Annotated in this window: 55 protein-coding genes and 3 tRNA genes (2 of these 58 running past the window's edge); 13 read left to right on the top strand and 45 right to left on the bottom strand. The window is 43.4% G+C overall.

Translation table 11 applies throughout. From position 1 onward, the window contains the following. The 8 genes from ACYVD3_RS02095 to ACYVD3_RS02060 all read right to left on the bottom strand — a co-directional run. A protein-coding gene (locus ACYVD3_RS02095; RefSeq protein ID WP_460640849.1) for an Ig-like domain-containing protein crosses the window boundary here: on the bottom strand, positions 1–1,048 show its 5' portion. Its footprint begins 62 nt before the window's first position; the window shows 1,048 of its 1,110 coding nt (coding positions 1–1,048); it begins with the start codon at positions 1,046–1,048; its stop codon lies off the left edge, out of view. A 610-nt stretch (positions 1,049–1,658) separates the two neighbouring features. Continuing rightward, complete coding sequence (locus ACYVD3_RS02090; RefSeq protein ID WP_460640848.1) at positions 1,659–2,597, bottom strand: tyrosine-type recombinase/integrase; 939 nt, start codon at positions 2,595–2,597, stop codon at positions 1,659–1,661. A 108-nt stretch (positions 2,598–2,705) separates the two neighbouring features. Further along, positions 2,706–2,778 (bottom strand) — tRNA-Phe (locus tag ACYVD3_RS02085). 161 nt (positions 2,779–2,939) lie between these two features. Beyond that, positions 2,940–3,452 carry a cysteine hydrolase family protein gene (locus ACYVD3_RS02080; protein WP_460640847.1) on the bottom strand — a complete coding sequence of 171 codons (513 nt, stop codon included), beginning with the start codon at positions 3,450–3,452 and terminating at the stop codon, positions 2,940–2,942. A 113-nt stretch (positions 3,453–3,565) separates the two neighbouring features. After that, complete coding sequence (locus ACYVD3_RS02075; RefSeq protein WP_460640846.1) at positions 3,566–4,447, bottom strand: MBL fold metallo-hydrolase; 882 nt, start codon at positions 4,445–4,447, stop codon at positions 3,566–3,568. Between the two features lie 275 nt (positions 4,448–4,722). Then, a complete protein-coding gene (locus tag ACYVD3_RS02070) occupies positions 4,723–5,658 on the bottom strand; it encodes a DUF1848 domain-containing protein (protein WP_460640845.1) in 936 nt (311 codons plus the stop codon). Between the two features lie 204 nt (positions 5,659–5,862). After that, positions 5,863–7,239, bottom strand: coding sequence for a response regulator transcription factor (locus ACYVD3_RS02065; protein WP_460640844.1), 1,377 nt, complete (start codon positions 7,237–7,239; stop codon positions 5,863–5,865). Between the two features lie 21 nt (positions 7,240–7,260). Continuing rightward, positions 7,261–9,003 carry a cache domain-containing sensor histidine kinase gene (locus ACYVD3_RS02060; RefSeq protein WP_460640843.1) on the bottom strand — a complete coding sequence of 581 codons (1,743 nt, stop codon included), beginning with the start codon at positions 9,001–9,003 and terminating at the stop codon, positions 7,261–7,263. Between the two features lie 206 nt (positions 9,004–9,209). On the opposite strand from ACYVD3_RS02060, the gene ACYVD3_RS02055 reads away from it, so the two are divergent. The 6 genes from ACYVD3_RS02055 (at position 9,210) to ACYVD3_RS02030 (ending at position 14,196) form a co-directional block, all read left to right on the top strand. Then, a complete protein-coding gene (locus tag ACYVD3_RS02055; protein WP_460640842.1) occupies positions 9,210–10,541 on the top strand; it encodes an ABC transporter substrate-binding protein in 1,332 nt (443 codons plus the stop codon). 18 nt (positions 10,542–10,559) lie between these two features. Beyond that, positions 10,560–11,429: a carbohydrate ABC transporter permease gene (locus ACYVD3_RS02050; RefSeq protein ID WP_460640841.1), complete on the top strand. Its 870-nt coding sequence runs from the start codon at positions 10,560–10,562 to the stop codon at positions 11,427–11,429. Then, positions 11,429–12,247 (top strand): carbohydrate ABC transporter permease, encoded by an 819-nt coding sequence (locus ACYVD3_RS02045; protein ID WP_460640840.1) that lies wholly within the window; start codon positions 11,429–11,431, stop codon positions 12,245–12,247. Before ACYVD3_RS02050 ends, ACYVD3_RS02045 begins: the two co-directional genes overlap by 1 nt. A 19-nt stretch (positions 12,248–12,266) precedes the next feature. After that, positions 12,267–13,124 (top strand): glycerophosphodiester phosphodiesterase family protein, encoded by an 858-nt coding sequence (locus ACYVD3_RS02040; RefSeq protein ID WP_460640839.1) that lies wholly within the window; start codon positions 12,267–12,269, stop codon positions 13,122–13,124. After that, on the top strand, positions 13,117–13,596 hold the full coding sequence (locus ACYVD3_RS02035) for an MgtC/SapB family protein (RefSeq protein ID WP_460640838.1): 480 nt from the start codon (positions 13,117–13,119) through the stop codon (positions 13,594–13,596). Before ACYVD3_RS02040 ends, ACYVD3_RS02035 begins: the two co-directional genes overlap by 8 nt. 207 nt (positions 13,597–13,803) lie before the next feature. After that, positions 13,804–14,196 (top strand): desulfoferrodoxin family protein, encoded by a 393-nt coding sequence (locus ACYVD3_RS02030; protein WP_460640837.1) that lies wholly within the window; start codon positions 13,804–13,806, stop codon positions 14,194–14,196. A 302-nt stretch (positions 14,197–14,498) separates the two neighbouring features. On the opposite strand, the gene ACYVD3_RS02025 is transcribed toward ACYVD3_RS02030, so the two are convergent. The 3 genes from ACYVD3_RS02025 to ACYVD3_RS02015 form a co-directional block, all read right to left on the bottom strand. Continuing rightward, entirely contained in the window at positions 14,499–15,392 is an 894-nt protein-coding gene (locus tag ACYVD3_RS02025) for an SDR family NAD(P)-dependent oxidoreductase (RefSeq protein WP_460640836.1), read from the bottom strand. Next, positions 15,389–15,541 (bottom strand): hypothetical protein, encoded by a 153-nt coding sequence (locus ACYVD3_RS02020; RefSeq protein WP_460640835.1) that lies wholly within the window; start codon positions 15,539–15,541, stop codon positions 15,389–15,391. Before ACYVD3_RS02020 ends, ACYVD3_RS02025 begins: the two co-directional genes overlap by 4 nt. Before the next feature lie 140 nt (positions 15,542–15,681). Continuing rightward, entirely contained in the window at positions 15,682–16,347 is a 666-nt protein-coding gene (locus ACYVD3_RS02015) for a TetR/AcrR family transcriptional regulator (RefSeq protein ID WP_460640834.1), read from the bottom strand. Between the two features lie 278 nt (positions 16,348–16,625). On the opposite strand from ACYVD3_RS02015, the gene ACYVD3_RS02010 reads away from it, so the two are divergent. After that, positions 16,626–17,657 (top strand): amidohydrolase family protein, encoded by a 1,032-nt coding sequence (locus tag ACYVD3_RS02010; protein ID WP_460640833.1) that lies wholly within the window; start codon positions 16,626–16,628, stop codon positions 17,655–17,657. Between the two features lie 72 nt (positions 17,658–17,729). Here ACYVD3_RS02010 and ACYVD3_RS02005 read toward each other — a convergent pair whose 3' ends face one another. From ACYVD3_RS02005 to ACYVD3_RS01985, 5 genes are all read right to left on the bottom strand, one after another. Next, positions 17,730–18,743: an SIS domain-containing protein gene (locus ACYVD3_RS02005; RefSeq protein ID WP_460640832.1), complete on the bottom strand. Its 1,014-nt coding sequence runs from the start codon at positions 18,741–18,743 to the stop codon at positions 17,730–17,732. Between the two features lie 24 nt (positions 18,744–18,767). Then, the gene (locus ACYVD3_RS02000; protein WP_460640831.1) at positions 18,768–19,496 is read right to left on the bottom strand and encodes a GntR family transcriptional regulator; all 729 of its coding nucleotides are present in this window, start codon (positions 19,494–19,496) and stop codon (positions 18,768–18,770) included. A gap of 16 nt (positions 19,497–19,512) precedes the next feature. Further along, the gene (frlD, locus tag ACYVD3_RS01995) at positions 19,513–20,298 is read right to left on the bottom strand and encodes a fructoselysine 6-kinase (RefSeq protein WP_460640830.1); all 786 of its coding nucleotides are present in this window, start codon (positions 20,296–20,298) and stop codon (positions 19,513–19,515) included. A 25-nt stretch (positions 20,299–20,323) separates the two neighbouring features. Beyond that, positions 20,324–21,046 (bottom strand): GntR family transcriptional regulator, encoded by a 723-nt coding sequence (locus ACYVD3_RS01990; protein WP_460640829.1) that lies wholly within the window; start codon positions 21,044–21,046, stop codon positions 20,324–20,326. Between the two features lie 102 nt (positions 21,047–21,148). Next, on the bottom strand, positions 21,149–22,498 hold the full coding sequence (locus ACYVD3_RS01985; RefSeq protein WP_460640828.1) for an amino acid permease: 1,350 nt from the start codon (positions 22,496–22,498) through the stop codon (positions 21,149–21,151). A 749-nt stretch (positions 22,499–23,247) separates the two neighbouring features. Here ACYVD3_RS01985 and ACYVD3_RS01980 point away from each other — a divergent pair. Then, entirely contained in the window at positions 23,248–24,786 is a 1,539-nt protein-coding gene (locus tag ACYVD3_RS01980; RefSeq protein WP_460640827.1) for an amidohydrolase, read from the top strand. 104 nt (positions 24,787–24,890) lie between these two features. Here the strand turns inward: ACYVD3_RS01980 and ACYVD3_RS01975 are convergent, their stop codons facing one another. The 11 genes from ACYVD3_RS01975 to ACYVD3_RS01925 form a co-directional block, all read right to left on the bottom strand. After that, positions 24,891–25,817, bottom strand: a complete 927-nt coding sequence (locus ACYVD3_RS01975) for a catechol 2,3-dioxygenase (RefSeq protein WP_460640826.1) — start codon at positions 25,815–25,817, stop codon at positions 24,891–24,893. Between the two features lie 34 nt (positions 25,818–25,851). Beyond that, positions 25,852–26,139 (bottom strand): 2Fe-2S iron-sulfur cluster-binding protein, encoded by a 288-nt coding sequence (locus ACYVD3_RS01970; RefSeq protein ID WP_460640825.1) that lies wholly within the window; start codon positions 26,137–26,139, stop codon positions 25,852–25,854. A gap of 13 nt (positions 26,140–26,152) precedes the next feature. Further along, positions 26,153–27,166 (bottom strand): 4-hydroxy-2-oxovalerate aldolase, encoded by a 1,014-nt coding sequence (dmpG, locus tag ACYVD3_RS01965; protein ID WP_460640824.1) that lies wholly within the window; start codon positions 27,164–27,166, stop codon positions 26,153–26,155. Between the two features lies 1 nt (position 27,167). Beyond that, positions 27,168–28,043, bottom strand: coding sequence for an acetaldehyde dehydrogenase (acetylating) (locus tag ACYVD3_RS01960; RefSeq protein ID WP_460640823.1), 876 nt, complete (start codon positions 28,041–28,043; stop codon positions 27,168–27,170). A 12-nt stretch (positions 28,044–28,055) separates the two neighbouring features. Then, positions 28,056–28,835 (bottom strand): 2-keto-4-pentenoate hydratase, encoded by a 780-nt coding sequence (locus ACYVD3_RS01955; RefSeq protein WP_460640822.1) that lies wholly within the window; start codon positions 28,833–28,835, stop codon positions 28,056–28,058. A gap of 11 nt (positions 28,836–28,846) precedes the next feature. Beyond that, positions 28,847–29,668 (bottom strand): alpha/beta fold hydrolase, encoded by an 822-nt coding sequence (locus ACYVD3_RS01950; protein ID WP_460640821.1) that lies wholly within the window; start codon positions 29,666–29,668, stop codon positions 28,847–28,849. A gap of 16 nt (positions 29,669–29,684) precedes the next feature. Further along, on the bottom strand, positions 29,685–30,491 hold the full coding sequence (locus ACYVD3_RS01945) for an IclR family transcriptional regulator (RefSeq protein WP_460640820.1): 807 nt from the start codon (positions 30,489–30,491) through the stop codon (positions 29,685–29,687). Between the two features lie 326 nt (positions 30,492–30,817). Next, positions 30,818–32,812 carry an alpha-amylase family protein gene (locus ACYVD3_RS01940; protein ID WP_460640819.1) on the bottom strand — a complete coding sequence of 665 codons (1,995 nt, stop codon included), beginning with the start codon at positions 32,810–32,812 and terminating at the stop codon, positions 30,818–30,820. A gap of 27 nt (positions 32,813–32,839) precedes the next feature. Next, positions 32,840–33,679 (bottom strand): carbohydrate ABC transporter permease, encoded by an 840-nt coding sequence (locus ACYVD3_RS01935; RefSeq protein ID WP_460640818.1) that lies wholly within the window; start codon positions 33,677–33,679, stop codon positions 32,840–32,842. Positions 33,680–33,690: 11 nt separating this feature from the next. Beyond that, positions 33,691–34,575: a carbohydrate ABC transporter permease gene (locus ACYVD3_RS01930; RefSeq protein WP_460640817.1), complete on the bottom strand. Its 885-nt coding sequence runs from the start codon at positions 34,573–34,575 to the stop codon at positions 33,691–33,693. A gap of 79 nt (positions 34,576–34,654) precedes the next feature. Beyond that, on the bottom strand, positions 34,655–35,980 hold the full coding sequence (locus ACYVD3_RS01925; protein WP_460640816.1) for an ABC transporter substrate-binding protein: 1,326 nt from the start codon (positions 35,978–35,980) through the stop codon (positions 34,655–34,657). A gap of 254 nt (positions 35,981–36,234) precedes the next feature. On the opposite strand from ACYVD3_RS01925, the gene ACYVD3_RS01920 reads away from it, so the two are divergent. The 4 genes from ACYVD3_RS01920 (at position 36,235) to ACYVD3_RS01905 (ending at position 41,434) form a co-directional block, all read left to right on the top strand. After that, on the top strand, positions 36,235–37,956 hold the full coding sequence (locus tag ACYVD3_RS01920) for a sensor histidine kinase (protein WP_460640815.1): 1,722 nt from the start codon (positions 36,235–36,237) through the stop codon (positions 37,954–37,956). Then, complete coding sequence (locus ACYVD3_RS01915) at positions 37,946–39,448, top strand: response regulator transcription factor (protein WP_460640814.1); 1,503 nt, start codon at positions 37,946–37,948, stop codon at positions 39,446–39,448. Before ACYVD3_RS01920 ends, ACYVD3_RS01915 begins: the two co-directional genes overlap by 11 nt. A gap of 527 nt (positions 39,449–39,975) precedes the next feature. Then, positions 39,976–40,617, top strand: coding sequence for a TetR/AcrR family transcriptional regulator (locus tag ACYVD3_RS01910; protein WP_460640813.1), 642 nt, complete (start codon positions 39,976–39,978; stop codon positions 40,615–40,617). A gap of 124 nt (positions 40,618–40,741) precedes the next feature. Continuing rightward, positions 40,742–41,434, top strand: a complete 693-nt coding sequence (locus tag ACYVD3_RS01905; RefSeq protein WP_460640812.1) for a M23 family metallopeptidase — start codon at positions 40,742–40,744, stop codon at positions 41,432–41,434. Between the two features lie 99 nt (positions 41,435–41,533). Here the strand turns inward: ACYVD3_RS01905 and ACYVD3_RS01900 are convergent, their stop codons facing one another. The 14 genes from ACYVD3_RS01900 to ACYVD3_RS01835 form a co-directional block, all read right to left on the bottom strand. After that, entirely contained in the window at positions 41,534–43,564 is a 2,031-nt protein-coding gene (locus tag ACYVD3_RS01900) for a methyl-accepting chemotaxis protein (protein ID WP_460640811.1), read from the bottom strand. 257 nt (positions 43,565–43,821) lie between these two features. Continuing rightward, positions 43,822–43,907 (bottom strand) — tRNA-Leu (locus ACYVD3_RS01895). Positions 43,908–43,946: 39 nt separating this feature from the next. Beyond that, positions 43,947–44,028, bottom strand: a tRNA-Tyr gene (locus tag ACYVD3_RS01890). 82 nt (positions 44,029–44,110) lie between these two features. Beyond that, on the bottom strand, positions 44,111–46,174 hold the full coding sequence (locus ACYVD3_RS01885; protein WP_460640810.1) for a glycoside hydrolase family 13 protein: 2,064 nt from the start codon (positions 46,172–46,174) through the stop codon (positions 44,111–44,113). A gap of 371 nt (positions 46,175–46,545) precedes the next feature. Next, entirely contained in the window at positions 46,546–48,363 is a 1,818-nt protein-coding gene (ftsH, locus tag ACYVD3_RS01880) for an ATP-dependent zinc metalloprotease FtsH (RefSeq protein WP_460641031.1), read from the bottom strand. A 12-nt stretch (positions 48,364–48,375) separates the two neighbouring features. Further along, positions 48,376–48,903 (bottom strand): hypoxanthine phosphoribosyltransferase, encoded by a 528-nt coding sequence (hpt, locus tag ACYVD3_RS01875; protein ID WP_460640809.1) that lies wholly within the window; start codon positions 48,901–48,903, stop codon positions 48,376–48,378. Next, complete coding sequence (gene tilS / locus ACYVD3_RS01870; protein ID WP_460640808.1) at positions 48,896–50,272, bottom strand: tRNA lysidine(34) synthetase TilS; 1,377 nt, start codon at positions 50,270–50,272, stop codon at positions 48,896–48,898. Before tilS ends, hpt begins: the two co-directional genes overlap by 8 nt. Positions 50,273–50,346: 74 nt before the next feature. After that, the gene (locus tag ACYVD3_RS01865; protein WP_460640807.1) at positions 50,347–51,762 is read right to left on the bottom strand and encodes a SpoIIE family protein phosphatase; all 1,416 of its coding nucleotides are present in this window, start codon (positions 51,760–51,762) and stop codon (positions 50,347–50,349) included. Positions 51,763–52,010: 248 nt separating this feature from the next. Beyond that, complete coding sequence (locus ACYVD3_RS01860) at positions 52,011–52,334, bottom strand: FtsB family cell division protein (RefSeq protein ID WP_460640806.1); 324 nt, start codon at positions 52,332–52,334, stop codon at positions 52,011–52,013. Positions 52,335–52,338: 4 nt separating this feature from the next. Continuing rightward, positions 52,339–52,701, bottom strand: coding sequence for a spore cortex biosynthesis protein YabQ (gene yabQ, locus ACYVD3_RS01855; protein WP_460640805.1), 363 nt, complete (start codon positions 52,699–52,701; stop codon positions 52,339–52,341). Between the two features lie 106 nt (positions 52,702–52,807). Continuing rightward, complete coding sequence (yabP, locus tag ACYVD3_RS01850; protein ID WP_460640804.1) at positions 52,808–53,092, bottom strand: sporulation protein YabP; 285 nt, start codon at positions 53,090–53,092, stop codon at positions 52,808–52,810. A gap of 89 nt (positions 53,093–53,181) precedes the next feature. Continuing rightward, positions 53,182–53,421: an RNA-binding S4 domain-containing protein gene (locus tag ACYVD3_RS01845; protein ID WP_460640803.1), complete on the bottom strand. Its 240-nt coding sequence runs from the start codon at positions 53,419–53,421 to the stop codon at positions 53,182–53,184. Positions 53,422–53,424: 3 nt separating this feature from the next. Continuing rightward, positions 53,425–53,727 (bottom strand): HU family DNA-binding protein, encoded by a 303-nt coding sequence (locus ACYVD3_RS01840; RefSeq protein WP_268875600.1) that lies wholly within the window; start codon positions 53,725–53,727, stop codon positions 53,425–53,427. Positions 53,728–53,790: 63 nt separating this feature from the next. Then, positions 53,791–54,183, bottom strand: a complete 393-nt coding sequence (locus ACYVD3_RS01835; protein ID WP_460640802.1) for a MazG nucleotide pyrophosphohydrolase domain-containing protein — start codon at positions 54,181–54,183, stop codon at positions 53,791–53,793. A 145-nt stretch (positions 54,184–54,328) separates the two neighbouring features. Between ACYVD3_RS01835 and ACYVD3_RS01830 the strand changes: the two genes are divergently transcribed. After that, positions 54,329–55,327, top strand: a complete 999-nt coding sequence (locus tag ACYVD3_RS01830) for a ComEC/Rec2 family competence protein (RefSeq protein ID WP_460640801.1) — start codon at positions 54,329–54,331, stop codon at positions 55,325–55,327. Between the two features lie 199 nt (positions 55,328–55,526). Here the strand turns inward: ACYVD3_RS01830 and ACYVD3_RS01825 are convergent, their stop codons facing one another. From ACYVD3_RS01825 to mfd, 4 genes are all read right to left on the bottom strand, one after another. Beyond that, positions 55,527–55,670 (bottom strand): hypothetical protein, encoded by a 144-nt coding sequence (locus ACYVD3_RS01825; protein WP_024292993.1) that lies wholly within the window; start codon positions 55,668–55,670, stop codon positions 55,527–55,529. A 42-nt stretch (positions 55,671–55,712) separates the two neighbouring features. Continuing rightward, entirely contained in the window at positions 55,713–56,261 is a 549-nt protein-coding gene (spoVT, locus tag ACYVD3_RS01820) for a stage V sporulation protein T (protein ID WP_460640800.1), read from the bottom strand. A gap of 195 nt (positions 56,262–56,456) precedes the next feature. Beyond that, entirely contained in the window at positions 56,457–56,642 is a 186-nt protein-coding gene (locus tag ACYVD3_RS01815) for a hypothetical protein (protein WP_460640799.1), read from the bottom strand. Between the two features lie 133 nt (positions 56,643–56,775). After that, positions 56,776–57,671: the 3' end of a transcription-repair coupling factor gene (gene mfd, locus ACYVD3_RS01810; RefSeq protein ID WP_460640798.1), read on the bottom strand. It continues 2,653 nt past the right edge of the window; 896 of the gene's 3,549 nt are visible here — the last part of the coding sequence; the start codon falls outside the window, past its right edge; its stop codon occupies positions 56,776–56,778.

The raw sequence follows: 57,671 nt of genomic DNA, 5'->3' as shown, positions 1-57,671 counted from the left end.
CAAGGTTCAATGTAAATTTCTCTCCAATCAAGTTATCATCATCTATTTGCAATTTAATCTGATTTGTCTTTGGATAAGTGATGGTTATTTTGCTTAATGCGAATTCATTATTGGAGATGCTCCATACTGGCGTAACTCCCTCAACTGTATTACCATCTTTATCATTAAAGTATGCCGTATAACTTCTCGAATATCCGACCTTTAAATCGGTTCTACCGCTGATTAAAGATGTTCCTTCTACAACCGGAGTTATCTCACCGCTGATAGTAATATTTATATCATCAGATACATTCCCCTCTGCCCATGTTGCCGTAATCGTAACATTACCATTAGCAAGCATAGTCAGTAGACCAGACGCATTAACCGTTGCTATGGCTTCATCACTGGACACATATGTGAGTGTTGGATTAGATACTACCTCTCCATTTTTAACGGCTGTAAAGGATAATTGATATGTGCCATCATTAATATCCAATGTGGTAATTCCATCATAAGATAATGAATATTCATCTGGACTATCGGCTTCTCTACTCATATAGATATAAGCCAGATTATCATTATAAAAGTGGTTCTTTACCTCGTAAGTGCCGCCAAAGTTCCTATACTTCCCTTTCATGCTATCCACAATGTCATTTAAGCCAGTATAGACAATTACTGATCCATTGATGATACTAATGGTATTATTCTCTGTAACACTGTATCTATCGCTTGACACCACAAAGGGAATCACATGATATTTACCATTATAATTAATTGTTAAGGTGGTACTGCACTTCATAGCCATGGATGTATAATAGATATTACTCTCCTGTGAATCCTGGCTTACAACGAGGTAGTTCTCCCCTTTGAGTACGAATATCGTACCAATGGATATACCGCTGTCTTGTGCATAGAATAACCTTAATTTACCTTGTGGAGTTGTACCTCTATTCTCTCTACGAAAGAATACCTGATATGATTTTGATGTATCATAATAATCAGTTACAGTGATTCCTTCCTTTTGCATCGTGTTATCAAACTGACGCTGATTTATATTTTCAATATTCAATTGTTACTCCTTCCTTACCATATAGGAAAATCTCAATCTGTAAATGTGTTTCTAAAATGCCGAATAATTCGGTAGTTTTTAAGCTTTTTTTTAATATTAGCAAATCGAACATTTATAATTAGACCATCTTGCTCTAAAAACAATGTGGTAAATTTACCACAAGGTCAGTACGTTTTACCTCTCCATAGTACCTTTAATTTAGCTTTCATATGAGCTATAAAATCAGACCTTGATTTCCGAATTGTCAATAAAATCTGCGTAATAATACCAATGACAACACCACCAGAACGGTAATGCTGCCATTGGCTTGAAAGGAAAAGAATGAAAATAAATTATTCGCTTCTCATATCTATACTATAGTAAGGAAAACGGGCACACCCCTCTAAAAGCTAGTGTTTACAAGGGGTTTCGGGGGTTTTTAGAATCAAGATTTTCGATCTATAAGCGTCCAAAGTTTCTGATAGTATCTCTCTATCCTTTTGTGGAATATCTTGCTCTAATTGCCATTCTAGGGCTTCTATCGCCCGGTTTATCCGATATGGCGGAACCGCCACAAGGGTACTCATTCCTTCACAACTCTTAAGATTATACTCATGCATAATGGTTGCCCCTACCTCATCTGCACAACAGATTTATTCTGTTTCATATTGTCCAATGGGTTAAACTTCTCAAAGTCCATCTGAAGGTCTTGCCCAAACATATTCACATATTCCTTTGTGACAGTCAAATCACTATGACCTAATATTTTTTGTAGACGGAACATATCACCGTTGGCAAGTATCCATGATTTAGCAAATGTATGACGGAATAAATGGCAACTGGTCTTGTTCACGTTACGCTTAATATTATAGCGTCTGACTAACTGCTGATAAGTCCTCTCGCTTGCTTTCTCACCGTATTCATTGCAGAATAAATACTCGTCTGGTTCACCACCACGCACCAAAATATAATCCTGTAGTATTTGTGCGAGTGTATGTGAAAGCGGTATAATCTGCTGTCTACGGTTCTTTGTTCTACGTAGGGTAATTGTTCCACTCTGAAAGTTTAAATCGTCTATACGGACATCTAACGCTGTTGAGATACGGTTCCCAGTACCAAGCAGGTAGTTTTCAAATACCCACGTCTTATAAGTTGAAAATGAGCATGAATCTACATCTGGCTTTTGAAGTAAACGCTGTAGTTCTTCATCTGTATAGGTTTCCTTTATCTTCTTCTCCGCTTTAGTTAAACTGATCTTAAACGCAGGAATATAGTCACACTCCATACAGTAGTATAAAAATGCCCGTAGTGACCGCAAATAGGAATTAATGGTAATATCATTGGCTTGTGAATTTTCACGCAACCAAAGGATATACTCGTCCACTGTATCACTTGTAATAGTTGCAATAGGGGATTGATTGTCAATAAATTTGCAGAAAGGAACCATCTTCTTCTCATAGGAGATTATGGACAGTTCTGATAGATTTTTGATTTTACACTTCCTGATAAACAGGTCAAATGCTTCTTGAATTGTCGGAATTGTTTTTTTAGACATAGTAATCTTTTTCATAGGAATACCTTCTCTTTCTGTGATAGAACCACTTGTTAAAAGATGTAATAATCCTACGAACAAAAAAAAAAGATAACCCCTAAGAGTTATCCAAATTTCCTTTATTAATGCCCAAAGCCGGAATCGAACCAGCGACACGAGGATTTTCAGTCCTCTGCTCTACCAACTGAGCTATCTGGGCATAACCATCTGCAACACGGATAATTTTACAAGATTTCTTCCCTCTTGTCAAGATGAGTTTTCTAAATTATGTCAAAAAAACAAAATTCTCAATTAAATCATTCTTTTCTTCTCCATTCCCGAAACTCTGGCATCAAATGTTTGTCTGACACCCTATACAAATCAAAACATATCACATGCCTGCTCAAAGCTTACACACTTTGAATATCTCACATTCCACATTTTTTCATTATAATACTTGTATGATTGTTCCCCTGTCATATATTCATTATCAACCGTTGTATTGCAATACGCCGGAACTATGATTTCAAATCCAAGTTCAAAGCCACACTTTATTGTTGCATCAATACAATAATCGGTTTGCAAGCCTGCAATCATGATGGTATTTTCGTTTTTAGAGCGTAAGTATTCAGATAGTCCTGTATCCCTAAATGCACTGTTAAAATGTTTATCAAATATTTTTTCATCATTCATTGGCGAAAATTGCCCGAATATTTCAAATCCATTTACTCCCTTGGTCAATTCAAACCCATCATCGTGACGCACATAAATAATCTCAATGCCCTTATTTCTTGCTAAACCCAGTAATTGTTTTATGTTATTTACAAATGTTTCATATTGAAACAATTCATCTTTAACAATCATATCCTGTGTATCTACTACCAATAGTACCATTTTGATACCTCCTGCTTTTATACATGGAATGTAAAATAAACTTCCTCTAGGTCTGTATTCATTTGCCTGCAGAAGCGAAAGCTTATGATCATCAATAAACCGGATATGGCAGCTTACTCTATTGCAGTCCAGAGCAGTTGTCCGTTTTCAAAAGCCACTGCCATCCTCCCCGTATCCTTTAGCCAGGAAAGATAGGAACGAACGGTACTGCCGACAAGCGCATATTGCTCAAAGTTCATTTCCAGACCATAGTTAATGAAAAGCTGCTGTAAGACCTTTTCAAAGATCATTGGCTTTTTACAAATTTCAAGTATCCTATCTGCTATTTCATGAACCTTGTCAATGTTAAGCTGAGCCAGCGGAACGATGTTGTCTGTTGCTTCTGCGTGGGCAGGTACAAAAACCTTTGCATTTAGGGTCTTCACCATTTCCAAAGTGTCAAGGTAAGCGGATACATCATAGATAAACCCGATTTGGTACTTTTCCAATGTTTCTTTGCTTGATAAACAGTCTGCCAGATAAACCACGTGATCCATGTCTCTAAAGCCTACCATATCAAAGAAATGGCCGGGAAGGGGAATGAGGCTCATACCTTTTGGGAGAACATCTTCCGTAAGATATTCTGCGCTGCTTTCCTGGGCCATGAGGAATTTACGCCGCAAGTCCTTTGGCGGGAATCCGCCATACAAAAAAGACGGTTCAAGGAGCGTATGATTTGTAAAGTCGCATTCAATACCCGGAGCATAAATTCTGCATCCGGTTTGGCTTTGCAGATACTTATTGCCGCCAATATGATCGGCATTGGAATGAGTATTATATATCGCTGTTAACTGCCAGCTATTGGCATCCAGTATCTGCCTGACTTTTCGCCCGGCATCCTTATCACTTCCGCTGTCAATCAGGCATACCTCCCTATCGTTAAGCTTAACAATGCCGATCTTTGCCGGGCTTTGAACATAATAACTATTTGCGCTGACCTGATTTAACTCATACATTTGGGAAACCTCCAATCAGTAGAAATCCTTTTTTAGTGGATTATATAAATTCGCTTCGTTTCAATTTCCATTGATATCCAAAGATTATACCAGATTTTTCACTATATGTTCCACACAATTTTATAAACTTCGAAATAGATGCCCACTTCCCGTTTGGTTACCGTCTGCTTTTTATTCCTTTGAAAACGGCTTAGGCTTACCGGCCGTGGCGGTATAACCGACCCTTTCGTCTCCGGCAATAAAAGCAATATAAATATAATAAGAAATAATCCCGGTCACAGGAAGGGGAGCGCCGGGTACTCCCGGACAATCCTTCCCTTGCGCAGTGTGATCCTGTCTCCTTCTTCCACTTTTCCGCAAAGCAGAGGACTATGCACATCATATAATGCGGACTTCCTCTTCACTGCCTCCACGCTGTCATTGGCATAGCAATACTTACACCCGGCCAGACAGGTGTCATAGGTTCCCACTTCAACGCTTTCCAGACATCCGCATTCCATTCTCTGATTTTTATCCTTTCTCCGGCATACCGGACCGCCAATTAAATGTTCCGCCATAACAGGATCAATGCAGCTTCCCCGGGAAACTCCCACAGAGCTTAAGTCTGTTTTTTCCGCACAGGCTTCAATCCTGAGCCCGTAAGTGCCTGCAATCCCGGCCAGCCTTCCGCCCAGCTTCTTCATCCCTTCTTCATCCAATTCTTCTACCGGGATTCCCTTCATATTACGCTCTGTTTTTCCATACTTGTCCAGAAAACTGATCACTACCTTTTCCGCCAAACCGCAAACACTCCCGGCGATTTCCTCAAAGGCCCGCAAATGGTATTCCTCACTGTACCGGCTGTTAAGGAAGATAGGATCATACCGCCAGACCATACGGTCCTTTCCTACCTGTTCCGCCGTCTTTTTGAAAACATGGATCATACTCCTTTTATCCGGCAGCCCAGGCTCCACATCTTTCCCATATCCGGTCAGTGTAAATTGGATATAAAAAGGAATGTCTCCCAGCTCCCGGATCCGTTTCATCATTGGCTCCGGGTTTTTTGTCCAGAATACCATTAGCTCCACCTGATCCGGGGAAAGGCCGATCCGGCTGATCTGCCGGCTGTTCATAGGATTTCTTACATAAAGGTATCCTTCCTTCAGCCTGTCAAAAAACCAATCCGGGTAAAACTGCGGAATATCCGTCCGCCTGCTGACACTGAGTATCATACCATCCCGCTCCTGTCTCTTTTTCGTAAAATCATTATACGCCGCCAAAGAGCGTGCTTCAACCGTCTCTGACCATATTCTTTGATTTTGTTCATTAAAGCATATTTTGTTCAAAGTCATCTGATTTCTAACTGCAGCAATACAAAAGGTAACCAATCAGGGCAGACCGGACCGGGTGTAATCAGTCATTTTGCGGAATTCCCTTTAGCTTCGTCTTTTGGCTCTGTATTCTGCCGGTGTGATTCCCTCTAGAGCAGCGAAACGTTTGATAAAGTAACTGCAGGAATAATATCCAACCTGACAGCCGACTTCCCGGATTGTAAGATCACTTTCCAATAACAGCCGTTTGCTTTCGCTGATTCTCAAAAAGATCAGGTACTGGACAAAGTTCTGTCCGGTTTTTTTGCGGAACAGAGTGGAGAAATAGTTAGGGGTTAAGTTGTATAAAGAAGCTACCTTTTCCAGTCCCATGTCTTCACGGTAATGTTCGTGAATGTAATTCAGGACATTATCCAACACCAGGTCTTTGGGGATATGGGATTGCAGCAGGGTTTTTGCAGTGCAATCCAGTTCCTTTTCCAGTTCCGGGATCGTATTGGCTTCCAGGTTGTAAGCAGCAGTGATAAAGCGAAGGATGTTTTTTGTATAAGGACTTTGCTGTATGAAAAGCCGGTCCAGTGCTTTGACTATACCATTGTTTGTCAGGCAATACCGGGTGTAATCTTTGGCTGCATAGGCGCGGATATTATGCTGGCATAATCCGCATAATTTTTTTACCTCTTCATGGAGAACCGGCACCTGAAAGGTGCGCGGGTAGAAACGGGAAATGCCAACGGCAGGGAGCAGGAAACTGAAGCTGTTCCGGCGTTTTTGTTCGCCGGGCCAATCCCGGCTGTTTGCCAGTGGATTTGCTTCCAGAACCGTATGGCCGGTTAACTGTTTTAATACGTATGCTGTAATACTGTTGATACAGGCAGCGGGCTTCTCTTGGGAAAAAATAAAAATCCAGGTGCCCTGTTCCGTTCTGTGAATCAGATGGAGCGAATCGGATAGGCCTGAGGGCAATTGCCAACTGCTTACGGCTGTGTTGGGGGTATCGTCAGTTATAAACAGCGGATAACAGAGGGATGGAAAGATAAAGTCTGTTTGCTTCCCGGACATCATTTCGGCCACTTGAGCGGTAAGCAGATGAAGTTCCTTCTGATGTCTGGACGCAATTGCCTGCCTGGTGTTGTTTACAATCTCTTGCAACTCACTTTTTTTAACTGGTTTTAAAAGATAATCCTTAATTTCTAACCTAATTCCCTCCTGGGCGTATTTGAAGTCGCTGAAGCCGGACAGAACGTAGTAGTCAGTATGCGGTGCAATGTCCTTGGCCTGCCGGATAGCATTTAAGCCATCTAACAACGGCATCCGGATGTCCACAAGTGCAGCATCAATCGGAAATTCTTTCATGAGTTTCAGAAATTGCTCACCGTTGGAAGCCTCCAGGATATCTTCTTTTGCAACCCCTAAATCATATAAAAATGATATTAAAGAATAGCGAATCAGCGGTTCATCATCAGCGATCAAGAGTTTCATGATATCATTTCCTTTCTGACATTAATGGAGGAGGTCTTCCTTTGGCAAAGGGATGCAAAGGATTACAGCAGTTCCGGTATCAGGCTCACTTTGAATGATAAACGTACTGTCGGCAGAAAATGTAAGCAGCCGCTCTTTCACATTATTAAGCCCGATACTTTCATTCAACTGAAGGTCTTCCAAAGAAAAGCCCTGGCCGTCATCGGTAATGGATATTTCAACAGCCTGCCCCCGGTATTGGCAGCTAACTTGAATGGTGCAGACACGGCAGCAGGGTTCCAGGCCGTGGAGAATAGAATTTTCAACAATAGGCTGCAGAAGCAGTTTGGGAATATAGATATTGGCAGCATCTACGTCGGTGATAATCTGATAATTCAGCCGGTCGTTGAAGCGCAGCTTTTGCAAAGAGCAATATCCCCGGATAAAATGAAGTTCTGTCTCCAAAGAGATGATGGAAGGCGCCCGCAGGATATAGCGCAGCATTTCGGAAAGAGTAAACAGGGAATCTTCCAGTGACTGCCGTTCCCCCGCCTGGTTCAGGGCAATAAAACTGTTTAAAGTGTTAAATAAAAAATGCGGTTGTATCTGTGCCTGAAGAGCATTAAACTCCATCTCTTTTTGACGGATGGTCATGATATATTCCCGCTTGATTCTTTCGTCTAACTGCACAATCATAGTGTTTAATGAAGTGCCCAGATGATCCAGCTCCGTATCAGAATTGAAAGAATACCGCATACTTAAGTCCCCCTCCTGAACGCTTTTAAAAATCTCTTTCATCTTATCAACCGAAATAACCAGCCGTTTTGAAAGATGGATGTAGAATAAAAACGCAGTAATCAAGCCTATCAGATAGAGAATGACCGCCAGCAGGCAGATAATCCGGATGTTGGTATTGAGCTGGTCGGTAGACAAAAGAACCTTTACCTGCCAGGGATACTGACCGATGGGATAGGAATAGATATTCCAGGTTCCGTCATGAAGATGGATGGATTCTCCTTTCTTATAATTCAGGGCTAACACCTGGGGGTCTTTTGCCTTCAGTTTTTTATTGGAATAAATAATACTTTGCTGCTCATCCGTAATAATGATTTTAGAATCCACATGAAAATAAAAATCCTTAAAGCTTTTTTCAAAGATGGCGGCATTTACATCAATTTTAATAACATATAAAGGCGCCCGGGTTTCCAACACCACAATAGAACGAACTACAGAAATCACCTGATTGTCATATGAAGGAATGATATAATCCGGGTTGTGCGGACCGATGGTCAAAGCTCGTCCATCAGCGGACAAAGCCTGCTGATACCAGCTTTGATCTGCATAGCTGTAATCTTCTGCCAGCCGGGTGCGGTCCGAATGGTTAACGGTATAATAAATACACTGGTCGGGCGTTGTAATGAAGATTCCGTTGATGTCTTCTCTGGTATACCGGACAAAGCTTATATTGGAGTTTAAGTTTTGCTGTAAAGGGATTTTTTCCAGTATATCAATATCAGTATCATGAGTCATACTTTTCATTTTCAGATAGTAGTACAGATTATCATTATAATATGGCAGCAGGGTTACCTGCTCCAGTTCTGTCAAATAGGCAGATATATTGTGGGCAATGGCATTGACAGCAGAATCTAAAAGCCTGGATGTATCCTGCCGGTATTTCTGGGTATAGGTGATAGCGATAACGGCAGTTACCAGAACAAAAGGGATAAAGGTGCTGATTAAAAAATTACGCAGCAGTTTGATGGAAAAAGATTTACCCAGATGCATATTCCTTTTCTCCTTCCCGGTAGAAATTCATAGTTTCTTGTGCTTTGCAGACAGGAAAATTATACAATAAACATTGTAACAAAGGCAAGGACGGCAAGGGAAAAAGTAAAAATGAACAATCATTCCGGAAGAATGTGTTATGCAGGGAGACAGGAAACCGAATTATAATAAAACTACCAAAACCAATCTTAAAAGGAGGATATGAAATGAGAAAATGTAACAAGTGGTTATGGGCAGCACTGGCTGCCACAATGCTGTCAGCTATGGCAGGCGGCTGTGCCCCGTCACCAAAGGAAGAAACCAAGGCGGCAGAGGAGAACGGCTCCGAACCGGCCGCAACAGAAGGAAGCAGCCCGGAAGCATCGGGAAAAACCGGCTTGCAGGGAGAAATTGAGATTGTGACCAATGCCAATGAAGCGACTTATCAGGCCATCAATGGAATATTTCAAAAGTTCATGGAAGAAAATCCGGGAGTGACAATCAATTATACCACCCAGGAATCTGATTACGAACAGTTGATGAAAGCCCGGATGGCTTCGGCTGACTTGCCGGACATGTTTGCTACCCATGGCTGGTCGGTAGCTCGTTACAGTGAATACTTACGACCGTTAAATGACCAGCCCTGGTATGATACGGTTCAGGATTCATTTTTCAGTATCATCGAAAATGATAACAAGGAGATCTTTGTATTGCCGTTGAACATTGATCAGGGTGGTATCTTCTACAATAAAGGTTTGCTGAAAGAACTGGGTGCAGAGGTTCCGGCCACCTGGGATGAGTTTATGGCAATCTGCGAAATGGGCAGGGAAAAAGGTTATACCGGTGTCTTTGTAGCCGGGAAGGACAGCAGGCAGCCGGCCAATGTCCTGGATATTGCCGCCACCACCTTGCTTGCTTCTTGTGAGGACAAGGGCTATACCGGTCAGCTTGCTGGGGGAGGCTTTGACTGGAACAACTGGGCGCCGGTTTCTCAGCTTCTGGTGGATATGAAGGATAAAGGGTACTTAAATGTGGACAGCGTAACCTGTGACCCGGTGGATATCCCGGAGCGCCTGGCAGAAAATACGACTCTTTTCCTCATCAGTTCCACTCAGGATCTGATCCGGCTGGTAAAGGAGATCAATCCGGAGGCGGAGTATGGAATGGCCCCGATTCCGGCGCTGAACGGGAATTATGAGCCGGTATTTTGTGGCGGTGAACGAGAAGCCTATGGAATCTGGAAGAATACGGAGCATGAAGATATCTGCCTGGCGGTACTGGAGTACCTGGCAAAGCCGGAGCATGTAAAGCTGGTTTGCGAAGCCAGCGGTAAACTGCCGGCAATTAAGAATGTAACACCGGACTTGGGAACGGTTTCCGATGATTACAAGAAGTATGAAACAGTAGCAATGTATCCTTTCTTTGACCGGGTCTATCTGCCTAACGGCATGTGGAGTACATTAAAGACAATCGGTTCTGCACTAATAGCCGGTGAGATGACGGTGGAAGAAAGTGTTAAGGCGATGGAGACAGATTACAATACACTGAGAACACAATAAGGGATTGGAGATGAAATCATGGGAAAAAGGAGTTATATCAACCTGTTTTATCTGCCGGCGGTCTTACTGCTGATTATTTTTGTAGTATACCCACTGATAACCGGTATCCAGATATCCTTTACCAACTGGAACGGGTATTCGGCATCTTTTAAATATGTGGGCCTGGCAAATTATGAAAAGCTGTTTACTGACAAGATGTTCTGGACGGCATTTAAAAATACGCTGATATATGGTATTGGAAGCACTGCCATACAGACTTTGCTGGGGATTTTATATGCACTGCTTTTGCAGAAAAAATTTTTCGGACGAACTTTTTCCCGTGTGATCATCTACATGCCGGCGATGATTGCTTCCCTGATCATGGGATATATCTGCTACTTCCTGGTACAGTTTAAAAATGGTGCAATCAATGACATTGTCATGTTTCTTGGGGGTACACCGGTAGATTGGATGGCTAAGGGCAGCCGGGCGGTTTGGATCATCACATTGATCAATGCCTTACAGTTTGTGGGAAAAACAATGATTGTTATGATTGCCGGCTTACAGGGGATACCGGAATCCTATGAAGAGGCGGCGTCAATCGACGGAGCTTCCTATTTACAACGGCTGCATCATATCACATTGCCCCTGCTTTTACCGGCCATTACCACCAGTGTGGTTATCAATCTGATTGGCGGCCTGAAGCTTTTTGGCATTATTCTGGCAACTACATCCGGCGGTCCGGGATACTCCAGTCATTCGTTGTCAACCTTGATTAATTATCTCTATTTCCAGAACCAGAATGCCGGATATTCGGCAGCCGTAGGATTGTTCATGTTCGTTTTCATCATGTTCATCAGTACTTTTGTAAGAAGTTATCTGGAAAAAAAGGTGGAGGGACTCAGTTGATGAAAAAAAGACAGTTAAGATGGTTAAAGACCCTGGTGGCTTTACTGATTGTGGCGGTACATATGATGCCGTTGTATATTCTGGTCAATATGTCCCTTAAAAGTAAGATGGACGTAGGCTCCCGGTGGCAGCTTCCCCGGGAGCTGTATATTCAGAATTACTTCCATGCCATGGAGATTGGAAATTTGTTAAAAGCGCTTACTAATACCATGATTATTGTGGTTTTTGCTGTTATACTGATTGTTTTGGCCAGTGCCACAGCGGCATACCCGCTGGCCCGCAACGGGACAAAGGGGAACCGATGGATTCTGGCGTTCATTGTAGGCGTGATGATGGTGCCCCAGCTAAGTATTCTGGTACCGTTGTATAAGGAGATGGTCGCACTGAAAGGAATCAATACATACTGGGGTGTCATTGTGGTATCTGCCACCTTCAACCTGCCCATGGCAATTTATATGTATACCAATTTTATCTCCACGATTCCCCGGGAACTAGATGAGGCGGCGATGATTGACGGTTGTAATAAACTACAGGTGTTCAGACATATTATCCTGCCTTCTTTAAAATCAGTGACAGCCAGTGTGGTAATCTGGACCGCCGTAGGAGTGTGGAACGATTACCAGTTTCAGCTCTACTTCCTCCAGAAGCCGGCGTTAAAGACGATTACCCTGTCGATCTCATCCTTTTTCACTGACAGCAAGACCGATATGGGAGCCGCTGCAGCCGCTGCGGTCATCGTAGTATTGCCCCCGATCATCATGTACATTGCCTTACAGAAATATTTTGTCCGCGGCGTAATGGACAGTGCAGTAAAATAGAAAGGATGAAGATCAGAATATGACAGACATAAAAAATAGCTTAGAATATCTGTGCTCTTCCCGGTTTGGTAAAGTGATGGTGGCTTCCCACCGGGGAAAGTTCGGTGCCGGCGTGATAGAAAATACGGTTCTGGCATTTGAAACGGCAATCGGCCAGGGAGCTGATATGGTAGAAATGGATCTGATGATCACCAGAGATGGAACATTGGTGGGCCATCATGATAATACGTTACAGCGGCTGTTTGGGATAGCCGGGCGGCCGGAGGATCTGACCTATGAAGAACTGCAGCAGTTAAGTTTCAACAATTATTTTGCTGAGCCTTGTGCAGAAAAGCCGGAGACCTTTGATATGATCCTGGAAGCCTTAAAGGGCCGGACAATTCTGGTGTTGGATAAATGTTGGGATCACTGGGATCAGGTATACAGAAGCTTAAAGAAGATGGACATGACCGGGCAGACCGTGTTTAAGTTTTATATTGAGGACACAAAATCCCTGGCATGGGCCGGCAGTCATCCGGAGCTGATCTATATTCCCATGGTAGCTGATCCGGCCTGCATGACACAGGTGGAGTGGCTGCGGGAACGGGCGGCATTACCGGCAATCGAGATTCTGCCGCAAAAAGATACAGACCTGTTATTTCAAAAATCTTTTATCAGCGGGCTTCATGAAAAGGGAATAAAAGTCTGGTGCAATTCATTGAGTTTCAGCAAAGATCTGATTTTCGGGGCCGGTTATGATGATGTCAGGTCCATGCGCTATGGGGGCGACTGCGGCTGGGGGGTACAGATAGAGCGGGGCGTAGATATCCTCCAAACTGACTGGCCCTATGAATTAAAAAAATATTTAGGACCGGACGGCTTGCAGGGCGGTGATTGAGCTGCTCCGATATTTAAATCTGCTGACGATTTTATTAAGGATTCTGTTAGCCCTGGTAGTCGGAGGAATTATCGGATTGGAACGGGGCAGCAAGAACCAGCCGGCCGGCTTCAGAACTTATATGCTGGTATGCCTGGGGCTTGCTATTGGTATCGGTTTTTATGAGGGGGCAATATTGGCCGGGGGAGCTATCATGGCAGTGATGACCCTGCTTGCCAAGGTGGAGTACCGGGTCAAGGAAACGTCCAGATATTTTCGCCTCTATACGAATTTTTCCACCAGTGATGCCATGAACCAGTTTATTGATTATTGTAAGAGCTTAGGTATGACGGTAGTGGATATCCAAATATCCAAAGCCCAAAAGGGTGTGATGGCATTTATTACGTTGAAAAGTAATGGCAGATGTGTTCACTCGGAAATGGTTCAAAAAATGAGTGAGACAGCCGGGCTTAAGTACATTGGAGAGATATAATCAAGAGAAACTAATTCCAAATGCAACATTTTATAAGGCTGGCTGATGAAACAGAAGTTATACATTGGAAAAACTTGGCATAATGTTTCAGCTCCCATCTGGGAATTCTGATAAATGAAATGAAGCAGCTTTACATCCGCCTGCAATGATGCCTCATCTTTTATTAAAAGAAGATTGAAAAGAAGAATTTATGATTGGAGGATCCCCATGAAGAACGAACCTGTATTTTTAACCGACAAAAACCATAACGTCATTCTGGAAGCCATCACCGGAACTCCCAACGCCGCACTTCCGGACAGCTTAAAACCCTTTGAAGTATTAGAACCCAATACTTCTGACGGAGCCACAGAAAAGCATGTCCCTGTCATTGAAACAGACGGAAACCATGTGACCGTAAAGGTGGGAAGCGTGTTCCACCCCATGACAGAGGAGCACAGCATCGACTGGGTCTGTCTGAACACAACGGCAGGAAGCATCATGAGGGTAAGCTTAAGCCCGGACTGCGAACCGGTGGCCTGCTTTACACTGGAAAAAGGCGATTCCCCAAAAACCGCTTTCGCTTACTGCAATCTTCACGGATTCTGGAAAACAGAAGCATAATGAAAAAAGCCTTCTCAAAAGGCAGTCCTTGGTAAAACAATATCTGATTAAGAATGGCGCAGCGTAAAAACTACGCCATTCTTTCGTCTATTGATGTGTTCAGATGTACGAAACTCTGGCCAACCTCATAAGCCACTCAAAACGATGCAGGATAGCCGGAAGACCCAAATAATACACAGGGAAAAAAACCACATATTCATTTGGGTCAGCATAAAGAGAGTTTCCGGTACCTGTAAAAAAATCATATTGCTTACTCTTTTATACGCGCTTTTATTTGTTTATACTCTCCAGCGCTTACCAATCTATATCAGCCCGGACAAGGTTTCACTTTGCGCCAGTTTCGTGTATTGGATGCTTTTATTCCATAATTCAGAAGTGTTTTCAGTGTTATAGGATAATGGTGAGGACTTTCGTTCAACGCCCCTGTCAAAATACTTTCCTGTCACCTGTTGGTATTGAGATTCTGTCATCATTTCCGACATAGCCATTGCGGATCGTTCCAGAGACCCAATCCTGTCGGATACGCTGTTTAGAAAATCTTCCGTAAAGCGTGCTTTGGGCGCGAAATTTGTATCCGTCATTAAACCGGGATTAAATGCGTTTACTGTGATACCGGAACTTGCCTCCTTTAATTTTTTGTCCAGTTCATAAGTGAAATATAAATTACACAGCTTTGAAAAAGAATACCGGTTAAAAGCGGTCTTGTCCTCCGGGTAAGCGAGAGCGTCGGTTCCCTGCCAGACAAGTTCACCTCCCGGCGGGTTGTGCATATCACTGCTTACGATCACTATACGGCCATCTTGGGACATATAAGGAAGCATCAAATGAGTGAGCAGGAAATGACCCAAATGGTTTGTCTGAAACACAATGTCAAATCCGTCACAAGTTATTCCGGTATGCATACCGTTTATGCCGGCATTACAGATAATGCCATAAAGCGGCGAAAAATTTCGGTTTTTAAACTGCTGGGCAAATTCCCTCACCGACTCCATCGATGCAACATCTAAAACCATCGAATAAATGTTGGGATTACCCGTATTTTCAATCAATTGATTCTTTGCTTTCTCCGCCTTTTCTCCATTACGGCAGGCAAGCACAATTGCATAATCATGAGATTTTTGAGCAATATTCTCAGCGCACAAATACCCTAATCCTGAATTCGCGCCTGTAATAACAATGGTCCTTTTATGATTCATATACAATCCTCCCGATCCATATTGTAATAGTAATAACAGTTGTCATCACCTTTATAGTTCATTTCATGGAAACCTTCCTCTGTCAAAGACATCCAGCGCGGATAGGACCGTTTCGGTTGTCTTTGTCCTGTTTGTTGATTGTCTGCCATTCTTACCTCCTCTTCCCTTTTATCATATACTGTATTTGTTTTTGGAAACAGCACACGGATTTCCGAGTTTCTCCCTGTCCGCCTATAGGGAAGGAATCCTTTCTTTCTACTAATAGAATACGATTACCGCCGTTTATTCCTCATGGAATTAGAAACTTGCTTTTCATAACAGCAACAAGCTTATCTGCAAACAGATAAACATCATCCTGATCAATAACAGCCGTATATTCCGAACTAAGCAACTGGCAAAGCAGAAGCCTGTAGTATTCCTTGATTATGACAGACAACGAAGTTTGATGCATGTTAAGATAGCTTGAGTTAATAATGGCGGGAAGTGTTCTTTTTATCTGTTCAACAACAATGTCAATGGATACGCTTTTACAGAAGCCCGCTTTGGCGGCACACTTATAAAACGCAATAAACCGTGTTTGAACGGATTCTAAGGCACTTAGATAATCGGAATAAATTTCAGGAAATTTGTTCTTCAAATCCGAAAGAAATTTGGAGCTGGAAGAGGCTGTAGCAAGCACCGCCTTAAAATAACCAACAGATATACTATCAAGCACACCGCCGATACTGTCGTCGGTTGTGAACTTAACTGAGTCAAAATGAGAAATTAGCTCATCAACCATATCCCGCACAATATCTTCTTTGCTCTTAAAATATTTATAAAGGGTTGCTTTGCTTAGCTTCGTACGCTTTGCCACCTCATCCATTGAGATTCCATCAAAGCCATGCTCGGCAAATAGATAAAATATTTTATTGGTTAGTTCAATCTTTTCTTTGTCAGTAATTGGTAGTGGCATATCATGTCTCCATTTTTTTATTTGCCCTAAGGCATATTATTGCTTGACGGCCCCTGCATTGGCCTGTATACTAAATTTCATTATATAGTTTAAACCAATAATAGCATTATAGTTTTTATCTGTCAATGGAGAGACCAATGAATGGCATCAAAATTTTGATATGTTTTATTGCAAGGCTTGAAAAATCAAAAATTTAAATGTGTTAAAAATTTCACCGGAGCAATCGTTATTATTGCTATTTTATGTACACATATATCTTATATAATGGAGGTTATGGGATGTCAATTGAAATTAGAAATATCAGAATTTATGACAGTAAGAGAATATCTGAACCAACAACAATCGTTATTGAAAATGGAAGAATCTCTGAAAAGACGACAGGTGATCGTGTGATTGATGGAAATGGCGGCACATTGTTACCTGGACTTATTGACGCACATGTTCATTTGGACGGACTACAAAATTTGCAGGAAGCTGCAAAGTACGGCATAACCACAATGGTAGATATGAGTCCGGCGTCTAAAGAACTGGCAGATAGCCTTAGAAACCAGCCTGGATTATCGGATATAATAACAAGCTATAGCCCGGCAATTTACCCTATTCACAATCCCGGGCAATATGTATTGGACAGGATTTCGCAAGGAGCGGAATTTATCAAAATAGTGATCGAAGATCCCCCGCACTTAGCGCAGAAAGCATTAGACCAGGATACGATTTCTTCGATTGTCACGGCGGCACATAAGCATAACCGTATTGCTGTAGCACATGCTGCAACAATAAATACATACCAACAGGCAATTAATGCCGGAGTAGATGTTATTACCCACATACCTATGACGGAGGTAATTCCGGAATCAATGATTGATGTTATCGCCAAAAATGGAGTTATCATTATTCCTACCATGAAAATGATGAAGGAAATGATCAAGAACTTTAAGGTTCGTATGCCGGAAGTAAAAGCATTTGACTTTAGATATGTTGAACAAACAGTATCTGCAATGATAAAAGCCGGGATTACCATTGTTGCCGGAACAGATGCGAACTTAGCGCCTTTTGCACCCGCCAATTTCATCCATGGCAAATGTCTGCATGAGGAATTGGAGATGTATGCAACGGCCGGGATGACCCCTGCTGATGTGATAGAAAGTGCAACAAATACAGCGGCAAACGTATTCGGGCTAACCGATAGAGGAACCATAGCAGCCGGGCAGAGAGCTGACTTGATTTTGGTTGATGGCGACCCAACGGCTGATATAAAGGTTCTCAGAAACATTAAAAAGGTGTGGATTAATGGCGTAGAATCAAAATAATTATATTTACAAAAAGGGCGCGCTGTATTCATTTTACAGCACACCCTTAAAACAAGTATGAAAAAATTCTCCTTAATAATCAAACTGCCGGTAATATCTCCGTATCACCATAGGATGCCTGAATTCAACCTCCATATGGGCATCCACACGGTTATTGACCCCATGCATGACCAGATGGGAAACAGAACCTCGAAATTCCGGCCGGATCCCTTTTAATTCATAATCCTTAGTATCGATCACCGTATAATTCTTGCATACCTTTGGCAGAAATGCCGCAACCCTTTCAGACAAAGGCCGCTGCTCATCTTCACCCACAAACAAGGTCACCGGCGTCTCCGCTTCAATGACTTCCAGCATACCGTGGAAAAACTCTGCAGATGTAATGGATTTTGTCCGGATCCAAAGCTGTTCCTCCCAATAGCACATGGCATAAGAATAGGTGGCTCCCCACTGGCTTCCTGCTCCGATAAAATAGTGGGGCATATCCGGATTCTCTTTCTGATAGCGGTATTTCTCCTTTGCATATTCTTCCGCCCAGGCATCAGCTTTTTTTTCCACTTCCACAAGGGCCTTTGCAAGACAGGCTTCCATTTCCCTGTTATATTCATCGTACTCCGGGAATTCCCCATTGTTATACATCAGGCGGTTTGCCACCATAAAAAGCTTAAGCTGTTCATTCATTGGATAAGAAATACAGATATCACATAATTTTGAAAGAGCGGCATTTTCTACATCAATGAATCCGAAGATCCTTGCACCTGTCTCTTTTGCCTTTTTCACTGCATCCACCATTTCCTGGGTGCTTCCGGTCACTGACGAGAAGATGACCACTGATTTTTCAGTAAATCTCTTATTCCCGGTGGTCAGAAATTCTGCCGCATTTTCCACGTATACAGGGATGGAACTTTTTCCTCTCATATAAACTTCTACCTGCATGGCGGAAGCCCATGTCCCGCCGATTCCTATAAAAAATATACCGTCAAATCCTTCCTTCTGGATCTTATCCACGGTTTCCTCTATTTTAGAGCGGAGCATAAGGGCTCCGTTTACACTGTCTATTTGTTTCTGTTCATCAAACTTTAACATGGTTTACTCCTTCCTGTCCTTGTTCTATTTATGAAAATGCACGGCAAAATTACACTTGTCCCCTCTTGTATAGGATCTGGAATACTCTATGACCCTGTCATCCTCATCATAGGTGGTGCATGAAAAAAGGAATACGGTCTGGTCTTTGGAAATATCCAGAAGCCTTGCGTCCGCCTGGGTAAGCTGGACTAAATCCAGGGTCTGCCATGCTCTTACCGGATTTATGCCATAGAATTTATAAATTTCAAACATGCTGAATACGGACAGATCAATGCCTTCCACCTTGGGAACCAGATTATAGGGAATATAAATCTCCTGCATGGCAATGGGCTCTCCGTTTGCATAATCCAGCCGCTTAATAAAATAAAGGCTTTCCTCTTCGCCCACATGAAACATTTCCCCATATTTGGAGCCTGCTGTCCGCTGGCCCCTCTGCAATATTTTCTTTTTCGGCTGAATCTTTTTATCATCCATTGTCTGGGAAAATCCCCCCAGGACCTCTAAATCCCGTTCAATAGGCGCCATGACATAAACGCCCTTTCCCTGGACCCGTTTCAAAAGGCCTTCCCTTACCAGTTCATCAATGGCGCTGCGCACAGTAAGCCTGTTAATGCCGTACATATCTGCCAGGGCATTCTCAGACGGGATGGCGGTCCCCGGAAGGTATTCCCCCTCTTCAATCTTATTTCTGACCACTTCCCTTAGCTGCAAGTAAATGGATGATTGATAATCTATTTCAGCCGGCTTTTTCAACGTAAAATCTCCTTCCTTACCAGGCTCCCCTGTATTCCAGCGTGATGCTGGAATTAGCAGCCCCCATTCTCATACATTCTGCAATTTCTTTTCCTTCCAGAATACCCTTTAAAAATCCCGCGATGTAGCTGTCGCCGGCTCCCATGGTATCCTCCACCTTACAGGGAATGATTCCAAACCTGAAAAACTCTTCCCCATTGTATGCAATGCTTCCCTGTTCTCCCAGGGTAACAACCACCAATTCCGGGCCTTTTTCATGAATTTCCTTCATCTTTTCCCTCAGTTCTTCTGTTTCCCCGTCATCTGATGCAAAAAACAGATAATTCACATGAGGGATAGCCGTTACTGAGGCAGGGTCATCGGGCCTTGTAGCCGAATCAAAGGCAACCTTTCCCCCTCTGTTCCTGATTTCTTCCAGGCTGTGTTCCACATTTCCCCACAATCCGGAGACCACCAGGTCCTGGCTGCAAAGAAAATCCAGGTCCTCTTCCGACAATTGAAAGTCTGAAAGAACGCCTTCCTCGTAATCTCCAAAAACCCGTTCCCCATCCTTTAATTCCACATGGGTAATGGCGGTATTTCCCTCCAAGAAATGAATATGGGAGGTATCCACCCCTTTTCCTGCAATGGCATCCGCCATCAGCCTTCCGTACTTGTCTGTTCCAACAGCGCCCGTATAGGAGGCATTTCCCCCAAGACGCACAAAATATACTGCCACATTCACCGGGTTTCCGCCTGGATAAGCCTCTCCTATGCCGTCATAGACATCCATGCAGTTATCCCCTACAGCCGCTAATTTCATAGTAATTCCTCCTTGCATTCCCCGCTTAAATCCGCTTTAATTCACTGGCAAAGCAGACGTATTCCGAGCGGGTAATGGATTTAAAATATTCAAAGATTTTGCCGTTTTCATCAACTGCAATTCCTGATTGGCAGATGACCGGCGTTCCCTTGCTGACGCATAAATCCTGTGCTTCCGTTTCATCGCAGTATGCAATGCTCAGCACTTCCCTGCCCCCTGTGATATCCAGGCCGTATTCCCTTTTCAGTATTTCATACAGGGATGAGTTTTCCGTAATATGCTTTTCAAGCGTTGGAAAACGTTGGTAATCCAGATAGGATGTCTCATACATGACGGGGCAGCCTTCTAAAAGCCGGATGCGGGCCACGCGCAAAAGCTTGTGCCCAAGGGGAAGCTCCATCTTTTTCCCGATCCATTTTGCCGTTTCACATACTTCCACGGTGACCACTTTCGTTGAAACTTCCCGGCCCGCTTTCCAGGCAGTCTCATAAAACCCCTCCACATCCTGAAGGTTTTTCATGAGCTTTTTCCTTGACACGTAGGTCCCGGAACCATTTTTGCTGTAGATCTTTCCTTCCAGGACCAACTGTCTGATGGCACTCCTGAGGGTTGTCCTGTTAAGTCCCCACATGGTACACATACTTCGTTCTGAAGGCAGCTTCTCATCTGGCTTTAACTTGTTTTCTATTATATAGCTTTCTATTTTTTCCATCGCTTCTTCGCGAGGTCTTTGATTGTCCGGACTCATGGCAGATATTCCTTTTCCTGTTCATTTTATTTCCAATGATATCTGATTAAATCTTAAGTCATCTGCCACCGGGTGTCAACTCGCCTCACGGTAAAACTTTTCTTAACTGCTCTTTGGTTCCTTTTTATTTCTGCTTTCCCAGAAATAATAAACCGGAAGGCCTGTCCCCACTGCAATGAGGGCACAAAGGATGCCTGCGGCCGGAGCCCATATAAAGGTGGACCAGATCAGGGTGCCTGTCATGATCATGGCAACTGAAACCATCAGCATCCTGGCCGGCATACGGTAGGCAGGCTTGTAATTTGGCTTATTTTTCAGCACAAGCACAGTTCCAAAGGTCAGGAAGTTTTTCAGCAGGGCAACCAATGTAAAATAGCCTAAAAGGCTGGAAAGAGATGTTGCGAAAATTAATATGATCGCCAGGGAGCACTGAATAATAATAGAAAAATACGGCGTTTCATATTTGGGATGGATTTTTGCAAAAGATTTAAAAAACAAGCCATCTTTTGCCATTGCATACTCAATTCTCGGCTGGAACATAATACAACTGGAAAGAGAGCCGATTACAACGATAACAGCCATGATGGCTACAACAGTGCCTGCATAATTGCCGATCAACGGTATTTTCGATGCCAGAAGGGCAATGGGCGCCTCAGAGGTGGCCAGCTCAGCCACCGATAAAAGCCCGGAGGCTGTTAAGGTCAGGCCAACGTACAGAGAAAGCACGATAAAGGCGGTTAAAATAAGTCCTTTTGGCATATTCTTTTCAGGCTCCCTGATTTCCCCTGTCATATAGCAGGCAGCCCCCATTCCGTCAAAGGACCAGGTGGTTGCGGATACGCCGGCCAGGAGAGCTGTGATCCCTGTTGCGGCAACTCCGGCAATGGGTGCAGGCGAAAGGAACAAATCCCCTTTGATAAAAAAGATTCCTATTCCAATGATCAGAGCAAAGGGAATGACTTTCAGTGCGGTTATGATGGTCTGGAATTTTCCTCCCCCTTCTACGGAACGAATGTGGACAGCCATGAAGATCAGCACTAAGATGACAGCAACAATTCTAAGTATAAGTCCGTTTACCGGAATAAAAAATGCCAGATAATTGGCAATGGCCAGGGCCATGATGGAGATGGATGGCGGGTCCGTTGCCCAAAAGCTGATCCAGCCGCACAAAAAGGCCATGGGACGGGAACCTGCTTCCCTGAAATAGATATACTGTCCCCCATCCTCCGGAAATGCGCTTGCAAGCTCCGCATAACAAAAGTTTGCCGGGATCTGGACGATTCCTCCGATCAAAAATGCCAGTACCAGAAATAAACTGCTTCCGGCCGCACCTGCAACTTCTCCTAAGGAAGAAAATATTCCCGATCCAACGGTGGTTCCCACACCCAGGGCGATCACAGCCCCCAGCCCCAGTTTCCGCTTTAACTCTGTTTGATTCTGTTCATTTGACATACCTTTTCTCCTTTTCTTACATAATCCCATGGAACGCCCGCTGCAAGCTGTTATTATTCCCCTGTTATTTGAATTAACACGGCTTTTGTGCAGAGGCTTTAACTTCCAAAAATAAATAATTGGGTATCTTTTTTGCCATTTCCCCCTTACAAATCACAAAGCATCCGCTCAATGTTCTGAAGCATCCCATATGCCCACCCCATCAACTGTTTTCCCGGCAGCCTCAGGAGAAGTCCTTTGAAAGATTTTTCCGGTAACCAAATGCAGCATTTTCCATATCTCATAATCTCTCACTTTTCAAATATGTGAGTCATTTTAACATACCAGTTGAAGCAAAATAATTGTTCTCACTTTTTGCTTATGGTTGTTCTTTGCAGCCTTTACCAGGCTCCCCCCTGCTTCTTCGATTCTCTGCTGATTTTCCACTCTCCCTTCTCTATAACCGCATTTTTTTCCAATACTCTTTTTTAATGCGTCATTTTACCATATATGTTGTAGATTATCTTATACCACTTTAAAATATCACCACTTTCAATCCATGTCAACAACTTTTTATAAAAAATAGACCACATTTTTAATTTAATTGTGCATTTTTTACATTTTTCATTATCTTTTTTGTTATATATGACCATTTTAATCCATGAAGCATATTTACAATTGATTTAAAATCCACCCTGTGATATTATGACCAATAAAGTGGTATGTTTTTTAAGCAATCTTATTTATCATCTTAGAACGGAGGAATTAATATGAAAGCGGACAAACTGTTACGGTCAAGAGCTATCTTTACCGGACTGGAAGAAATCCCTATGGATGGCTGTATTGCCATAAAGGGGAACAGAATCATAGCCGTTGAGCCAACTGACGGTGAAGAGTACATGGGCAGCCATACCCAGGTATTTCATCTTGGCGACGGTCTGATATGCCCTGGGTTCACTGATGCCCATTGCTTTTTCACCGGATATCTTCTTACCATATCCGGCATTGAATTAAAGGAATGCAGATCTCCTGAAGAAGTGGTTCTTGCTTTAAAGAACCATTATTGCAAATCAAAGGAAGACACCCTGATCCTGGCAAGGGAGGTCAGCCCGGCATTTATACAATTAACTCAGAAATATCTGGATGAGGCTTTTGCTTCATCACCGGTGGTATTGATCCATTCAGGAAATGAGGGCTGCTTTATGAATACAGCCGCTGTCAAAGCGTTTGAGTTCACTCCGGAAAGCTTTTTTCCGGAAAGCTGCTGGCGTCTCCTTCGGCATATTTTAAAGGAGGCCTCTTCTTCGGTTCCTGCATTTAAAAAATATTTGAATTTCATGAATTCCAAAGGGATCACTTCTATCAAAGAAATGGGGTTTGACGACTTTTTCGGATTTACGGAAGAGCTTAAAAAGCTGGAGAATGAGGGAGAGCTTACCGCGCGGGTCAGCTTTATGAGCCAGCCGGTGGCCAGTCCTATGGATCTGGAATTCGGCCGGAAAATGAGAAGTGAATTTACGGGCAGCTTTGTCCGTTTTTCAGGATACAATCAGATGACAGACGGCTCTATCAGCCAGACAGAAGGGGAAATGAAAGAGCCTTATCTCAGTGAAAATACCTGCTGCACAAAAGCCATTGACTGGAAGACTCTTGAGGAGGACACCCTTGCGGCCGATAAGGAAAACTTCCGTTTCTCCTTACATGCCCAAGGGGACCGGGCGATAGAAAAGGTCATTGAAATCTTCCGTAAGTGCCAAAAAAAGGAAGATGGTACCTTAAAAAACCGTCATGCAGTCACGGACCTGGAATGCTCTGATCCGGCGGACTTAGAAGAGATGGGACGGCTTGGCATTATCGCTGAAATTTATCCCCAGATCATGTCCATTGCCAACCGGAAAGATAAACTTGCCATGATCCAGGAAAAAATCGGAATGGAACGGGGAAAGCATTATTGGAACCGGAGAAAAATGGCAGACAGCCATGTAATCATTTCCTGCGGAACTGACCTGCCTTTGTTATTTGACGATATTCCGGAATCCGTCTACCACGCCGTGGGTGCCAGGTTCCCGGAGGGAGGCGAGCCTTTCCTCCCTGAAAATGCCCTGAGACTTAACGAGCTTTTAAAGGCCTGGAGCTATGGGGGACAGTATAATCTTGGATTGGAAGACCGTCTGGGGACGTTGGAAGCCGGAAAGCTGGCAGACATTACCGTCTTTGACCGGAATCTGTTTGAGACTCCCATGGAAGAAATACGGGACGCATCTGTCTGCCTTACCATGGTGGATGGAAGGATTGTCCATCAGGCATGACGGAACTTCTGGAAGAATAAAAGAACGAGGGTATCCCTTAAGTCATTTCATGACTTTTGAGATACCCTCTGCATACCGCCCTCTTTAACATGGTTTCAATTTTATCAGGTAATAATTGACAAGAAGCTTGGAATCATCTCACCCTCATAGTAAAATAATCCTTTTCCTAATTCACCGGCATCCCAGCGGCGCTGGGGATGATCCGGATAGGCTGTGTAACCGCCTGAATATACTTCATTCCGGTTTCCTGAGGGATCCCAAAAATAAATAGTCTGTCCCCGTGTGATCGCATGACGGGTGGGGCCAATATCACGTTTGATTGAATAACGTGCCATCCAGTCAGCAGCATTTCCTACGTCACACCAATCCTGCAGTAAAAAACCCACATGATGAATTTTACCCGGTTGATCAAATTCAACAAAAGCCAGGTCATGGGGCTTATTTGAGCCGGTAATCCAGCTTGCAAGACGTTTTCCGTCAGGCAGATTGCAGATTTCAGGAACAAACATTCCCAGCACCTCTGTACAGAAACGCTCTGCCTCTTCAATATTGGGCCCATACAAAAGCATATGATCAAATCTCTGGCACCTCATACCTCTTGGCGGATCTACCCAAATGTGAGGATTTATAATTTCCGGTACCTGTTCCGCTTTTTTAACTTCTGCATACAGTTCCAAGCGGTGTCCGGTACTGATTGTAAATCCAATTCTGCGTCCAAAACCCGGCTGATCTGAATCAGCAGGAACATGATCCACTTTATAACCAAAGGCTTCAACCTTTTTCTCTAACCTTTCCAGCAATTCTTCTGACTCCACTTTAAATGCTGCATAATCAAATCCTGCCGTATCTGCAAGACGCAAAACTACAGAATGATGGTCAAATTCATCATAACCTTTTAAGCATACTCTTCCATCTTCTGTTCTGCATACCTCATTTAAACCTAACATCTGAGTATAGTGCCTTAATGTAGCATCCAAATCCAAAACTCTCAACTGAATTAAACCTGGTCTGAGAACTCCACCTAACGACATACGAATACCTCCTCATTTTTAATGCTTTTTTATTTTACATTTGTTTTGAAATTATAAGATCACCGGCCGGAACTACACAGCAAATCAATACAATGCCTTGTTCCACGTCTTCTTGGGAAACATGGGCACAGCTCATATTTTTAATCACTTTAAAATCACCGCTCACTATCTTCATTTTACAAACTCCGCAGCCGCCTCCAAAGCATCCGTGTTTAATGGGCCCCTTACCAGCACGCTTCATTGCTTCTAATATTTTCTCATCTTCATTACAGGTAAATACCGCACAGTCTTCCAATACTTCAACCCTATAAGTATTTTTCATATAGAAACTTCCTTTACCGGCCTGCAGATGTTTTAAGCTGATATGCCACATCAATGATCATATCTTCCTGGCCTCCCACCATCTTCCGCTTTCCCAGCTCCATCAAAATATCCCTGGGCTCAATATTATACTTTTCAGCCGCATGGTAAACATGCAATAAAAAGCTGGAATAAACACCGGTATAGCCTAGCATCAGAGACCCTGTATCTATTTCCTGCGGTCTTAGGAGCAATGGCTTTACAATGTCCTTTGCAAGATCCATAAGTCCGTATAAATTAAGTCCTGTTTCAAATGACTCCCTTTGTAAAACGGCTGCCAGCACTTCTATTTGAGTATTTCCGGCACCGGCCCCCAAACCGCATACCGTGGCATCTATGTAAGAAGCCCCTGCTTCTACCGCTGCTAATGAATTAGCCACCGCCATTCCTAAATTGTTGTGAGCATGGAATCCAACCGGGATTTTAACCGCTTCTTTTACTGCTTCGATTCTTTTTACTACTTCCCGGGGAGTAAGATAACCGGCTGAGTCCGCAAGGTTAATGTAATCAGCTCCATAACTCTCCATCTTTTTAGCTTCTTCAGCAATCACTTCCGGCGGAGCCATATGGCACATCATCAGGAAACCAACTGCCATCATGTCCATTTCCTTTGCTGCTTTAATATGCTGGGCACTTACATCCCCCTCGGTCACGTGAGTGGCGACTCTTACTACTGTCGCTCCATGCCTGTTGGCATTCTTTAAGTCCTCAATGGTGCCAATACCTGGCAGTAACAGCACAGTTAATTTACTGTTGGTTATAACTTCGCTTGCCGCCTCTATCAGTTCAAATTCATCTGTCTTAGAAAAACCATATGTGTAACTGGAGCCCCCCAGCCCATCACCATGAGTAACCTCAATAAAAGGAACTTTACTATCATCAAGTGCTTTTGCAATTCTTTTCACCTGATCCCCGGTATAGCTGTGCCGCAACGCATGGCTTCCATCTCTCATGGTCGTATCAACGATCTGAACCTTTCGTTTTTCCATGCTAAGCACCTCCCTTTAACAATTTCTCAGCGATTCTCTCACCGGCAGCAACAGCCGCAGCATTAATAATGTCTAAGTTTCCTGAATACTTAGGCAGGAAATCACCCTGTCCCTCAATCTGTACAATGGTTGTTACCTTATCTCCTTCCAGTACCGGCGGTACACGCAGCTTATAACCAGGCACGTATTGTACAAGTTCATCTACCATTTTCTCAATAGATGCCGTGATAGCTTCTATTCCAGCCTCCTTATCCTTGATTCGCACCATAACCGTATCCGTCATCATCAACGGCGGCTCAGCGGGATTCAGCACGATAATCGCTTTTCCTAATTCTGCTCCGCCAATGGACTCAATGCCTTTTCTGGTGGTCTCCGTAAACTCATCCATGTTGGCTCTCGTTCCCGGCCCGGCACTTTTCGATGAAATACACGCAACTATTTCAGCATATTCTGCTCCTGCGACACGCTCTATTGCGTGAATAATGGGAATTGTTGCCTGACCTCCGCAGGTTACCATATTAATGTTCATTGAATTTTCCAGTTGTTCCAAATTTACACTGGGCACACAGTAAGGTCCTACTGCTGCCGGAGTCAAATCAATGGCTATTTTACCTGCTTCTTTTAACAAGGCTGCATGTTTAAAATGTGCATTTGCACTTGTGGCATCAAACACTATTTTGATATCATCTCTTGCAATTACTGCATCAATTCCCTGAATGGATACATCCACTCCATGGGAGGCCGCACGCTTAATCCCCTCTGATTCCACAATACCGGCCATCAAAGCCATTTCCATATGCCTGCTCCGAAAAATTTTATACATCAGATCACTTCCGATATTCCCAGGCCCGATAACCGCTACTTTTATTTTTCCCAAATGCATCTCCCCCTATATAAATTCCGCTTTCACTGTCCCAAAATCCGAAAATACCACCTCGAATTTATCACCGGCAGCGGCTTCCGGCGCTGCTGAAAATGCGCCTGATAAAATAACTTCCCCTCTCTTAAGCGTCACGCCATAAGACCAGAGGCGGTTTGCCAGCCAGGCCACAGCTTTACATGGATTACCCAAAACCGCCCCACCGCTGCCCTCGCACACCTTAACACCGTTTTTAAATAACTCCATGGTAACCTCAGGCAAATTCACATCTTCTACAGACAGTCTGGCCTTACCTAATACATAACAGCCGGAAGATGCATTATCTGATATGGTGTCAACCAATTTAATTTTCCAGTCTTTTACACGGCTGTCTACGATTTCAAAAGCGCCTGTCACATAATCCGTGGCCCTCACCACATCTTCTGCTGTAACCTTTCCTCCAACAAGATCTTCCTTTAATATAAAAGCAATCTCCGGCTCTATCTTGGGCTGTAGAAAATCAGAGGTCTTTACTTTGCCGTCTGTGCAGTCCATATTCTTAAATAAATGTCCGTAGTCCGGTTCCCTGACTCCCAACTGTTTTTGAATTCCCTCAGATGTGAGTCCAATTTTTTTTCCCGAAATAATCCTGCCTTCCTTTACCATACGTTTTACATTCCATAACTGAATGGCATAAGCATCGTCCACACTTAATTCTAAATCCAGTTCCGTCAACGGAGAAATAGACTTCTTTTCCTTTGCAGACTCATAAAGCATATCCGCATATAACTTTATTTTATTTTCTTCCATGGCCTCCTCCCTTACTCTTTCAGGAAATTATCTACTAAATCAGAAAATTCCTGTGTACGTTCAATCTGTGTCCAATGACCGCACTTTCCAAATATATGAAGCTGTGCGTTCTCAATTAATTGAATTAATTTCAGGGAAGTTTCAAGGGGAATTACCCGATCCTCTCTTCCGTGAATAATTAGCGTTTCATTTTTAATGCTGCGTATGTAGATTTCATTGGAAGCCATTCCTTCTACCCCCTGCTGGCGGGGAGCTGGAAACATAGATGAAAAGCTTTCCTGAAATCCCGGCTGCATACTGGACTTATAACGCATCTGTGCAAGCTCGTCGTTAACGATATTGCGGTTATATGCAAAAATATCTAAAAGTTCTTTCATATTTTCAAAGGACGGTGTATACCCCCACACCCGGTCAAGTCCGTAAGTCAACGGGAAACTCACTCCCATACTTCCCATCAAAACCAGCTTATTTACACGCTCCGGATATTTTACTGCCATGGCAAGTGCAAGCGCCCCGCCAAATGAATTTCCAACCAGGTCCGCCTTTTCAACATGAAGTGCATCCATAAAGTCGATTGTCTGCTTCACCCAGATATCCATTCCATATACAATCCCCTCAGGGCGGTCCGTATAACCAAAACCAACCATATCAGGCGCCAGCACCCGATATTTGGATGATAACAAGGGAAATACTTTATTCCAGTTCGCCCAGGCGGAGACGCCCGGACCTGATCCATGGAGCATTATGACGGTTCTTCCTCCTCCAATATCATGATAATTTGTGTTAAAATTCCCGGTTTTAATTGAATTTGCTATTTCTGGTCTCTGATTCATACGTTTACTCCTTTAATTATTTTGTTTTTGAATCTCGATATCCCATCTCATATGAAATATCCTGAGCTGCCTTTTTTACTTCAAAAATCACATCTTCTAAATGCTGCCCTTTCATATTGTAATAAAGTCCCGATACGCTGACCGCATATAAAACCTGGCCATTGGAATCAAATATAGGAGCCGCAACACATCTTAGCCCTTCCATAATCTCCTGGTCATCAATCCCATAACCTTTTACTCTGATCTTTTCCAGTTCTCTCAGCAGATCGGGCAAAGTGACAATGGTACGTGAAGTCATTGATTTCATACCTTTTTGGCTAATGATACGCTTTACTTCAGCTTCTGGTTTGTGTGCCAGCAAAACCTTTCCAAGTCCGCTGCAATGCATTGGAAGCCTGATCCCTACATCGGAAACGATTCTCATCATACGGTTTGAATCCAGCTTATCCAGATATAAAACCTCTCCGTCACTTTCCACTGCCAGTTGAACCATTTCATCCAGTTTGGCATTTAGCTGTACCAGATATTCTTTTGCCACCTTACTGATATCCCAGGATCTCTTAACGGCATTGCCCAGTTCAAACAAGTGAATCCCCAGTTTGTAACATCCGGTGAGGCATGATTGATCTATGTAATGGTAATCCCTTAAGGTGGAGATCATGCCATGCACCGTACTTTTAGGCCATCCCAGAGCATTAGAGATTTCGGTAAGTGACATCTCTCTTTTTTCATAGGCCAGAAGTTCAATTAACAGCAATGCTCTGCCTACTGATTGCACATGAGACGGTTTACCGTTCTGCTGAAAACTTTCTAAAAATTCCAACTTATCACCTCCCTCGTAAAACAGAATGTTTCATTCAATGCCCTTTCAAAATGAAATACTATTTTCTGGCTCGCTGTGGATTTTGTTTATTTTGTTTACTTTTTGTGTTTATTAGTTGTTTGATATGTATATAATAACATATTTCAAAAAAAGAAATCAATCTTCCAGTTCCCATATGGCGTAAATTTGTTCCCATATGGAGAACAACTTTTAAATTTTTATTGGTGTAATTACATTATCCAAAATCCCACATACAGCAGAGCGATTTAAAGAGACCAAAAGCTAAATGCCCCTTTCTGCGTCTGACGCAAAAAGGGGCATCTGAATTAATATTGGATACTTACCATACAATGTCCTTGTATTTTATCTAACCGGAAGGAAATATATCCTCCGTTTCTTACGAAAGGAACGGCTTCCTCTCCCGGAACCAAGACAACGTCTGCCGGCTGCTTATTTCCTGTATATAATTTAAATTCCACACCATACAGGGGGATAACATCTTCTACCGTAAAAATATCCTCAGACCGTTTTTCTGTAATGTAATGCAGGATATGAAAAATATCCCGGTTTTCTTGTTTCTGATGATTTAAGGCTGTTGTCATGGCAGAGGGACCGTTATGACTCACTAATTTATGTTCCAGGCACAATGCAACCGCATCCTTCACCATTAGCTTGCACCATTTGGCGGCATTTTTCCGGTACAGTTTAAAGATGGGATGGGCAAAATAAATTACATTTCCATTTTTGATCACTTCCGGATATCCTGCTTTCCCGGAAGAAGGTGCATGCTGGTGAGAGCAGAAGGTTTTTCCGGAACGGTCAAAATAAGGTTCCATTTTATCCATTAATACCTCCCCATTATTTGCTTCCACGTTATGCCCTCTTAAGTACATGACATACTCTTCTTTATATAAATCTTTTCCAATGACCTGATTCGGCATCACGAATTCCCTGTAATACGGGGATTCCTCTTTCCATGTAATACCGTAAATATTATCTTTGCCGCATTTGTTAAGGCAGGAATCATAAGAACCGATTACTTTACCCCCATTGGCAATATAGTTCTTCATCACTTTTTCCAGCTCTTCGTTGTAATAAATACAATCCGGTAAAATTATTAACTGATAGGAATCCATTGGTGTCTTACTGTCTATAACATCAAACTGTAAGGAAAGCTCCTGCAGCATTCTGACTGCTCCAATTAAAGAAGGAGAGATTCCCAGGTTATATTCTCCCTCAGGATAAAATTCTTCCGGTGTAAGGACAGCGATCTCTACAACCGGCTTGGCCCCCCTGCAATAAGGCTCCTTTTCCCTGACACTCTTATATACCTTTCCGATCAGGTCATAAGCTCCTTCCGATAACCTGCCTCTTGGATGAAGCTGGTCTCCGATGGAACAGCCCGCTCCCATTGCCAGCATGTTAAAGCATTCCAGTTCAAGGGCCGCCTGATTCTTCAGGGAATGGAAATCACCCCAGTAAGTATGGAATTTTCCGGTCATCCCTATTATGTCCATTCCCAGGGTTCGTGCATATCTGCCGGTGGCCGGAAAATGGTCATAGCCCCAGCCTCCACTTGGTAAGGATTCCAATTCCAGATGGCTGTACTCTTTAAAATTATCCTTAGATGCCGGCCCTACATGAGAGCTGTTATAGAAAACAGATGCCTTGGGAGCTCTCTCTTTAATAACCGCTGTAATTTCTGTTTTAAATTCCTCTAACATTTGCAGAGAATACTTTAATCTTACCTCTTTTTTGCTGCTGTCCAGATGCAGCTCCTCCATTTTCTTTTTACAATGGCCACAGCAGCAATCCACCTGAAATAAAATGTCCATAAAGAATCCGTCAATGTTCTCCACCCCTATCACATCCATAATATCATGGAGGTGCTCTTTAAAGAAAGTACGGTAGCCGCTGTTTAAACAAATTGTATGATAAAAATGAGGCTCTTTTACATTCTGAGTATTGATATAATCTCCCTGCTCATCTACTGAAAGCCATTCCGGATGTTCCCCCATAATGCGGCCGTCCCATTGTACAGTGGTATAAACCGGCACTTTGATTCCCCTGTCATGGCAGGCCTTTATCTGGTCTATTAACAGATTATGATTGGTAAGGCCGGGATGGATGAGGTCTGCATGTTTTCTGGACGGGTAATACAGCCATCCATGGTGGCATCTTGCAAAGCAGGTAACGGAATCCACATTGGCTTTTTCAAGTCTACCGGCAAATTCTTCCCCATTAAAATCTGTTCCGACCTCTGGTATATATTCACTGGTGTGAAAATCCAGATGAACCTGTCTGAATCTTAAATCGCTCATTGCTTATCCTCCTGATCTGATTACTCTTTATTCTTTTACAGCTCCTGCTGCCAGTCCGCCCTCTACTTTTTCCTGGAATAATAAATAAAGAATCAGAGGCAATGCTACCGTAATCACAATAGCCGCCATTAAAGGGCCATAATCACTTCCTCTTTCGCCGTTAAAATTCAGCAGCCCCAGAGAAATGGGTTTTAATTTTTTATCATTGATAAACAACAGGGGAAATAAAATATTATTCCAGGCTGATAAGAAATTAAAGATTGAAATAGTAGATAAGGCAGGAATACAAAGGGGAAGCATTACCATTCTATATACCTGGAAATACGTTGCACCGTCGATGACTGCCGCTTCCTCCAGAGAACGGTTGACGCCTTTCATAAAATTAGTCATAACCAGAATACTAAAAGGAAGACTAAACGATACATAGATCAAAATCAAAGCCGGTATATTGTTCTTTAAATTCAGGGCACCTATAATATAGGCAACCGGCACCAATACCGTATGCATGGGAACCATCATTCCCAGGGTAAAGAATAAAAGCAGAAACTTATTTCCCTTAAAATCGAATCTGGACAGAACATAGGCTGCCATGGATGCCATGACTGCCAATATAATAACAGTAGTACCGGCCTGCAGGATGCTGTTGATAAAATACCGGCTCATATTGGCTTCTTTCCAGGCTACTATATAATTGACAAACTGCGGCACCTTTGGCAGCGCAAATGGGTCTGAAAAGATTTCAAGCTTTGTTTTCACAGAGGACAATAAGGTAAAAACCATAGGCATGGCAAATACCGCTGTCATCACCAGCAGATAGATGTACATGATGACTTTACCAGGCTTGTTCTTTGATTCTGTTTTTTTCATAGTTTTCCCCCTTAATCATGTTTTCTGGACATTATCATATTACTTCCTAATGTTCCTGCCAGGCAGGCGATGAGAATAATAATGCCAATGGCGCTTCCAAGTCCATAATGGCTGTATTTAAATGCTTCATTGTACATTAATGTTGTAGGAAGATTGGTCAGGCCGTTCGGCCCTCCGCCGGTCATGGCAAATACCAGGTCAAATACTTTAACAGAGCCGATAATATCCATTAAAATGCACATGGAAATTGTAGATTTTAACATAGGAACCGTAATCTCAAAGAATTTATGAACGGCAGTAGCTCCGTCAATGGAGGCTGCCTCATACAGTTCATCAGGAATGGTCGTAAGTCCCGCAAGAAGGATGACCATGTAGTAGCCGATACCTGCCCATATATTAACAAAAATAATGGTATTCATTGCAGTTGCAGGATCCACCAGCCAGGGAATCACTTTATGGGCCAGACCGGTGCTCTTTAACAAAGCATTGAGGGAGCCGGTGGGCATGAACACAAAGTACCACATCAGACCTACGGAAGTTAACGGAAAAACCGTAGGTACAAAAAAGAGAGCTTTAAACGCCCGGTATCCCTTACATTTGGTATTAATGGCAACTGCCGTTAATAAAGCAATCGGCGTATGGAACAGTACACTGAAGAATACCATTTTTATCATATTTTTGACGGACAGTAAAAAGTCTGCGTTATGAAAAGCATCAATATAATTTTTAAGTCCCACAAATTTCAGCGCCGCACCTGAGATACCATTCCACTCAACCAGTGAAAAGTAAAACGCCAGAATTAAAGGTACAATTTGAAATAAAAGATATGCAATCAATGCCGGCAGCAAAAACAGTGCTATGTACACTTTCATTTTTCTGTTTTTTAATTTTATCAATGAAATCCCTCCTTATAATAAAAAGGAATTTCACAATTCAATTTTAAATTTAGAAATGAATTGTGAAATTCCAGATCATTTATTTTGCATGATCAATCTCAGCCTGGATTTCTGCTGCCGCATCCTGGGCAGATGCTCCTGTAAACAGACTTACAATTGAATTTCTTGTTCGATCCTGCATGGACGCCAAAGGATCAAAGTCGAACACATCAACGCCGATGCCTTCAGAAGTTCCTCCAACCTCTACATTCTGGATAAATAAGTCGGTACATTTTGACGTATCTAAATCCAGATCTGTTCTTGGAATTAAGAAAGCCGCTTCTTCTGCAAATCTCTTAGCTGCTTCTTTACCGGTTAACATCTTTAATAATTCAATCGTCAAGTCTAATTCTTTTCCTTCTAATTTACCGCTTACCATATAAGGACTTAAAATCTGCATATCCTGATTTTTAAATTCAGGTTTTTCTTCAAAATAAGGGAACTTTGCAACCTTAATATTATCTGACACAGGAGTTGCGGTTTTATCTGCAAATGTACTGATATTCCAAGGTCCGGTAATAACCATTGCAGCTTCTCCCTGCTGAAATTGAGTCAAAGCAATATTATCTGTGATACCTGCGGCGCTTGGATCAAATGCACCTGCATCAATTAAATCCTTTTCAAACTGCAATGTCTGAGCCACGCCCTGGTCAGTCCACTTCATCTCTCTGTTTCCTAATAATTTAGCTGCTTCTGTTCCCATCCATTTGTAGAAGATCTGGTCATGTAAGTGACCCGCCATATAAGTTGACTGGGCCCCCATTGCTATTGGGATAATTTTGTTTTCTTTTAGCTTTGCAATTGCGGCTAACAACTGTTCCCAGGTCTCCGGGAATTTTTCTACTCCTGCTTTCTTTAAAAGCTCTTCATTATAATATACACCGATCAGGCCGGATTCCATTGGAATTGCATAAGTGCCTTCATGTCCCGGTACCTGATAATAGGAAAGGGAACCCTCCGTAAATCCACCGCTCCATTCTTTATCTCCATCAAGATATGGCTGAAGATTTAATAATAAGCCATTATCAATATAGTCGGAAAGATTTGCAACACCCTGGATCCGGAAGATGTTAGCCATGGTTCCGGAAGCAATATCAGTAGTAAGGATATTGTTAAATGCCGATTCATCCCCCTGGGAGTCGTCAATAATGGTTACTTCCGGATGTTTACTTTTAAATTCATTGATAATATCGTTATAAATACCTACCTGAGTTGTAGTTCCTGCCATTCTTGTTAAAAGTCTGATCGTAACCTTTCCATCACCTGACTCTTTGCTGACGCTGTCTGTTTTAGCCCCGCAGGCTGTCAGCATAGAAAAGCTCAGTACACTTGCCAATACAAGAGCCATTACTCTTTTTACTTTCATAATTAGTTTCCTCCCTTTATTTCTAACTTTAATCCCTCTTTACAATCCCATTATAGATAAATATCACGATACAATGAATGGTCATTTTATGGTTTTTATGTATATTTTACATATTACTTTCCAAAATTAGCTACATATTGGTTCAAATATACAATTTCAATGTGGACATCGCCAATAAAATATACTAATATTACTATTATATCTAAATCTTCCATGAAATCAAAACAACACTTTGCCATACAGAAGGGAATCATATGAAGGCTCAAAAAATGACTTCCATTAATTCAAGATTTTTCCGGTCTATGTTTCAGACACTGCTGTTATTCATCATAATATTATTGATCAGTACTTCTGTCGTATTTTATAAACACACACTGGCATTAGAGACTTATTCCGCGGTCCGGCAATTGGATTACATTTCCAATCAACTGGATTATTACCTGGCATCTGCCAATAATTATTCCAGAACCATTATAACGGATCACAGCGTACAGGCCATTGTATCTAAATTCAACAACAATAACAAGGAGTTTAATGCCATTGACCAGATGAATCTGAAATCGGAAATCAACCATATCATCCAGTCTACTCCTTTTATCCATTCTGTCAGTATCTACTCACCGGAACATGCTCTGATTGCTACCACAGAAATATATCCCTACCCCTCAAATCTTTGGGATACTTCTGCAGCAGACCGGAAAATCTGGATACCAAAGATAAAATATTCCAACAAGAAGCGTTACACTGAGATACATGCCCTGTCTCTCATTCTGCCGTTTTATAGCAGCTCCACAGGTACCATGCTTGGATATGTGGAAATTGCCATTCCCGAAAGTACGATTTCAGATATCTATAAGGATAATGCAAGTAATTTCAGCAGGCTTTTTATTGTAGACTCAGATGGCAACGTACAAAGCTCAGATGGCTCCATCCCATTAATGAGGCGCTATGAGAATGTGGGGAAATTCCTCCATATGAACCGGAGCAATTACAAGCTGACTACGAGGACGATTATTTTTTCAAAACATTTTCCTGCACTGAACTGGTATCTCGTCAATGAAATCAATCTGCTCTATTTTTTACAACCAACCTTTACCACCCTGGGAATATCCGTCATTATGGCCCTGCTCTGTATTATTGCCTGCCTGAATGTCTCCCGCAAGGTTTCCCGTACAATTACCTCTCCCATCTACCAATTGATCTCCCACACCCAGAGAGTAAAGGAGGGAGAATGGATTCCATTTAATGAATCCTATAACGATAGTGATATCGGTCTTCTATTTGAGGAATTCAACAGCATGATTATTGCTCAGAAAAAGTTGAAAAATGATTTACTGAATTCCGAAAAAATGAAGAATAAAATAGCCCTGGACCTGCTTCAGCAGCAGGTAAATCCGCATTTTTTGTATAATACTCTGGACAATATCTGTTCTCTTGCGGAAATAGATGAAAAGGAGACTCTCATTGACCTGGTCATGAATCTTTCTGCGTTTTACCGTCAGGGCCTGAGTAACGGTCACACTCATATTACTGTACGGGAAGAACTGGCGATTACCGAAGCATATCTAAGAATTATGAAAGTAAGATACTATAACCGGTTCAACTTTCATATCACCTGTGATTCAAAAATATCAGACTATGCCTGCCTCAAGCTCTTATTGCAGCCTATTGTGGAAAACAGCATCTATCACGGAATCAAAGAGCTGAATGGAAAGGGTCAATTAGATATTCTTGTGACCGAAACTTCCGATTCTATTTTATTCACTATCCGGGATAATGGAATTGGAATCCGGGAAGAAAGTTATGAAAACATATGGACTAGGGGAAATGCCCATTTTGGCATCAAAAATATTCACCAGAGAATCCAACTCTATTACGGCAGTGAATATGGAATTACCATTGCCAATCACTCACAGGGCGGCTGTATCTCTACCATAACCATTGGAAAAAAGGAGGTATCCACTGATGCCACTTAATATTATAGTTGCTGATGACGAGTACTTTATCAGACAACGAATTATGAAAATCATTCCACGGGAAGAACTGGCCATTCATTTTATAGGGGAAGCCGAAAACGGAATAGAAGTTCTTGAGTTATTAAGACATCATCCTGTTGACCTTATCCTGCTGGATATTAAAATGCCCCGTATGAATGGAATTGAAGTGGCGGAATCTGTATACCGGAATTACCCTTCTACCAAAATTATCCTATTATCAGGTTATAATGACTTTGAATATGCGCGCTCCGCAATGCGGTTCGGAGTCATGGATTACTTATTAAAGCCTGTGGATGCTTCCACTTTAGCCGCTGTTTTAAAGGATAGCAAAGGAAAAATAGAATTGTTAAAAAAACAACAGAAACAAATTCAAAAGTATTATCACTTTGAAAAATGCACTTATCTATCCAATGTCCTAAATGGTTATCAAAGTATTGAACAATTAACGGCCAGATATCCCGAGGTTGCAGCTTTTGATTACACCCTTTATCTAAGTGCTTTTATCCATGAAGAACGTGAAGACTTTATTACAGAACTGGCAGCCGGGATCCGTTGTCATGGATTGGATTGTGAATATTTTAAGGAATCGGATTATGCCTATACCATACAATTTTTTCTTCATAAGAAAGAGGAAAGGCAGCAATTAAAAGAAGTTTTGGAAAACTATATGCCAGAAAGCCGTTCCTACACATTTTTAGCTCTGGGAGACTGTATCCCATTGACAGAATCCTGGCTGCCTTATTATAGGAAAAACTTATATGCCCTCAACCACCGGTATTTTAGCCCTGAATCAAAGCTTATCCTGACAGAAGAGCTTACTTGGGAAAATAGATCTGCTGATTTATCTAAGGTAAGGCAAAGGATTCTATATCATTTAAACAGCAAGGATCCAAAGGGGCTGGAAGCTTATATCCAAAACCTGTTTCAACCGGCAGAAGAAACACATGATGTGAAATACCTATACTTAATCGTTACGGAATTTTTTACTACTTATCATATCCATTATGGCAACCAGGTAGAATTCAATCACAACTTGGCCGAATCTGCGTCCCTGATCATTGATGAAGAATATCGGCTGAACCAATTAAAAAGTACCATTCTTGCATATGGGCGGTTATGCATGACTGAAAATGAAGCCATCCCTTCCGACCTCTCCTTAAGCAAAAAAATCATTGCATATATTGATAAACATTATTCCGATCCGGAATTAACCGTCACCCAGCTTGCGAACATATTTCAATTAAACCCTTCCTATATGGGCAGTGTCTTTAAAAAAGTAAATAATGAATCCCTGCTCCAGTACATTACCATTATCCGTATGGAAGCTTCTAAGAAATTATTGGAATCCAATCAATATAAGATATCGGACATTGCGGAGCTGGTAGGATATACAGATGCTTTTTATTACAGCAAACGCTTTAAAAAAATGTTTGGATATTCTCCGAAGGATTATTTGCTGCGTAAAAAGTAAAATACATAATCAGAATAAAATTTTGGACTAAGTAAGGCCATATTCTTTTGGTTTTTTGCTTAGTCCAATTATCTTTTATTATTCTGTTATTTGCTCTTCCATTGCCTTATGATAAATGTACACCTCTGACTGTTGATGCTGCAGCGCTGGCTGCCCGCTTAATGTTGACCTTGCTCCCTCAAAAGAGCTCATATCCCTGCAACACAGATATTGTTAATAATCTTTCACAAATAGTCAAACACACACAAGCGCACAATGTCTATCAACCTGAAATTATGGAACTGCAAAAAGGCTATGGTGTACTATAGGAACAGTATTAAAAACTCTTAAAACACCTTGCAGGACTTGTTACGCTGCTGCGCCATGACGCAACATAGCCGGGGTCAAGGCACATTTGCCCTGCTTGCCCTTTAGGGAATACTCAAATCAATACACGTTTAGAAGAAAATCTCGTCATTGACCTTTTAGGTAAATGAGGGTATAATGAAATTGACCTATCAGGTAAACGGAAGGAAGGATAATCTCCTATGACTACAAAATTATTGGATTTAGAACCTCAAAGGCGCAATGCTATCTTAAATGCCGCCTTAAAAGAATTTGCATTAAGAGGATTCGACAATGCCTCAACAAATGTAATTGCAAAAGAAGCAGGGATTTCTAAGGCCCTGATGTTTCATTATGTGAATAATAAACAGGAACTTTTTCTGTGTGTGTATGACTATTTTGCTGAACTTCTTGATAAAGAATATTATAGGAAAATTGATTTTACAGAAAAGGATATTTTTAACAGGCTACGTCAATCGTATCTTCTTCAAATTGAATTATTAAAACAATATCCGTGGATTTTTGAGTTTAACAAACTTTCCACTGCAGCTAACTCTGATGAAGTAAACAAAGAACTGGAAAAAAGAGTTATTAAAAAGCAATTTTCATGTTGTACTCACATATTTGAAATAATTGATGAATCTAAATTTAGAGCAGGGTTGGACATTGAAAAGTGCAAACAATTAATCCTTTGGGCTAATGTTGGATTTACTAATGAAATATTAGATGATATTAGAAATTCAGAATATTCTGCTTTGAATTATGAACTCATTGCAGGAAAACTTGATGGATATTTTGAGGAGCTTAGAAAAGTATTCTATGAGCCAGGCAGGGGGCAGGAGTGATGGATAAGATTTTTTTATTTTTCCTCCACAGGAAATTCTTTGCAATTGCTGATTCTGGTGGTACACGATATCGCAATCTTAATATTAAAGTCCAGGATATTATCAACAGTTTGGGAGGTACGGAATGAAGGAAATACGCAAACCTATAATAATGGAATTCCCTTTGAGAGGAGAGTGGCTTTCTCCTAACACTCCGGGAAAAAGGATTCCAAGCCATGGGACGAACCGATTGGGAACAAGATACGCTTATGATTTTTTGCAAGTGGACTGGAAAAGAAAAGGTTGGCCCAGCTATGGCATTCACTGGCTGCGGTATCTTCTTTTTGGAGTTCCCTTAAACAAATGTTATTGTTGGGGGCAAGAAGTACATGCTCCTTGCGATGGGATAATTGTTCACGCCAAAGATGATTATAAGGAAAGAACCAAAGCCCATTTATTTGCAGATCTATTTGTTGCTATAAAAAGTGCGCATACCTTTAACCCCTACAAAGACAATATACAGTCTGTTGCCGGTAACTACATCATTATGAAATGTGAAGAGAATGTATATGCCGGATTTTGCCATCTTCAAAAAGGGTCCGTTAAGGTTGCGGCGGGGCAAAGTGTGAAGAAAGGTGATGTTATTGGTAAAGTAGGTCATTCCGGCAACTCTTTTTCTCCCCATTTACATTTTCAGCTTATGGATAACAGCGACATACTTTCTGCAAATGGACTGCCCTGCGCTTTCGAACAATATGAATTATTCCATGACGGAGAATGGCGTAAAGTGTTTAACGGCATTCCCACCGATAAAGATAGAATAAGGTTTTATGTGTAGTTCACTGGATAGAAATAATATGGATTTGGAAGATTCAATCATTTCGGGGCGGGTTCGATGTGTTGACAAAGTCCCTTAAAAAGCGGATCCATCATAAAATCACGTGTTTTCAATCTTCTTTCCAGCGTCACATTTTTCATTCTTTCCCTCGTCACACTTTTCATTCTCATCATCGTCATGGGGAACAGATCCTTCCCACAATTTGAATTTTGAAACTTCCTGCCTTAAAATCCCGGCCTGGGCTGCCAGTTCTTCACTGGAGGAGGAGCTTTCCTGGGCGGTTGCAGCATTGGCCTGAACAACGGCTGATACCTGGGACAGCCCATCCCTGATCTGTTCCATGGTCTGCGCCTGCTCCAGGGAGGCGGATTGGATCTCTTGGATCACCTGTTCCAGAAGGATGGATTTTTCGGCAATCTCCTTAAGAATCTCTGCCGTTTCATTGGTCTTTTTCATTCCCTCTGAAACCGCCTTTGCCGTATGCCCGATCAACTGGGCCGTCTGTTTTGCAGCCTCAGCGGATTTAGCCGACAGGCTCCGCACCTCTCCTGCGACAACCGCAAATCCCCGGCCTGCATCTCCGGCACGGGCAGCCTCCACAGCAGCGTTTAAGGCTAAAATATTAGTCTGAAACGCAATATCTTCAATCATCTTTGTGATCCCGGATATTCGTTCAGAAAACAGGCTTATTTCTTTCATGGCTGCATCAAGGCTCTCCATATGCCGGTTCCCTGCACTGACCATTGCCCCGGACTGGTTGACATAATCTGAAGCATTTCCCACATGGCCCGCATTTTTTACGGCTTTTTCGGAAACATTGGCAATGGAAGCATTCAGTTCCTCCACCGTTTCTGCCTGCAGGGCTGCTCCGGAGGCAAGGGCCTGGGAAACGGCGGAAACCTGCCCGGCTCCATAATTAACCTCCTCGGCGGAGGAACGGATATTTATTATGGTATCATTTAAGCGGGAAGCGATCATTTCCATGGAACTGCGTATGCCGCTAAATTCGCCCGGATATCCGCAACCGCTTTGGACCGTAAGGTTCCCATAGGAAATCTCCTGCAAAAACCGGGAAATATCCCAGATGATATCTCTGTATGTTCCTGCCATTTCATTGACCTTTTCCCCCATGCTTCCGATTTCATCCCTGCGCTCCATGTGAAGCTCCATGCTCAAATCTCCGGCAGACAGACTGTCAATGGCATCAACCACCTGGCCCATGGGCTTTGTAATCCGGTTGGTGATCCGTAGCATGACAAAAACCGCAAGAATCAAAGAGACAACTCCCAGAATAACGGCATTTAACATGGAGGTCATGACGCCGGACATAAATTCCGATTCTGAGGCCGTCACATTTACAGACCAGCCATTGGTGTCCTTTACAGGAGTATAGGAACCAAACTTTTTTTCTCCGTTCCATCGGTAGAAGTCAAAGCCGGTTTCCCCCCTGATCATTGCCGTTTCCAGCTTTGCAATCTCTCCATATACAGCCTGATCGCTTTTTGCGGCCTCCGTATCATTTTGTCCGGATAATACCAGGGAAAAATCTTCGTGAGCCACTTTCGTCCCCTCATGGTTCAGGATATAAGTGCTCCCCGTATCTCCAAGCTTTGTATCAGCGATGATTGTCTCAAAAACAGAATATGGAAATTCCAGCATAATGACCAGGTCGTCATAAGGGTAAGCGTATTCAAAGGACACAGAATCTTTACGGATCATAGGATCTGACAGAAAAGGGTTCCCTTTTTTGGCCTGTAGGTACGCATTGTCCTGTTCATAGGATTTTCCATTGACAACGGACAGCCCGCCAGAGGATATGATATCGATATTTTTAAGACCGTACTGGGAACATGAGATTCTTAAAAATATGTTGATATTGCCATTTTTTTGCACATTTCCTTTCATATAAAGGGCAATTGATTCGGATATGATGGAATACTCCTTTAGCTGCTGGGTTATTTTTTCAGAGACCAGTTCCGAAGTTTCCTTTAAGCTTTTTGCCAGAGACCTTCTGGTAGTATCATAAGTCAAATAAATGGAGCCTGCGGACAGCACCAATACAATGGTAATGATACACGCCATTGTAAATGTCACCAGTTCTTTCTTTATTCCCCTGTATTTTCTTTTCATATCTAGTTGTCCTCCCATATCCGGTTTATTCCTCTGTGGTTCCTATTCACAGCGGCTCAATGGGTATATCGGACAATTTTTAGATAACTATATAGGTTTTACCAATATTTTACAATAACTTGTTTATTTTTTTACAAACACCGGAAAACAACTGGTAAAAAATCAATTTCTCCCCTGTTTTCCTCCTTCTTTTTCCTTATATGACATGCAAAAAAGAGAGCTGCCGTATCTTCTCATACGATAACTCTCTTTCATCATGCCGGCGACCGGAATCGAACCGGTACGGGAGATTAGTCCCGCAGGATTTTAAGTCCTGTGCGTCTGCCAGTTCCGCCACGCCGGCATTCTCATATACCGTTTACTTCTTTCCAACGGTACGGACTGGGCGGAGAAGGATTCGAACCTTCGAAGTCGTCGACAACAGATTTACAGTCTGCCCCCTTTGGCCGCTCGGGAATCCACCCATGCTTTTTATTAAGCAAGCGAGTGTTATTTTATCACAGGGGTATTAAAAAATCAAGGTTTTTTTGTAAAAAAAAGTGATTTTTAATCCCGGTCAGCCACCAGCAGAAGAGAGCTGGTTCCCGGCATGGAGACGAGCACCTGACCGTCCTCCACCTCATAGGTGACCTTCCCTACATTGTACCCATTTTCATAGGTCAGCATATAGCGGGACATGGTTTCCCCGTCCTTCATTCCCAACTGCCACACAGGGATCATGACCTGCCGCTCCTCCGGAAGATTATTGACCGCCACGGCGCAAATGCTGTCCTTGCAGAAACGGCCATAGGAGATCAGATGCCTCCCGGCCAGAAGCTGCTTTAAGGACCCAAGGCGCAGTGCCGGTATGCCGTGGTGAAGGCCTGTCATGTACCGGTGAAATTCAATGAGCTCTAAATCCTCTCTGCCCCAGGGATAGGTCCTGCGGTTATCAGGATCCGTCCATCCGCAGACCCCTGCCTCGTCTCCATAATAAATCGTGGGAGCGCCGGGCCAGGTCATCTGAATCATGACTGCCCCCCGGAAAATCCCATTATTGATGCCCTGGGAAGCCGCTTCCGGGCCGAGAGTGGAGATCCTCCCCACTTTTCGGTTGGTCCTGGTCATAAAACGGGAATGGTCATGGTTTGACAGCTCATTCATGGCTACCTGGACAGAGCCTGTCATCATGCGGCTCATATGATAATTCATGGACTTAAAAAAGCTTTCTCCGTCTCCAAACAGACTGGGGTTACTTTCATCGCTGTGCTTTTCCATACCTGTCAGGAACCAGGTCACCGGCTCCATAAAGGCATCGTAGTTCATGACCGTATCCCACTGGTCCCCCTGAAGCCAGCCTGATGGATCTCCGTAGTGCTCCGCCAGCACAATAGCCTCCGGATTGGCCTCCTTTACCGCATTTCTGAAATCCCTCCAGAACTTATGGTTGTATTCGCTGCTGTGGCCCAAATCAGCCGCCACATCAAGGCGCCAGCCGTCTACATTGTAGGGCGGGGAAACCCATTTGCGGGCCATACCCAGAATATATTCATACAAAGTCCGGGAATCTTCATAATTGAGTTTTGGAAGGGTGGAATGCCCCCACCAGCCATCGTAGGAGCTGTTATAGGGCCATGCTTCCTCGTCATAAAATTTAAAAAATGTCCGGTAAGGACTGTCCTTTGACACATAGGCTCCCGGCTCATACCTTCCGGACATTTCATAAATCCGCTCTCCATCCAACCATTTATTAAAAGAGCCGCAATGGTTAAACACCCCATCCAGAATCACTCTCATCCCCCGTTTGTGCACCTCTTCCACAAACCGGGCAAAAAATTCATTGCTGGCTTCTAAATTCTCCTTATCCGTTGTCCGGATCATGTATTTTGTGGCAGCCTTGTTATCCCCGGCATCAGGAGCCACCGGCTCCCCTTCATCCTTAAGGATCACGCCATAATGGGGATCAATGTGGTCGTAATCCTGACAGTCATACTTATGATTGGAGGGAGATACGAAAATCGGATTAAAATAGATCACATCAACTCCCAGGTTCTTTAAGTAGTCCAGTTTATTCCATACCCCCTGCAGATCACCGCCATAAAAATCCCCCACATCCATCTGGTTGGGATATTTCCCCCAGTCCTCTACATGGGATACAGGACGGCCGATGTATACATATTCCCTGTCCACCACGTCATTGGCCACATCTCCGTTGCAGAACCGGTCTACATAAATCTGGTACATGACGGCTCCCTTGGCCCAGTCAGGGGTAGAAAAATCAGGGACTATGCGAAAGCAAACCCCTTCCTGATTCTCCCCGGAAACGCCCAGCCGGTTATAGTAACAGACCTCCTGGCCCTTGACCACCTTAAAGCTATAGCTGATTTTTTCATGCACTGCCGTCAATCTATGTTTATAATAATCAAACAGCCCGTCAGACTCTGCCTTTTCCATGGCTGTTTCTCCACTTAGCCCTTCCTGGATATAACAGACCTGGTCCACATCATCCTTTGCTGTCCGAAAAAATAGGATCACATCATCCCCCATACCGGGTTCTGCCGGGAATCGGAAACTTTCTGTCTCATCAGTAAATAACGCATCTCTATTTAACGCCTCAGCCTGGAAGCACATATAATTTCATTTCCTTTCTCGTCATCTATACATTCTATTTTATCCGATTGAATCAAAATATACAACCCCGCCTTATTAAGTAAAAGGCAGAAAAAACGGTCAGCGGGGCGGCTGACCGTTTTTTCGGAGAAGGTATTTCGTTTCTTATGGGGTGTAGCAAAAACTATATAATGTATTGGGGGGGTTTACGATTATTACTATACCACGACTATGAAAATAAGTGTGCACAAACATCATTTTTTTACTTATGATTTTTTATGCATTTTTTTTCCGCCTCTGCACTAAATACAAAAAAGCACAGAATCCAGGAAAAAACTTAGATATTTTCCCGGATTCTGCCCTTCTATCCCATTTAAGCCTGCAGAGGGCTTTTAGCCTTCCGCTACTGCAGAGAACAAACTTTCGAATTCCTGCTGGCCAATCTTTTCTTTTTCCATGAGCAGCTTACAGCAGGCGTGGAGCACTTCCTCATGCTTTAAGATGATCTCTTTTGCCTTTTCATAGCACTCATCAATGATCCGTTTTACTTCGTTGTCAATGGTATCAGCGACCTGGCCGCCGTAGCTCTTGGCATGGGCCAAATCCCGGCCGATAAAGACTTCATCACCATCGTTATTATAATTTATCATGCCCACCCTATCAGACATTCCATACTGGGTCACCATGGCTCTGGCCGTGACTGTGGCCTGCTTGATATCCTGGGACGCTCCGGTAGTGATATCACCGAAAATCAGCTCCTCTGCTATCCTTCCGCCCAGATCCACCATGATGTCCTGAAGCATCTTGCCCCTGGTGTTGAACATATGGTCATTTTCAGGCAATGGCATGGTATATCCGGCTGCCCCCACTCCCGTAGGGATGATGGAAATCGTATGCACCGGACCTTCATCAGGAAGCAGATGGAACAAAATCGCATGGCCTGCTTCGTGGTAAGCCGTGATTTTCTTTTCCTTTTCGGTTATTACCTTGCTCTTTTTCTCAGCCCCGATTCCTACCTTTACAAAGGCCTTGTCAACGTCAGCCTGGTTAATGAACTTTTTGCTGTGTCTGGCCGCATAGATGGCTGCCTCATTCATGAGGTTCTCTAAATCCGCACCAGTGAATCCGGCCGTTGTCTGGGCAACCCTCCTTAAATCAACATCCTCTGCCAAAGGCTTTTCTTTGGAGTGGACCTTGAGGATTTCCTCTCTTCCTTTCACATCAGGTCTTCCCACTCCCACCTTCCGGTCAAAACGGCCGGGACGCAGGATCGCCGGGTCTAAAATATCCACCCGGTTTGTGGCTGCCATAACGATGATTCCTTCATTGATCCCAAAGCCATCCATCTCTACAAGAAGCTGGTTTAAGGTTTGTTCTCTCTCATCGTGTCCGCCGCCCATACCAGTACCTCTGCGGCGGGCTACCGCATCAATCTCATCAATGAATATGATACAGGGCGCATGTTTCTTCCCTTCTTCAAATAAATCTCTTACACGGGAAGCTCCCACACCTACAAACATTTCCACAAAATCAGAGCCGGAAATGGAGAAAAACGGCACTCCTGCCTCTCCTGCCACTGCCTTTGCAAGAAGGGTCTTTCCTGTTCCGGGAGGTCCCACAAGCAGGATCCCCTTGGGAATACGGGCTCCCACGCTGGTATACTTCTGAGGATTCTTTAAGAAGTCAACCACTTCTTCCAGTTCCTCTTTTTCTTCTTCAAGCCCTGCTACCTTACCGAAGTTCACCTTGTTTGCGTCTTTTGCAAGATGAGCCCGGCTCCTTCCAAAATTCATCATTTTGGAATTAGCGCTTCCTGCCCCTGCTCTGGCATTCATCAGCATGAACAGAAAAACTAATACTACTGCCGTCAGGATTAACGGAAGCGTAATGGTCAGGAATAAATTTTCCTTTTGTACTGCATCCACCGTATAGGTGACTCCATTGCGGTCCAAACGATCCTGAATCTCAATGACATTAGACACATTGGCCTGTTTTGATGAACCATCAGTCATGGCCATCTCAATCCTTCCCGTTGGGGGCGGGTCGTTCTGCCTGATGGTAGCTGAGGTTATGGTCCCATTATCAATGGCCTGCATAAGCTCCTGGTTGGTAATGATCGCACTCTTTTGGGGCAGCCTACTGGCAAATATAAGCATGATAACCAGAAGGAGCAGAAATCCCAAACCTCTGAATGGTTGCTGTTGTTTCAACATGCTGCCTCCTTATTGCTGTTCTATAACTCCAATATATGGTAAATTCCTGTATATCTGATCGTAATCCAGGCCATATCCGATAATAAACTGATCCGGCACGGTAAAACAGGTATATTTTACCTTGACCTGATCCTTCACCCGGCGCTCCGGTTTATCAAGAAGAGTACAAAGCTCGATGCTGTTTGGGTTCCTCTGCTTTAACACCTCGATCAGATAGGCCAGGGTATTGCCGGAATCAATAATATCTTCCACAATCAATACATCCTTTCCTTCGATAGGATCATCAAGGTCCTTGGTGATCTTGACGATTCCGCTGGATACCGTTCCGGCACCGTAGCTGGATACGGACATGAAATCCATGGTAAGGGGCAGTTCGATCCGCTTGGCAAGCTCACAGGTAAAGAAAACGCCTCCCTTTAAAATACAGATCAAGTGAAGTGATTTTTCCTTATAATCCCTGCTGATTTCGTCTGCGATTTCTTTTATTCTTTTTGCCACCTCTTCCTCTGATAACAATATACGTATCTTATCATCCATCGTTTTTTCCTCCGTTTAACTGTATTTGTATTACTGTATGGGTATCATCTGTTATCTTATAGTATTCACTGATCCGGTATCCGATGACCCAGAGGACATGGGAACCTTCCGCTACCAGGGGTATTTTTTCCCGTTCCTCTTTGGGAATCTTTTCATCAATCATAAATGCCTTGATTGTTTTTCTGCCGCCTCCGGCCAGTGTCATGTAATCTCCGGTTTCACGATACCTCACAGAGAGTGCACATTTGATTTTATCATAATCAAACCATTTCGTATACCCGTTTTTGGGAATTTCCTGGCCTTTTTTGTAGGAAAAGGTCTTAAAATCCAGTTCAGGGAGAGGAAAATCCCTTTCCTTATCCACCAACTCTTCCTGCTTTTTTCTTTTTATCCACAATTCCCCGGTCGTGCGCACAGCAATAAGCCCGCAGGGCAGATCCACCTGCCTGCGGTCAGAACCAAAAAGAAGCGCTGCTGCGCTTTCCACGTGAATCATGGTAATATCCTTCATGGATTCATTGACAGACCGGATCATCCTCCGGATCACATAGTTCCTTATAATGTCATCTTCTGCCAAAAGAGCCTTTGCATCAACTCCACAGGCTGCCATTGCGCCTGCCTCATGGGTTTCCCCTGCTCCCCAGGCCTTTAGTATTCCCTCGGCCTGCTTTTCCAGATATGCATCGGCCTGTGCAGCCATTTCTCCCGCATGGAGGATATTTTCCCCTGCCCGCCTGTTGATCTGTTCCCGGATCTCCGGCAGGATCCTGCTCCGTATACGGTTTCTCACATAGTCCGTCTGGGCATTGGTGGAGTCCTCACAATAAGATATCCTTTTTTCCTCCAGATATGCAAGAATTTCCTCTCTTCCAACACACAGCAGCGGGCGGACAATCCTGTCCCGCAGCGGACGTATTCCCCCAAGTCCCTTTAGCCCGGTCCCCCGGAACAGGTTATAAAGGATGGTCTCCGCCTGGTCATCTTTATGGTGAGCCACTGCTATTTTTGTTCCGGAAAAGTCCAGGCGCTCTTTTTCAAAGATCTGGTAACGGAGATGCCTTCCGGCCTCTTCCACCGACATCCCATGTTCCCTGGCATAAAGGGCCGCATCTACCTGAACCCAGGCAAACGCCACTCCCAGCCTTTCTGAAAGCTCCCTGGAATAATCCCTGTCCCGGTCCGCCTCTTTTCCTCTTAAGCCGTGATGAACATGGACCGCCTTCAGTTCCAGCCCCAGCGCTTCCCTAAGTTCATTTAAGACTACAAGAAGACAGACCGAATCGGCCCCTCCGGAAAGCGCCACGATCACGCGGTCCCCCGGAGCAAACAGCCGGTTCCGTCTGATATAATCCAATATCGTTCTGTACATTCATCCACCTTCCTTAGTTGATTTTCTCCCCTCTATATTATAAATATACCCATAAAACATGTCTGTTGCAATTATTATTTTCTTTTCCATATTCCGGCAGTGAGAACTGTCATGTCATCTGCCGCCCGTTCGGTAAAAGATCTTGCGAACAAGAGGACCCTGTCTGCCATATCCTGGGGGTTTTTTACCGGCATCCCGGCAATGAACTCCTTTAGCATCATCTCCTTGTCATCCGCAGGAAGGGCGTCTAACACCCCGTCACTTACCATAATGATCCGGTTATCATCCCACAGCTTTTTAGACAGAAGAACAGGCTCCACCGGGTTTAAGATCCCCATGGGGACCTCACCTGCTTCCAGAAGCTCCACTCCCTTTTCACTGAGAATATAGGTAGCTGCTGCCCCCAGCTTCATGGCCTCTAAGATCCCTGTCTTTAGATCAATGCAGCACAAATCCAGGGTTGCCGGATGCTGGGAGATCCCGGTCAGAAGCAGGACTGTATTGACCATCTTAAGGGCCGCCCTGGTTGAAAATCCGGCTTCCAAAAGCCTTTGAGTCAGTTCAATAACCTGCCTGCTCTCCTCTTCGGCCACCCTGCCGCTTCCCATGCCATCTGACAGGCTTATGATGATCTGTCCCGGCTGGACTTGTCCAAAGGTGTAATTATCTCCGGACACCTCTTCCCCGCTTTTCACCGCCTTGGCCACCCCGTAAAGAACCCGGTACTCTCCCTTTTCAACAAACCGTATGGTGTCGGCCTGCTTTGTCACTAAGTTCCTGCCGTCAGGGGCCACCGTCCATTCCCCTTCCTCTATGGCTTTTTCCAGGATCTCCGCAGCCTCCTTTACGGTCACGCACCGGCCGTTCATGGTCCTCATGGTCAGAAATGCCTCTCTCTGGTGATTCTCATATTCTAAAATAAGCATCTTTTCAACGATGATGTGGTTGCGGCGGAATGCCCGCTTTATTTCATCCTCCCAATCCGGAGTGATGTCCACAGAATGCTCTACCTGATGAGAGAATTCTTCCAGGATCACAGCCAGCTCCTTGAACTGGACAATGACTGCGTCACGGCTTTCTAAAAACCGGTTTTTCCAGGCCAGATTCATGGTAGCCCTTCCAAGGCCCCTGTTGAGCTGGTCCATGTATTCATCCTTCCTTTTACAGGTTTCCAGAAAAAAACGGGGCATGTCCCCGTAGTCCACACTCCCTTTTTGTTCAAATGCACGAACCAGATATTGCAGATAATATTGATTGTCCTGTTCTTTCCCGGAATACACAATGCATTTGTTGCAGCCTGCGCATACCATGGCTCCGGCCGTCTGAAGGGCCGCAATGCCATCTTCCTTAGTAAGTCCCTGTTCTGCTGACAAGTCATCTGTACAAGCTCTGGCAAGCTCTCCCAAAGAGTTTGCCATGTCGTTTAATCTCTTTGCCGTATATACATTCACATCAGCCATATCGTGATGTGCCGCCTTACGTCTGAACACTAAAATCCCTCCTGCCTGTATCATGGTTTAAACCACATTATATACAGGCAGAAGGGAAATATTTGTCAAAACGGCTGACTCATGATCAAAAATCGTACGACAGCTTTCTCCTTTATTGTCCACGCTTTTTGGACATAGAGGGATACCCGAAGGGTGTTTCTCCTTTATTGTCCACGCTTTTTGGACATAGAGGGATACCCGCAGGGTGTTTCTCCTTTATTGTCCACGCCTTTTGGACATACAGGCATTTACTGTCTTTGGGACGGCTTCAGAAGAATCTCGTCAGGTTTTACCAGCCCCAGCTTCTGCTTTGCGACTTCTTCAATATATTGCTTGGTTTGGACATAGACCCGGTATTCCTCTAATTTTTTGGACCGTTCGTCTTCCTTGTCCACCTGGGCCTGAAGATTCTCCAGACGGAGCTCGTATTCCCGCTCCTTTTCCTTTAACCCGACTCCTTTAATCGTAACAATCACGGCAAGGCTGAACACAACAAAGGTTATACCAATCAGAGCCATCCGGTTTCCCCATTTATCTTTTCTCTTTCTTCTTGATTTTCCCATTTTGTTCATACACTCACCTCTGACGCCGTTTCTTTCTTTGGTTACAACCGTCCATCTTTATTTTAAGATATTTTCGAAAATGTTTCAAGAGCTTTAGGAAATGTCTGCTTATTATTTTATCATATAAAAGCATTCCGATAAATACTCCAGCAACGGCATATCCTCTTAATCCTCCGTCATTCTGTTCATACAGCAGGGAAAACGTGACCAGAGCGGCATAAACCCAGTATATCATGTCCTCGATTCCTATAAACACATAGGAATGGGGAATAAAAATACGGAAAATACGTAACAGGTCATATGTTATCATTAGCCCTGCGCCTGTTAAAAAGCTGTAGAGCAGAAGTTTTACTTCATAAACGATATGAACGCTCATATGACTCCTTCTGTGGCATTATTTTCTTAGGGTCATCAAGCGAAGTGCCGGCTGGGCTTAAAATTCAGCCGTCCGCTGACCCCCTGGGCGAACCCAACTTTCCTTTTTATTTAAACAGCCTGGAAATCAGGGATTCCCCTGACCTGCGCAGCGCTTCATTAGAGGAATAAGTGATGCTCTCAATATTGCCGTTTAAATCCACTTCCCCCTTTTCAAGAGTCAGGCGGCTGACGTGGAGATCCTTTCCTTTCAAAGTCAAAAGCCCCATATCGGTATCCAGAACCACCTGGTTCTCATCAAAGGACACCACTTCCCGTATTCCTGTCATCGTACCGGAGCCCCTGTTTTCTATTGTCAGCCTGTGAGGGCGTATATTCATCTTTTCTTCCATACAAAAACCTCCTAATATACCTGTCTAAAGTATATTAGGAGGCACGCTCCAATATTACTGAAATTTATCGTACGTATCCAAACTGTGAGCTAGAGATAACGGTAAAGCTCCTTTGCTTCATCCTTTTTTACCGTTTCCGCCACATCAAGAACTTCCACCTTTACCGAGCTAGTCCCAAAATGGATCTCTATTATATCGCTTGCCTTAATGTTTAAGGAAGCTTTCGCAGGTTTGTCATTGACAAGTACGCGGCCTGCATCACAGGCTTCATTAGCTACTGTTCTTCTCTTGATCAGACGAGAAACCTTAAGAAACTTATCCAGTCTCATGGATTAAGCGTTCACCATATCCTTTAAAGCTTTTCCAGCTTTAAACTTTGGTGTCTTGGAAGCAGGGATGTTCATAACTTCACCGCTCTTTGGATTCCTGCCTTCTCTTGCTGCTCTTTCAGATACCTCAAATGTACCAAAACCAACTAACTGGATCTTCTCGCCTTTAACCAGTTCTTCAGATATTACATCCGTCAAAGCCTTAACTGCCTTCTCTGCATCCTTTTTGGACAGCTCTGCTTTTTCTGCGACTGCTGCGATTAACTCTGCTTTGTTCATTGATATCTTCCTCCTAGAATGTAGCACCAGGCTACGATTTTTCGCATAACACGATTACTATATCATTTATAGCTGTTTCTCCCGTTTTTGTCAAGGTTTTTCGCTCTTTTGACGGGCTTTCTCCTGCTTTTTTATTGCATCCCAAAGAGCCTGTCCTTCCTGCTGCAAACCTTCGCTTTTTCCGCCAAAAACATGGGGGTGTCTGCGTATCATTTTTTCACAGGTTCCGTTCACCACATCATCAATGGAAAAATTGCCTTCTTCCTTTGCGATCTGGCTGTACAGCATGACCAGAAACAGGACATCTCCCAGCTCCTCACAAAGGTTTTCCATATCCTTGTGATCAATGGCTTTAAGAACCTCTCCGCTTTCCTCTTCCAGGCACTTTTTCAGACTTTCATAAGTCTGCTCCCTGTCCCAGGGACAGCCTTCATGGGACCGCAGTTTATTTGTAATATTTACTAAATCTTCGAAAGTATACATGACTCTCCCTCCTTTTGCGATTATTATACCATAAGCCCGCAGCACAAGCAGAATGCTTTCTTTTTTAATTCTGAAGATTTTCTGACAATTGCTCGTTCCCCCTGTTAAAAAAGAGCCTGTTCCTATATAATAAGGGGGACTTTTAATGAAACCGGAGGTAGCCATGAAAAATTTTAGCATATGGAAAAAAATAGCAGCTTGTATGCTGTTTTTAAACATTGTATTTACTGCATTTAACACAGAGCTTCTGACTCCCGCCAGCCCGGCCGGAGACTTGACCATGCGGGGCATGAGCTTTGGACCGTCCCTTAATATCGGACCAGGCAGCAAAATATTTAACGGCGGCAGCTTATCCCTGCTTGCGGATTACGATAACCGGCAGATGCTTTCCATGATTTTACAGGACAAGGATGGAACCCTTGTGGTCATTGACGGCGGCTGGGATATTGATGCCACCCACTTAACGGAAGTGCTCCGTTCCAAGGGCGGCCACGTATCCGGATGGTTTATTACCCATCCTCACTCAGACCATGTAGGAGCTCTTGTTCAGATTCTTAAGAACCCGGACAGTCAGATCACCATTGATAATATCTATTATTCCCTGGCGGATCTGGCCTGGTATGAAAAAGTTGAGCCTTCCCGGAATGATATGGTGTACAGTCTGATATCAGCCTTTGCAACTCTTCCCGCCGAAAAGCTTCACACCGTACAGAAAGATCAGGAGATCCAGTTGGGGCAGATAAAAGCCAAGGTTTTAAATGACCCTTATCTTCTGGATACAACCTCCGTCAATAACAGCTCCGTTGCTTATAAATTTTTCTTAAACAATGTGAGCATCCTGGTGCTGGGTGATATGGGCCCGGAAGCCGGCCAGCTTTTATCTGAGCAGCGCAGCTCAGAGGATTTAAAAAGCGATATTGTCCAGATGTCCCACCACGGCCAGTACGGCGTCAACCGGGATGTATATGCCATTATCAAACCTCAGATCGCCCTTTGGCCCTGCCCTCTCTGGCTGTGGAACAACGACAGCGGCGGCGGTATCGGCAGCGGAGACTGGAAGACTCTGGAAACCAGGAAATGGATGGAAGAGCTGGGAGTAAAGGTGAATTACTGCATCAAGGACGGAGACCAGATCATCTATTAATGGATTCCAAATAAATATATAAAAAAGAAACGGCATCCGAACACAAAACCAGTGTTCCCTCCGTTTCTTTTTTTGTGCAAGCAATAAGCCCAACAAATATGTTTGCATATTCATTGGGCGAATGCCGCAATAACTGGGAAAATTTGCAAAGCGTGTTTTTCCCAGTTATATTTGCATGGATTATTACAGAAGCATCTGGTTAATTTCCTCCGGGGCCATCCCGTCTGGGTCTTTCCGATTCCGGCAATGGTTCAATATAGAATCCATCCTTGTACGGCTCTGTATCGATTTCCGGGATGTCGCCATCGCTGTAATCATCTTCCTCTGGTACAAAAACCTTCATATTTGTTCACCTCCTGATTCATGTATGCTGGCCGGGCCATGGTTAACCTTCCATCTGACGGCCTAAAAATCCTGCTGCCGTTGTAGCCAGCTTCATTTCCATATCTCCAAAACGTGCTCTGGGCTCTCTGCTCAATACAGCCACCGCTCCGATTGCATCGCCTTCGCAGATGATGGGAGCCACTACCTGAGCCGTTATCCCTTCCAGGGTTTCTCCTGACAGGGGAACAAATCCCTTGTCATCCTTTCCTGCCACCACGGCCGCCCGTTCGTTGATGAGGTTCTCCAATTGCTTGCTGATGGTTTTCTGGAGAAGCTCCTTCTTGGATCCTCCTGCCACTGCAATGATCTGATCCCTGTCGCAGATACATACGGTAAGTCCGGTAGTCTGAGCCATGGCTTCTGCATATTGGGAAGCAAAAGCAGTAAGTTCTACCATCGGAGAATATTTCTTTAAAATAATTTCTCCTTCCCTGTCTGTAAATATTTCAAGCGGAGTCCCTTCTCTTAACCGGAGCGTCCTTCTGATCTCTTTCGGTATCACCACACGTCCCAGGTCGTCAATTCTTCTTACAATACCAGTTGCTTTCATAATAAAAATTCCTCCATCTTGTGCATTTTAATATCACTGATATTATTTTGCTACGAATGCACCAGATTATACTTAAGTCTGCCATTTTTCCCAAAATTTAAAATCAGGGCCGACTGTTAAAAAAAAGTCGAACCCTGATTTTCTATATCAGACTTGGCTTATTGCTTGAAGAAGCAGGGGTTTTTACAGCCCAGGTTAAAAGTCTCCCTGTCTGACACGCCGGTGCACTTCCTTTGAGGATGACAAATAGCCTTCATGAGCTGCCTTTGCAGCCGCGTTATCTGGAATGGGAGTTACAAAATGGTTTTCAAAAGAACCATACTTTTGAATTGTTAATTCATTTGATACTCTCTGTAGAAGATACATACCTAAAACGTCCATAGCTACCACCTTTCTCCGAACCATTAAATTTGAAGCAAAGAAAGCACCTGGGACTTAATCCCTTCTTCTACTACTATTATATCATAAAAAGGGCAAAAATCAACCGGATCATTTGTGTTTTAAAAGTTAATTTTTACATTTTTACGTTTTTTTCAGACAATTCCAGCATCTGCTTTAAGATCACCTCTGCTTGGCTGATCATGGCATCGGTGGACTGGTTCTTCTTTCTGTCAAGATACATAAACCTTGGTTCTTCTCCCATCTGGAACTTTAAATCTCCCTTGTACTGATCGATGATCCCTGGGATTCCTTCCACCTTCAGCTTTGCATTCTTATACATGGTCAGGCGGATCTCCTGGCGGTTGATGTTCACCTCGGTCACATAGGCGCTGTGGGCCAAAGCCTTTAAGCTGGCTACCTTTAATAAGTTATCAACCGGCTTTGGAATATCGCCGAAACGGTCCATCAGTTCATCCTGCATATCCATATATTCTTCTTCATTCTCAATGCCGGAAATCCGTTTGTAAATGTCAAGTTTCTGATATTCATTCTTAATATAGGAAGTGGGGATGTATGCGTCAATATCACAATCCACCACGGTCTCATAGCTTTCCTCTTCCTTCCGCTGTCCCTTAAGCTCTAAAACCGCCTGATTTAAGAGCTTGCAGTAAAGGTCATATCCCACGGCTTCCATATGTCCGTGCTGCTCCGCCCCCAAAACATTTCCGGCTCCCCGGATTTCTAAATCCCGCATGGCGATCTTGATTCCGGAACCCAGTTCCGTAAACTCACGGATGGCCTGAAGGCGTTTCTCTGCTTCCTCTTTCAGCAGCTTATCCCGCTTATACATGAGAAATGCATAGGAGGTGCGGCTGGAACGGCCTACCCGTCCCCGGAGCTGGTATAACTGGGAAAGTCCCATACGGTCCGCATCCTGGATGATCATGGTATTGGCATTGGGAATGTCAAGGCCTGTTTCAATGATGGTGGTGCAGACCAGGACGTCGATTTCCCCGTTTACAAAGTCAA

It is taken from the genome of Lacrimispora brassicae (assembly GCF_054772055.1).
Note: the sequence above shows the minus strand (reverse complement) of the source record. Positions and strands in the feature narration are given on the sequence as shown.

Coding starts and splice junctions, on each gene's coding strand:
- ACYVD3_RS02090 (WP_460640848.1), bottom strand. CDS start 2,597: ATGAAAAAGATTACTATGTCTAAAAAAACAATTCCGACAATTCAAGAA.
- ACYVD3_RS02080 (WP_460640847.1), bottom strand. CDS start 3,452: ATGGTACTATTGGTAGTAGATACACAGGATATGATTGTTAAAGATGAA.
- ACYVD3_RS02075 (WP_460640846.1), bottom strand. CDS start 4,447: ATGTATGAGTTAAATCAGGTCAGCGCAAATAGTTATTATGTTCAAAGC.
- ACYVD3_RS02070 (WP_460640845.1), bottom strand. CDS start 5,658: ATGATACTCAGTGTCAGCAGGCGGACGGATATTCCGCAGTTTTACCCG.
- ACYVD3_RS02065 (WP_460640844.1), bottom strand. CDS start 7,239: ATGAAACTCTTGATCGCTGATGATGAACCGCTGATTCGCTATTCTTTA.
- ACYVD3_RS02060 (WP_460640843.1), bottom strand. CDS start 9,003: ATGCATCTGGGTAAATCTTTTTCCATCAAACTGCTGCGTAATTTTTTA.
- ACYVD3_RS02055 (WP_460640842.1), top strand. CDS start 9,210: ATGAGAAAATGTAACAAGTGGTTATGGGCAGCACTGGCTGCCACAATG.
- ACYVD3_RS02050 (WP_460640841.1), top strand. CDS start 10,560: ATGGGAAAAAGGAGTTATATCAACCTGTTTTATCTGCCGGCGGTCTTA.
- ACYVD3_RS02045 (WP_460640840.1), top strand. CDS start 11,429: ATGAAAAAAAGACAGTTAAGATGGTTAAAGACCCTGGTGGCTTTACTG.
- ACYVD3_RS02040 (WP_460640839.1), top strand. CDS start 12,267: ATGACAGACATAAAAAATAGCTTAGAATATCTGTGCTCTTCCCGGTTT.
- ACYVD3_RS02030 (WP_460640837.1), top strand. CDS start 13,804: ATGAAGAACGAACCTGTATTTTTAACCGACAAAAACCATAACGTCATT.
- ACYVD3_RS02025 (WP_460640836.1), bottom strand. CDS start 15,392: ATGAATCATAAAAGGACCATTGTTATTACAGGCGCGAATTCAGGATTA.
- ACYVD3_RS02020 (WP_460640835.1), bottom strand. CDS start 15,541: ATGGCAGACAATCAACAAACAGGACAAAGACAACCGAAACGGTCCTAT.
- ACYVD3_RS02015 (WP_460640834.1), bottom strand. CDS start 16,347: ATGCCACTACCAATTACTGACAAAGAAAAGATTGAACTAACCAATAAA.
- ACYVD3_RS02010 (WP_460640833.1), top strand. CDS start 16,626: ATGTCAATTGAAATTAGAAATATCAGAATTTATGACAGTAAGAGAATA.
- ACYVD3_RS02005 (WP_460640832.1), bottom strand. CDS start 18,743: ATGTTAAAGTTTGATGAACAGAAACAAATAGACAGTGTAAACGGAGCC.
- frlD (WP_460640830.1), bottom strand. CDS start 20,298: ATGAAATTAGCGGCTGTAGGGGATAACTGCATGGATGTCTATGACGGC.
- ACYVD3_RS01990 (WP_460640829.1), bottom strand. CDS start 21,046: ATGAGTCCGGACAATCAAAGACCTCGCGAAGAAGCGATGGAAAAAATA.
- ACYVD3_RS01985 (WP_460640828.1), bottom strand. CDS start 22,498: ATGTCAAATGAACAGAATCAAACAGAGTTAAAGCGGAAACTGGGGCTG.
- ACYVD3_RS01980 (WP_460640827.1), top strand. CDS start 23,248: ATGAAAGCGGACAAACTGTTACGGTCAAGAGCTATCTTTACCGGACTG.
- ACYVD3_RS01975 (WP_460640826.1), bottom strand. CDS start 25,817: ATGTCGTTAGGTGGAGTTCTCAGACCAGGTTTAATTCAGTTGAGAGTT.
- ACYVD3_RS01970 (WP_460640825.1), bottom strand. CDS start 26,139: ATGAAAAATACTTATAGGGTTGAAGTATTGGAAGACTGTGCGGTATTT.
- dmpG (WP_460640824.1), bottom strand. CDS start 27,166: ATGGAAAAACGAAAGGTTCAGATCGTTGATACGACCATGAGAGATGGA.
- ACYVD3_RS01955 (WP_460640822.1), bottom strand. CDS start 28,835: ATGGAAGAAAATAAAATAAAGTTATATGCGGATATGCTTTATGAGTCT.
- ACYVD3_RS01950 (WP_460640821.1), bottom strand. CDS start 29,668: ATGAATCAGAGACCAGAAATAGCAAATTCAATTAAAACCGGGAATTTT.
- ACYVD3_RS01940 (WP_460640819.1), bottom strand. CDS start 32,812: ATGAGCGATTTAAGATTCAGACAGGTTCATCTGGATTTTCACACCAGT.
- ACYVD3_RS01935 (WP_460640818.1), bottom strand. CDS start 33,679: ATGAAAAAAACAGAATCAAAGAACAAGCCTGGTAAAGTCATCATGTAC.
- ACYVD3_RS01925 (WP_460640816.1), bottom strand. CDS start 35,980: ATGAAAGTAAAAAGAGTAATGGCTCTTGTATTGGCAAGTGTACTGAGC.
- ACYVD3_RS01920 (WP_460640815.1), top strand. CDS start 36,235: ATGAAGGCTCAAAAAATGACTTCCATTAATTCAAGATTTTTCCGGTCT.
- ACYVD3_RS01915 (WP_460640814.1), top strand. CDS start 37,946: ATGCCACTTAATATTATAGTTGCTGATGACGAGTACTTTATCAGACAA.
- ACYVD3_RS01910 (WP_460640813.1), top strand. CDS start 39,976: ATGACTACAAAATTATTGGATTTAGAACCTCAAAGGCGCAATGCTATC.
- ACYVD3_RS01905 (WP_460640812.1), top strand. CDS start 40,742: ATGAAGGAAATACGCAAACCTATAATAATGGAATTCCCTTTGAGAGGA.
- ACYVD3_RS01900 (WP_460640811.1), bottom strand. CDS start 43,564: ATGAAAAGAAAATACAGGGGAATAAAGAAAGAACTGGTGACATTTACA.
- ACYVD3_RS01885 (WP_460640810.1), bottom strand. CDS start 46,174: ATGTGCTTCCAGGCTGAGGCGTTAAATAGAGATGCGTTATTTACTGAT.
- hpt (WP_460640809.1), bottom strand. CDS start 48,903: ATGGATGATAAGATACGTATATTGTTATCAGAGGAAGAGGTGGCAAAA.
- tilS (WP_460640808.1), bottom strand. CDS start 50,272: ATGTACAGAACGATATTGGATTATATCAGACGGAACCGGCTGTTTGCT.
- ACYVD3_RS01860 (WP_460640806.1), bottom strand. CDS start 52,334: ATGAACAAAATGGGAAAATCAAGAAGAAAGAGAAAAGATAAATGGGGA.
- yabQ (WP_460640805.1), bottom strand. CDS start 52,701: ATGAGCGTTCATATCGTTTATGAAGTAAAACTTCTGCTCTACAGCTTT.
- yabP (WP_460640804.1), bottom strand. CDS start 53,092: ATGGAAGAAAAGATGAATATACGCCCTCACAGGCTGACAATAGAAAAC.
- ACYVD3_RS01845 (WP_460640803.1), bottom strand. CDS start 53,421: ATGAGACTGGATAAGTTTCTTAAGGTTTCTCGTCTGATCAAGAGAAGA.
- ACYVD3_RS01835 (WP_460640802.1), bottom strand. CDS start 54,183: ATGTATACTTTCGAAGATTTAGTAAATATTACAAATAAACTGCGGTCC.
- ACYVD3_RS01830 (WP_460640801.1), top strand. CDS start 54,329: ATGAAACCGGAGGTAGCCATGAAAAATTTTAGCATATGGAAAAAAATA.
- ACYVD3_RS01825 (WP_024292993.1), bottom strand. CDS start 55,670: ATGAAGGTTTTTGTACCAGAGGAAGATGATTACAGCGATGGCGACATC.
- spoVT (WP_460640800.1), bottom strand. CDS start 56,261: ATGAAAGCAACTGGTATTGTAAGAAGAATTGACGACCTGGGACGTGTG.
- ACYVD3_RS01815 (WP_460640799.1), bottom strand. CDS start 56,642: ATGGACGTTTTAGGTATGTATCTTCTACAGAGAGTATCAAATGAATTA.